The sequence below is a fragment of the Microcoleus sp. AR_TQ3_B6 genome (genome assembly GCF_036702785.1).
In the GTDB taxonomy this organism is placed as follows: Bacteria; Cyanobacteriota; Cyanobacteriia; order Cyanobacteriales; family Microcoleaceae; genus Microcoleus.
This window is the reverse complement of record NZ_JAUBVJ010000037.1, coordinates 15865-72991: the sequence shown is the minus strand read 5'-3', so window position 1 is coordinate 72991 and position 57127 is coordinate 15865. Positions and strand designations below refer to the sequence as shown.

Genomic DNA, 57127 nt, shown 5'->3' with positions numbered 1-57127 from the left:
AACTCCAACCTGAAGTGCCAATATGCACACTCATCGCCTTTTGACTCCAATGCAGATTGTGTTTGTGTTTGAATTTTAAGTTTAGTCGGTCCGCATCGCTACCGCACTCTATCAATCAGCTAAAAATAGAGAGAGCAAGTTGAACTCTTAAGGACTCTTTTCAACGCTGAGCCTGACTTTACTGCTTTGGGCGATCGTCTCAGGATTTTCTATCTTGAAGGAGTGATAAAACTAATAGGAGCTTGAGCTGCTTTCGGCCCAACCGCGATCGCCACCAACACCCCGATTTTTGGGAAACTAAAACCGAACCCAAAACTCAACAGGCCCGCCATTCCCACAATCAAGCGAGTGCCGTCCCGGGGATGATGTTCGCGGACTGTAAGCAATGGGTTTTCCCTCCCGTGGTTGCGACAATTACTACTTTCCTCCTGCATTCAGAAGAGTTGTTGATGTTCTTACCCTGATTTATGTTCTGGGCACCATTGAAATTCCAATAGTTCGGTTTGATACTCCCCACTGATGAATCAGGGGGATGCTTAACCTATACCACAAAGGAACTTTCAAAGGCGTTATCAAGGAGCCTCTACTGACTTCCTTGAGACAAAGCCCCAAAGTTGCCGCTACTTTTCGACCGATATTACCTGCACCCTTGCAGTCGGCATCGATCGACAAACCCTTAGATAAGCCTTATCCCCTTGAAAATTTTGCTCTGGATTGCATTTTTAGCGTCAGTCACGCCAATTTTTTTTTATGTCGCCACTTGCTCCTTTCCAACTACTAAACCGACGCTTTCTTTGCCCTAAGTTATCACAACTATTTTATTATTCAAGGTGCGTTTTTTCTGCTAATATGAACAGTATTTTTCTGAAATTGATAGTCGGTAAATTATTATATTGGCTGTTCATAGCTATCTCCTCTTAAATCAAACTCAATTAATTTTTTACGAACTCATTGCCATTCCGAATCATTTTTTTACCCATAAAGAAGCAAGCAACAGTTATCTGAAAATATTGCTTTCTTGGTGAAAGATGTAATTTGCTGCTAAATCGATTAGGGAAACCGCAGATGCCTTCCAACATAGGAGAGCGAATGCCTGCAATTTAAATCTAATGACTGAGGACTGATGACTAAAAGGACACAACAATGTTGTGTCCCTACGAAGTTTTGCCAAATCTTGCTTTGAGACAGTCATTAGTCATCAGTTATAAATCAACTAATAACTCATGACTAACCACTAATCAGTTGTACTAACGTGGTCGATTCTCTCTAATTGCCAGAGAATTTGGTTGCCTTCGCGCCGCACCCGAGACACAACCCAATTTCGCCAAACCCAGTTGTCTCCACGACTGGTGACAGCGCTGGCATTTACATCCATCAAATCAGCCAGTTCAGAACTGGTAATCAAGTAGCCTTTCGTCGCAACCTCGTCGGCGATGTGCAACGTTTCGATCAGATTGCGGAGGTCCTGAACTCTCACCTCGCGGGGCAAGTTCTCCAGGGTATCGGCAGTTGAATCCATCATGGTAGAGTTGGAGATCGGAAGGTCAGAAGTTATGACATAGGATTCTATCGTTTTGTTACCAGTTGTGTCCGTTTCTTCCCAAACAATTGTGTTTTCCGAACCTAGGGGCGGTGTCGCGACGCCGGCAAAAGCGCCCGCCTGAGTCTCGCCTGCTGTTGGTTTCTGCTGTTGCAGTTGGGGAGTGAGATTGTGGGAGAAGCTGCGGGCGATTTCATCGCACCTGTCGTTGTAGAAGTCACCGGAGTGACCGCGGACGTGTTCCCACTTGACTATCCGGGAATTCAGCTTGTCTAGCAAGTGCCAGAGGTCTTGGTTGACGACATCTTTGCCGGCCGAGGTTTTCCAGCCTTTATTTTTCCAGCCTTGAATCCATTTGGTGATGCCGTTTTTAACGTATTCGCTGTCGGTGTAAAGGGTGACTGGTTCGGTTTGACCGGAATTGGCAAAAAATTCGAGGGCAGCGACTGCAGCCTGCATTTCCATGCGGTTGTTGGTGGTTTGGGGGTCTGCACCTCCGAGTTCGTGACAGTTACCGTCGGCGAAGCAAACTACTGCACCCCAGCCGCCCGGACCCGGGTTGCCGGAACAAGCGCCGTCTGTGTACAAGCTTTTGATTTTGGGAATTGTCATGAGCGAATTAATTTGTCATTTAGAGGTAAGTTGTTGGTAAGTGCCATAATTGAGGGGAATAGCAATAGTTTTACTTGCTGCCATGAAAAACGCCAACTTAAAGATTAAAAAGGTCGGGCTATTTATTTGTCCCTTTTCTTTGTTAATTTTTAATACTTTCGCACAAGCACAGCCCATAGTGCCTGCTGCTGACGGTACGGGTACTGCTGTTACCCCCAGCGGCAACCGCTACGATATCAACGGCGGCAGTTTGTCGGGAGACGGGGCGAATCTTTTTCACAGTTTTGGGCAGTTCGGCTTGAATGAGGGTCAAATTGCTAATTTTCTGACTAATTCGGCTATTCAAAATATATTAGCTCGAATTGCTGGCGGGAACCCTTCCCTAATTAACGGTTTAATTACTGTCACGGGGGGCAATTCTAATCTTTTTCTAATTAATCCTGCGGGGATTGTGTTTGGTCCGAACGCGAGTTTGAATGTGCCGGCGGGTTTTACTGCAACTACTGCCAATGGTGTCGGTTTTGGTTCTAATTTGTTTAATGCTGCGGGTATAAATAATTTTAGCGCCTTGGTTGGTACGCCAAATGCTTTTTATTTTGGTGCAGGTGTACCGGGCAGTATTGTTAATGCTGGCAATTTAGCTGTGACTCCGGGGCAAAATTTGGCTTTGCTTGGCGGTACGGTTGTTAGTACGGGGCAGTTGTCGGCCCCGGGCGGGCAAATTACTGTTGCTGCGGTTCCGGGAACTCAGGTTTTGCGCATTAGTCAACCGGGGCATTTGTTGAGTTTGGAAATAGCAACTGGCGGGAATTTTGACAATTCTCAACAGAGTTTGAATCCTGTTTCTTTGCCGCAGTTGCTGACAGGTACGGGTCAAAATCAGGCGGCGGGTGTTGCGGTGGCGGATGACGGTTCTGTGCGGCTTGTGGGTTCTGGTTTGCAGGTGAATTCTGGGGATGTGGCGATTTCTACTAATATTTCTGGGCTTGGCCTGTTGAATGCGGGAAGTGCGAATTTATCGGCTGCGGGAAATCTCACGTTAGCGGGCGCTAGGCTGCAAACTATGGGGGATTTGAGTTTGCTGGGCTCCGATGCGGTGCGGGTCAGGGACAGCGCCGAGAATCCTTTTATGGCGCGGGCTGGGGGGAATTTATACATTCAGGGCGATCGCACTATTGATATTCTCACTCAAAACGCGATCGGCGGCTTGTCTCTTCCCGCACAATTCCAAAGCGGCGGGAATTTGAGTTTGGTTAGCAACGGTGTTATTTCGGGGGATTCTCACTTTGTTTCGGGGAGCAATTTTTCGGTGCGGAATCTGTCGGGAATGCCGGGAAATTTTGTGAGTTTATTTGACCCGATTATCAGTTCGGAAGGAGATGTTTTTTTTGGAGATTATACTGGTGTTTCGCTGAAAGTGGAGGCGAAGGGGAGTATTGTTGGCGAGGATATTACCATTACGGGCCCCGATATTGCATTGGGTAATGAAAATCTCAGTGCCGATCCGGATATTGCTATTTTAAGAAGCAGTCCGGCTTTAATTCTGCGGGCTGGAGTGCCAAATCTGGCAAATCCTGCTAATTCTGGTACTGACAGTTTAGGTGAAGATGCAATATTTATAGGTTCATTATTATCGAACAATTTGATTTCTGTTGAAAATATTTCTGCCGGCGGGCCGGTGATTTTGTCAGCGCTGGGAAATATCGCAACTAGAGATATTAACGGCGGTCGAATAAGTCTGGAAAGCAGGGAAGGGGAAGTAATAGTGGGGGGCAGATTGATATCCAACTCGACTATTAATATTCAAGCTTTCAACAATATTATATTGACAAATGACATTTCTCGTGCTGATATCAACGGCAATATTAGTCTGAATACTGTTGCGGGTAATATAGAAACGAGGTCGATCGATACTGGGACTTCCGGGGCGATCGAACTCAGAGCTTCTGGCAATGTGAATTTTGGGAATTTGCAGGGTTCTAATGTTGATATTGTCAGTAGCTCCGGGGAACTGGGAGTTTTGAGCGATCCGAATATTATAACCTTCAATACTGCACCAGTCAATATTACAGCAAGTGAAAATATCAGGTTGACAGCTTCTAGGGATTTAACGGTAGGCAATCTCAACGCTGCAAGTGTCAATGCTAGCAGCAGTACGGGGAGTGTTAATACGGGGGCGATCAATACTACCGGAGATGTGATAATTTTAGCCCAACAGCTAATCAACACAGGGATAATAACTGTTAATCCTGCTGCCACAAATCCAGTTAATCGGATTCCCACAGTAAATCTGGATGCCCAAACTAATATTAATGTTGTATCGATCGACGCTGGCACTGGCACTATTGCTTTGAGAGCATCCAACGACTTAAAGGCAGGGAGCTTGCAAGGGGGAACAGTTACAGTCAATAGCGAGCGGGGAACAATTGCGCTCGGCAATACTACATCTATTGAGAATATTAATGTCATAGGTTCTGAGAATGTAAGTTCAGGGGATTTGCTAGGAACAATAGTTAATGTAAATAGCACTTCGGGAAGTATTGATATTGGAAGTGCCACCGCAACAGAAAATACCGTGGATTTGAGAGCTTCTGGCAATGTAAATTCAGGAGCTTTGCGGGGAGTGGGAGTTAATGTAAATAGCACTTTGGGAAGTATTAATATTGGCGGGAATACGGACGCCACAACAGGAAATGTCAATTTGACAGCGGCGGGCAATGTAAATTCAGGAGAGTTGCGGGGAGTAGGAGTTGATGTCACTAGCACCAGGGGAACTGTCAGCACTGGCAATATAAGTGCTTCCGAAAGAGTGGGAATTTTAGCCAGAAATGAAATCGCAATTGGGAAAATAAATGTTAATCCTGTTGTTAGGATCGATCGCACTTCTACAGTAAATCTTAACGCTCAAAATGATATCAGTGTGGCATCGATCAATGCTCCGGGCGGTAATGTTGAGATCGCAACTCCGGGTTTAGTTCGAGTGACGGGTACTTTTGATCAAAACGGCACTCCTGTTAGCATCTCGACACTTGGCGACACTCAACGGGGTACAGTTACGATCCGCCACGGCGGCGGCGATGTCAATCCGCCGATACCTTTTTCGGTGGGAGATGCGACGACTAACGGTACTGGTGGGGCGATCGCCAGCAATGCTTTGGGTACGATTACTCAGGGGCGATCTTTCATAAATTCTTACACTCAAGGCAATAGTGCGATCGTCACTACAAATCAACCCGGTCCAACTCCACCCGGTCCAACTCCACCCGGTCCAACTCCACCCGGTCCAACTCCACCCGGTCCAAATCTACCCGGTCCAAATCTACCCGGTCCAAATCTACCCGGTACAAATCTACCCGGTACAAATCTACCCGGTCCAAATCTACCCGGTACAAATCTACCCGGTCCAAATCTACCCGGTACAAATTTGCCGCCAAGATTACCAGGGGATAGACCGCTATTTGATAGAGGGCGAGCGTTTTTTTTCGATCCCAACCAACCCTTTACCCCCGAACAGCGGCAGAACCAAAACAGAATATCGCGAGATATAGGAAAACCCGGAGACAGGATGCCGCCCGAAAGAATCCAATCTCCCAGAGGACTGAGAAATTTCATCAATTCAAATATCAGAGATTCAGTTATTCAGTCAGCATCTCGCATTGACATCCGCAAGAACTTGGAGGTAGGCAATATATCGGCCGCTTTGTCTCTCCTCGACAAATCTTTCAGCCAAGAATTCCAGGAATATTTCGGCAGTAACATCAGCGAGGAGTCGATCTCCACGGATAAAATTAAAGAAAAGTTAGCATCCATGGGCGCAGAAACGCGCACGAAGCCCAGCTTAATTTATCTGTTCTCGCAGCCGGAAAAATTAAATTTAGTTTTAATAACTTCTTGCGGTGAAGTGGTTTACAAAAGCGTGGAGTCAGCGAGCCGGCAAGAAGTGCTGAGAGTTGTAACTCAGTTCAGGAATGAGATAACTAAACCAGGCGTGCGGGGTACTACGAGTTATCTACCATCTTCTCAACAGCTTTATAAGTGGATGATTGCGCCTGTAGAGGACAGCTTGAAAAAGTGCCAAACCGATACTATTTCCTTTGTTGTCGATCGGGGTTTGAGAGGTATACCCTTTGCTGCTTTGCACGACGGACAGCAATTTTTGGTGGAAAAGTACAGTCTCAGCCTCATGCCCAGCATTAATTTAACAGATAGTCGCTACGTCGATATCAGAAATTCTCAAGTTTTAGCAATGGGTGCGTCGCAATTTTCCGAGTTGAATCCTTTGCTTGCGGTTCCTACTGAAATAGCGGCTATTTCCCGACAGTGGCCGGGAGTTAGTTTTCTGAATGAGGGTTTTACTTTGGAGAATTTGAAGCGACAGCATCAAAGCCGGCCTTTTGGGATTATTCACTTAGCTACTCACGGCGAATTTCGACCGGGATTACCGAGTAATTCTTTTATTCAGTTGTGGGATAGTCGGCTGCGACTGGATCAATTGCGAGATTTGAGATTGAATGATCCGCAGGTGAATTTGTTAGTTTTAAGTGCTTGTCGGACTGCGGTGGGAGATGCACAGGCGGAGTTGGGTTTTGGGGGGTTGGCGCTGCAAGCGGGGGTGCAAACGGCTGTGGGGAGTTTGTGGTACGTTTCAGATGAAGGTACTTTGGGATTGATGAGCGAGTTTTACCAGCAGTTGAAGACGGCGCGAATTAAGGCGGCGGCGCTGCGACAAGCGCAAATTGCGATGTTGCGGGGAGATGTGCGTTTGGAGGGCGGCCGATTGCGGGGTTCGAGTCGGGGTGAGGGGGTGGAGTTGCCGGCTTCGCTGCAAGGGTTTGAGGATTTAAAGTTGTCGCATCCTTATTATTGGTCGGCTTTTGTGATGATTGGCAGTCCTTGGTGATTGGTGATTGGTAATTGGGAATATCGGGTAGAGTTCGGCCAGATTTTTTCCCAATACCTTAATGCTCTATTTTATAGCAAAGTGTGATTAAGCTATTGGTTTCTGCCAGAGATAGAACGCATCGACTGTACACAATTCCTCATCAGAATACTCGCTTAATTCGCTTCTAAGGTCCCTAGTCAAGTCTTGTTCGGAACCGTAAGATTCGAGAAATTCCTCGTACCCTTTGGCTTCTTGTTCAAAAAGCGATCGCCACTGAGACAGCCGCCACTCATTCAAATACGAACTTGGTTGGATCAAATGGCTAGTTGATGCGCGCAGATGCGCCCAGAAAGGCAGCGGAAAACCAGTAAAAGCGCGGAGGTCGTGATGTCCGCTATTTGAGGTGTATAAATGAATACCGATGTACAATACTCCACCGGGTCGCAGCGATCGAATCGCATTTTGTAGAGCTATTTTAGGCTCGCTCAAATGCTCGAAAGTTGACCAAGAAACTACGATATCGTAAGCTTCCGACTTGGGAATTGCATGGCAGATATCTCCTTGGAGAAAAGTAGGGGTGGGCAAGTTGGTAATTCCGAGTGCTTTTTCCCAAGCGAGCTGTTTTCCCCTATCGACCAGTAGCAGCTTGCGTCCAACAGTTTTCGCCAATCGCCCGAACCCATTCTCTTGGAACATTCGCAGATAACTTCCCAGATCAAAACCGCAAGGAATCACATCTAGATCCATAGCAGTGACTTGGTTATTGATTCCGAAATAGCGAGCGCGTTCCATCTGCTGTCCACCGCCTATTTCCAGGATGTCGAGTTGACGAACGGGTTTGCCGAGGCATCGAGCAATCCGCTGTTCGTCTCGGTGAATGCGCTCTAGGGCAACAGCTACGGCATTATCGGCTTTATTTCGCTCGCGCAGTGCGTGTACCACCTCTCTGAAGGCGTTAATTACTCCAAAAGTTGCATAAGTTTGGAGATTGTGCGGTTCTGACATCAAAATTTTCTCCCCTAAGCAGACTTAGACTTAAGCAAGTGTAGCTCCTTACCGATGGAATTCGGGAAAAATCAGGAGAGCGATCGAGATTTTTCCCAATCAAGTCTTTTAGTTACTGTCTAAGTGTGAGCAAATTTTCTGCTATTTCGGTTTCGGTATCGGATGTTTTTCCGTAGGTTTTGCTTACCAAGCAAAATTCCCGCTCTCTGGGACAAAGATCTACGAAATTATTAACTACCCGTCGCTGCTGCTTCCCATCCATACTTATTTGCCAAACTTTCTCAATACAATTAAACTTAAAATCCTGAATCATGCGCTCAAATTTAGAATGGGTTTTGTGCAGATTGACATAACTTGTGAAGGAACGAAAAGGCTTCATTTTAAGCTTAGGATGCTTCGGGTCGAATTCCCTAGGATGTAGGTAAACTAATGCTGGTTTTCCTTGATTGTTGAGCTGCGCGATCCCAGCAGCGATCGCAGAATAGGGTGCGAGGCGAAAGTAACCGCCTCCAAACAAATACACTTGTTTATTGAAGAGTGTAGTCGGAGTTACTGGAATTTCCAGAATTTTGTATCCTAGGGGCGTGGTAAGCCATACTGCCTCTGGTGAAAAGCCCGGCAACCCACCATGATTTCTGCTCATGGGAAATATCGAAGCATCATACTGCAAACCTAATTCTACGAGAATGTCTAATGCCCACAGAGATGAATTAGCGATCGAAAAACCTGGAGCGCGATATCCTAAAATCGGTCGTGAAGTAATGCGTGCCAACACCTCCAGAGAGCGAGCTACATCTCGACGGAACTCGTTGGGAGTTAAATTGTAAATTAGTTCGTGGCTGTACCCATGAGTACCAATTTCATGACCTTGCCTTTCTATTTCTCGGACTAAATCTGGAAAATGTTCGGCAACCCACCCCAGAACAAAAAATGTTCCTTTGGTGTCATGTTTGTTAAGTAAATCCAAAATCACCTGTGTGTTTTTGGTAACTTTACTTTCCAGCTTCGACCAATCTTCGAGGCTTGGCGTTGAACCAATATCTAAAATGTGAAACCAATCTTCGATATCGATTGTTAGGACATTTTCTACACTGGTTTTTGGTGGATTTCCTGAGCGGTGTAACATATTTTTTGTCCTGCTTGTAAGTTTACATATCTGTAAAAGGGTTTTGATAAATGTTTATTTTCTGTTTTAAAGCCAGCCCGAAAAAAGGTGGATCGTTGATTAAATAGCGTTTCCAAAGTCGTCCGGGTTCACTTAACAATCTATAGGGAGTTTCCAGTCCGGCATTACTCATCCATTTCGGCGCTCTTTTCTTATGACCAGCTTCAAAGTCAATTGTGGCACCTATGGCTAAAAATATTTTGATGCTGTTCAGCTTTTCTTTGTATTTAATAATCCATTTTTCTTGCTTGGGCGCACCAACCCCTACTGCTAATACGTTCGCTCCCGATTTTTCAATTAAATCAACTATCCGAGAACATTCTTCTTCTTTTTTTTCAAATCCAAAGGATGGCGAATGGGCCCCAACTACAATCTCTCTTCCCACTTTCAAGTTAATATTTTCCTGAGCTTTTTGAGCGACTCCGGGCGCCGCTCCTAGCAAAAACATTTTGATATTTGGGTTGTTTTTATGATACTGATAGAATATTGGTAAAAGATCGGAACCTGAGATTTTTTCTTTAATGGGTGTTCCTAAAAACTGTAAGGAATACATTAATATTTGTCCATCACAAACTCTGTAGTCTGCCATTTTATAAGCATTGTAGAACTCTCGATCTTTTTGCAGGATCATTAGGTGATCTATATTTGGGGTAAAAACAATACCACCTCTTTCGTCAAGTTGCTCCAACAGTTCTGCTGTAGATAAATTATCAATAAAAGTATTGAGAACTTTAATTTTCTCCATTTCTTCTTCTTTAAAAAATAAAAAGATGTAAATATCAAGAAACTTACTTGAATATTTTTGGGATTTTTAATTATTTTAAAATAATTGCTCCTTAAGTTTCTGTGCCAACATTCTACACCCTTACTGTCAGTAATGGCATCCGGAATCGCCAAGCTTCATCAAATCTTTAAATTCTTCTATTATTAGTGATATTTATCTGAAGGGTGATTGTGATTGTTAAAAGTTATAAATAACTCAAAGAACATGGTTCCGCCATTAAGTTTTGGTCACATTCTGTCAGTTTTAATAATCTTTAATATCATTTTTGTTAAGATATAATAAAGTTTTTATAACTTAAAGGTATATAATTTGGGAATCGATCGCAGAATTGGCTTCATCAAATCTTTACAAAAGCTCTGTAAAAATAGCTACTCATACCTGGTCGGGAGCGGAAAATTATCTATCAAAAGTTAGATTGTGAAGACTTAATGTAGTAAAAAATGTTGCGTAGGTTCTAATTGTGATAAATTGGCCAGCATTCTCACCCGATCGCCCTTTTGACTATTTTTTAGGCTGAGTCCAACACCACACGATCGCACCCGCGATGATACCGATGGCGCAACTGAGAAAAAACGAGAATGCAAACGGATGCCATTCGATTAAAACTGGGATTTGATGGCTTTTTACTGTCTCAAAGAGTTTGTCTGTGCCGCTGGATGCTGCGATACCACCGGCTGCTAAACCTACGCCGATGGCCCCAATTTTTCTTTCTAGGCGATCGGATCGCTTTTTCTCTGCTTGCTCGCTGTCGCGGAGTTCGATTTGGTTCTCGCGATCGATCCGGGCTTGTTCTATTTCTACTATCCCTCGAATTGAGGCGATCGCCTGTTCGATTAAACTCGTTCCGTGTCGGAAATATCCTAAGTCTGCCGCAATTTGCGATCGGAAATAAGGCGCAATTTTTATACTGAAGCGATTTAATATAGATAGTTCTTCCTCGTCGCTTTCAATCTTAACACATATTTTTTGCAAATTCTCACTGTAATTGTAAAGATTTATCGCAATTGTATTATCAAACTCTTCTAGTTTCCGCAGCAGGCGAGTATAAGTTACAGCTTTGCTGAAGAGTTGCTTTAACTGTTCCTGCAATTCCTGCAATTGGGGGGCAGTTAATACAGTTCCTCGCGCGAATTGCTGCTGCAAATTATCCATATTTTTCTCAATGGTGCGAAATTCTGCATCAAGTTCATGGTAAATCTGGCGGCTGTCTTGAAAAGCTTTGATGATTTTGTTGCGGTGAAATAATAGCTTGAATATTTCATGTTGGCAAGTGTTAAAATCTGCGTCGGTTTTTTCGTCGCAAAGCAGCCAGACAAGCAGGTGGCGATAATTGGCAATATCGCTAACTGAACCGTATTCAAAAATCGGGCTACCAAATAGTTTACCCGATCGGTAGAATGTCGGGGGAGAATCACCGGAGAATAAATTATCGCGGCATTTATCGGCGAGGGGTTTGAGGGAATCTAAGTTATCCGGTGGGGTTTGGGTAAGCCATGCGGTAATTATCAGAGTTTGCCCTAAAAAGTGGTCATCGCCGCCGATGGGTAAGGCTTGATTTGGGTTAAATTTCTTGATGAAACTTACCTTTATATTATCGGCGCTGCCATCTTCCCGACAACCTATATTTAAGCATAAACCATAACTATCGTCAATTCGGACTGGTTGGACAAAACCTTCGATCAGGGGATTGCGGGTGCTAAAGTGGAGGGGAGTATTTGAAAGTAAATCCTCGAAGTAGCGGTGAGAGTTTGCTGGGAAAACTAGATGCGGTGTTAGTCTTTCATAGGTATAGGTAACTTTTGCCATAATCTTGTCGCATTGTTGCCACAGAGGATTGTCGCGGCCCGGGCTGTTATTGTACAGTTGGAAAGCGTATAAGTAAACGTTGGGTGCACAAATGCGATCGAGCATGTTAAATGTGTATTTATAGAAGTAGGTGCAAGTAAGCGTGAATTAGTGTCAAATTAAACCCAGCAACTGGACAACTATTAATTCCGTTTAAACCCCGATACCGCTAGGGAATTAATTCCCTGCCGGATTGCCTGGCTGTGTCAAAACCCGCTTATTCGCGTGGTGGCTGAGACTTAGGAAGCCGATTTCTGAGGTTTTAGGCCAAACTTGGATAGCGATTTGATAGCATAGGTTCTTGCCCTTCTTTCTTGATGGGTTTCGGTTCCAACTTTCGGCTGATAATTGAATTTATCTCATTTGTTATATTACGATATTCCTCGCACCACTCGCCAATAGCATCGGCTACTTCTTCATTAGATTTATCCGTCATATCGGATATCGTATTGCTGAGATTCTTTAAAGCGTCAACGGCGCTTGGTTGTTCAATAAATATTTGGGGGTTCTTTTCAAATACTTCTAGAAAGCCTGCGATAAAGTCTTCGTCGTCTGTCATTGCTAGTTTTTCCTTTACATAAATTCAGCCGGGGCGGGTTTATGAGATTATTGATTTGAGGGAATTATGGTTGATAAAACCCGCCCCTACAAAAATTATATCTATTTAACCTGAGATTTTACACCATTTTCAACAAACCTGTAGGGGCGGGTTCACGAATCACCTTAAATAAAATCGACAAATTAAATAAACCGCCCCCACCCACTAACATTTATTGCCCGGTTGCACAGAAAGCTGCCCAGTATAACGGCTTTTCATAAGGCTGATAATCCTGTTTGTAACCGCGTTTATATTGCTTTTTAATCTCCTCTTTATGTTTGCTACTCAGCAACTTCGATCCTTCTACCCATTCTCGCAAAGCTTTAACAGTCAAACTCCGCAGCCACAACTGAGACTCCCGCAAAGCAATCGCCACAGGCGGGCGAGTTTCAGACAGGAAAATTTCCTAAAATCGGATCATTAAAATGGCGGTGGATACATCATTGACAGCCCACAAAGTGCTAATTATACTCGTCGCCCCGCCATATAAAAAACCGCTAGGCAATCCGATATACTCATCAGTGTTATCTCTAATATCGGTTAAGCCAGTTTCGCAGGCGGAAAGCGCAACTAAACTACACTTACTCAGCGACAAATTAAAGATTTCTTCCAGCGTCAAGTCTTTGATGTCGTCCGAGTTAACGTTATGGGTGGCACTTTTCGCCCCAGCTAAGATTAAAGCTGATTTTCGGGGATTTGTAAAGTTGAAACGGCCATGACAAGCAAAGTGGGCGATGTAGGGATTTTGCAAGCCTTCAATTTGTTGCTGCAAAGCTGCTTTAGTTGCCTTTTCCCGAATCAAAACTTCCGCATTGACAACAAATTAAGGATGAAATAACCTAGATGTAGTGATTGAAATCACAGCTTGAAATCGCTACTACACAAACTATCGTCCCAACAAAGGGGGGCTAAGAGAATTCCTAAAATAAATTAGTGAAAAAGTTTCCAGCATTCTCGCGCAATTTCCCAGTCTTCTTGCGTGTGAATTACTAAAACTCTCGCCGCTGAATCCACTGCCGCAATATCTTCATCAACTGGCGAGTGTTGATTCTTTTCCCCATCCAATTTCAAACCGAGAAATCCAAAAGCTTCGCAAGCCGCAGCCCGCACAGCAGGGGAATTTTCCCCGACTCCCGCGGTAAAAATCAAAGCATCCAACCCTCCCAAACTCGCCAGCATCGCCCCAATTCCGGCGCGCAAACGGTGAATGTAAATATCCAAAGCAAGTTGAGCTCTCTCATTACCTTGGGTAATGGCATTTCCAACCTGCCGCATATCGCTAGATACCCCAGAAATCCCTTTTAAACCAGAATTTCGATTGAGAATACTGTCAAGTTTTTCAGCAGTAAAAGCCGATCGCCTTAACAAATGAATTATAATCCCAGGATCGATCGCACCCGATCGACTTCCCATCATCAAACCGTCCAAAGGAGTAAAACCCATCGTGGTGTCAACACTCCAGCCGCCGCGAATCGCCGCCAGAGAACATCCGTTGCCCAAATGACAGGTAATCAGCCGCAAATCGGTCAGATCGCGGTTGAGAAGTTGAGCCGCCCTGCGCGCGCAATATTGATGGCTAATGCCGTGAAAACCGTAGCGGCGAATCCCGTCTTCCAGCCATTCGTAGGGGCCGGGATAAACAAAGGCAGCGGGTGGCAATTGCGCGTGAAAAGCTGTATCAAATACTGCTACCTGCGGCCGATTTGGGAGGATTTTTTCCAGGGCTTCAATGCCTTCGAGGTTGACGGGATTGTGTACGGGGGCGAAAACCGATAAACGGGCGATCGCCTCTTTAACATCCGGCGAAATTAACGTACTTTGCTGATAGTCTTGTCCGCCATGTACGACGCGGTGGCCGACAATATCAATCTCCTTTAAACTATTAATAACTTGAGTTTTACCCTGCCACAGAGTCTCTAGCATTCGAGAAATGGCGGCTTGGCGAGACTCCGATGCAATTTCCTCCTCAAGTTCAGTGTCCGAGGCAGTTTCGACCTTCAACTGAGCCACACCTTCGCGGTGAGTCCAGTCAATTTGCGCTTCCCAGAGGGGTTGCGGCGGGCGATCGGGCAGGACCTCGTTTAACTCGTAAAGACAGCTCTTTTGACTGCTAGAACCCGCATTTAACACCAGTATTTTCATGCTTTATTATGTCCTGTTGATTCCTTCTTTCGATCGCTAGGCGATTGAAATCGCCTATTGTCAAACTGTTCGTCCCAGCAGAGGGGGACTAAAAAATCTTGAGATCCTGGGAAAAATATTAAGAAAAATGTCGAAAAATTAACTGTTAATGCAATTTGTAGCTAACAGTTGCATTTTTTTGATATATCTTCTCTGCAGATTTTCATTTACTAAAGTTTAAGGAGCCGATCGATGTTTACGCCAATTTTACTTGCTGTTGCCCCCAGAACCGTAGAGTGGAGCCCCACGATCGGTTTGATTATGATTCTTTGCAATATTTTAGCTATTGCGATCGGCAAATCAACGATTAAGAATCCTAGCACAGGCCCAGCAATGCCCTCATCGAGTATGTTCGGCGGTTTGAGTTTGGGTGCAGTTTTGGGAACTACTGCCTTTGGTCATATTTTGGGAGCAGGTACTATTTTAGGATTGTCTTACATAGGCGCGATTTAGTTTCACACGCTCCGGGTGCGCAGTGTGCGCACCTTACCCGCAATTTCAAGTACCCGGTAAATTGCGGAGAGTTTCATCCATGTACGATCGATCGCCCAAAACCTCCAACATTGGCCCGCGCACATCAAACTTGACAACACTCACAGAAGCTGCTAAAGCGGCAATGCGATTGCGGTAACTTCCCAAATCGATCCCCAACAAACTGCACAGAATAATCCGAATAGTCGCCTTGTGGGAAACCACCAAAACATTACCAGTCTTGTACTTTTCCTGAATTTCTGCGATAACTAAGGACGATCGGCTAGCAATTTGCACAGAAGTTTCCCCCTCAGTCGGTGGATTCCAAGCCGGTTCCGTCAACCAATTAATGTAATCTTCAGCATATTTTTCGCGAACCGATTCAACTGTTTCACCCTCCCACTTGCCGTACTTAATTTCCCTCAATCCATCGCGCAGTTGCATTTCAATTCCCACAGCATCGCACAAAGGTTTAGCCGTAGCGATTGTGCGTTTCATGGGACTGACATAAACAGCATTCCAAGGCAATTTTGCGTAAGTTGCAGCAAATTGTTCTGCCATCATAGAACCTTCCGGTGTTAATTCTGCGTCGAGGTCGCCGCAGTAGCCGCCAGTCTTGCTGTAAGTCGTTTCACCGTGTCGTACAAAGTAGATTTTTAAGCTCATGAGTTAATTTTGTGTGAATTTTACTATGTTAGCAAAAGAGTTTAAAAAACTCTTTCAAATCATTGAGTGCAGGATGATCCCAATTCCAAATATCTTTTTTGTGTTCCATAACATAATCAAACCCAGACATAGTGCATTTTCTGCCAGCTTGTTGCTGTTCGTTATCTGAGCAAGTATCATACCTGAGATAGATGCTCACCCAGAATTTATCAAAACCTTTCTGGTTAATTTGCTGTCCCTGGCTTTCTATGCAGGTTTTCCAGCTATCCAAACAATCAGCATGAGGTGATTCTCTAGCCTTTATTGCCTTTAAAAGCGTTTCCAGTTCGCCTTTACCTCCAACATTTGTAAAGTAACAAGCCAATTGGGCTTTTGTTCCAAGATCTGTACAAATATCGATAAATTGTTTAGTGCTTGACAAGCTTTCAGCTTGAAACACTTGTTTTATACATCTATCTACGAATTTCAGCCGTTCTTGCTCTGAATAATTATCAATATCGATAATTATTCCAATCTTTTCGAGATCTTTTCGGTCAATCTTTCTTATTAAATTTTTTAAAGCTTTGATTAACTCTGTTTCGCTCAAGCCTTCCAAACTTTTATAATCATCTATATAAATAGGTGGATCTACCTGGATATCGCAGTTTAGTTTCTCAACCATTGCCTGCATGAAAACTTTATCATTTTTACTTTCTACTATGACAATATTACTCACCTCTCACTCCTTCTTGATGCTCAATGGCATAACTAAGAGTTTCCAAATCGAGCCGACTTCCGATTATTTGATTTGTTTTGAGTTTCCTTGCTAGTTCAAAATATGCGCTGCTGCATTTCTGATTTGGTTCTAAACCCACATCAGCAAATGCTTGAAGCATTTCTAAACTGTGCGTTGTAGCAAAAATTTGGCTATCCAGTTCAACCGCCAACCGAAATAACACTCTCCAAAAATTCCGCTGGTTTGTATGGTGAATGCCATTCTCTATTTCATCAATTAGCAGTATTTTGTGTTCGCCGTTTACCAGTTTAAGAATAATTTGTGCAACTCGGTTCATGGCATCTCCAAACAATGAGAGAGGCAAACGTTTTTCTCCTTTTCTTCTCAAGTAAAGTGTGGGTTCGCCAATTGAAAAACTCTCCACAGATTCGATCGCCGGGTCGATCACTTGAAAAGCTTTTAAAACTTCGCTATCTTTATCATCTAAACGCGCGCGATCGTAAGCTTCTGTGAGTTCTATTCCCGAAATTCTGGTAAACGAGGGAATGATTGGTACTTCCTCATTAGTATAAATATCATTCTCATTAGAAATATCATTGGCAATTATTAGACCTCTGGAACTAGCAATTAAAGAGGATGAATTACAGTATTCCTGTCCGTTTGGTGTTGTTAATATTGAGTTAATACTTATTACGGTGACACCTGAATCTCTAACTAGATCATTCATGATTTTTTCTGAATTTATAGTTTTCATTATCTCATTTATGTTGTTAATCGAGAGTTCTATTTTGCTGGTGCTATTGTCATCATTTTTTCCAAAAATTACTATTTCATCTAATTTTATTGTTAGTGCATAGAATAAGTTATCCCAGGCTTTGTCAGGCATAGCTTTCATGGCTAGTGATGACTCTTTTCTAAGCTCTCTTAGGAGTAGTATGCTGCTAGGTCTCGGGACAAAATTGAGAAAAAGTGCTTCTAGCAAGGCTGTCTTGCCCGCATTATTTTTACCCCCGATTAAATTGACTCTTTCAAACCCCGAAATTTTGATGTGTTCAAAGCACCTAAAATTTTGGATTTCTATTTCTTTAAGCATGACCGCCTCTTTTGAATGTACAAATCATAAATCACCGTTGATTTATGGTAAGATTAATTCTATCTTAGTTGTTTTACTCGATCCGCAACAAGCAACGATCGCCATGCAGAATGTAGACCTATTTGAAGTCATTGAACGCGATCCAACCAAGGTGAGTGGTGCATGGGTATTTCGGGGAACGCGCGTACCTGTTGCCGCCTTTTTCGAGAATCTTAAAGATGGAGCCTCTATTGACCAGTTTCTCGAATGGTTTCCGGGAGTAACTCGCGCCCAAGTTGAGGTATTACTTGATCGCGCCCTAGCCTCGCCTCATTAACGCAGATGGCGCAAGCATGAAGATATTGTTCGATCAAAGTACGCCAGTACCGTTGCGCGGCTCGTTGCTGGATCATAAAGTAGATACTGTTTATGAACGTGGATGGTCAACATTAGCAAATGGCAATCTGCTCGACACAGCCGAACGCGAGGGGTATAATCTGCTGGTCACCACCGATCGCAGATTGCGTTATCAACAAAACCTGACAAGCCGACAAATTACTGTTGTGGTTTTGCGCTCTGCATCTTGGCCGCGCATTCAAAGGCGTCAAGACCATATTCGGAACGCCATCGACACTATTGTTCCGGGCGCATACCTAGAAATTGAGATTGCCTGCTGAAGCTTTATTTAACTGATATCATTTCCGGTTACACCGGAATGATGTTGACTGTTGACTGTTGACTGTTGACTGTTGATTGTTCGCGGTCAATAGTCAACAGTGAACTCAAATTTACTATTCCGATGCTAAGGGATTTGATATGATGTCACTCCCTATGATTGTCAAACAGAGGTGAAACCTCGATCGTGCCTAGGTTGTATACTCGCAAAATCGTTAATTTTTCCTCTGGTTGACAATCATAGGGATGAGTAGCTTGTGCTCTACAAGCGATCGCACCTATCCAGGCGCACCCGATCGCACAGTTTGTTCTGCCGTCGCCCCCGGATCTTTAGTTTCCTTCGGCGGTTCCGACGAAACCGGGCCCGCATACGGCCACTTCCAGTCACGGATTTCCGGCATATCATCGCCATGCTTGGTGATATACTGCCTGTGCTCGATCAGCTTGTCACGGATAGCTTGTTTACCGTAAGCTGCCACAGAACTCAGTTTCGGAACGCGATCGAGTACATCTCCAACCAAGTGGAATCGATCGAGGTCATTAATCACCACCATATCAAAGGGCGTCGTAGTCGTTCCCTCTTCCTTGTAACCCCGAACGTGAATATTCGGGTGATTAGTCCGGCGATAAGTCAAGCGGTGAATCAGCCAAGGATAGCCGTGAAAAGCAAAAATCACCGGCTTATCTTTCGTGAACAAAGTATCAAAATCCTTGTCAGACAAACCGTGAGGGTGTTCGCTAGCAGGTTGCAGCGTCATCAAATCCACCACATTAACCACCCGCACTTTTAAATCCGGATAATCTCGGCGGAGAATGTCAACAGCAGCCAAAGTTTCCAGCGTCGGAACATCACCCGCGCAAGCCATCACCACATCCGGTTCGCCGCCTTTATCATTGCTGGCCCACTCCCAAATACCGATGCCGGCCGTACAGTGTTTAATCGCAGCATCCATATCCAAATACTGCAATGCCGGCTGCTTCCCTGCAATAATCACGTTGACATAGTGGCGGCTGCGGAGACAGTGATCCGTTACAGACAGCAAAGTATTCGCATCCGGCGGCAAATAAATCCGCACCACTTCCGCTTTCTTGTTAATTACGTGGTCGATAAAACCCGGATCTTGGTGAGAAAAACCGTTGTGGTCTTGCCGCCAAACGTGAGAAGTTAGCAGGTAGTTGAGAGAGGCGATCGGTCGGCGCCAAGGAATATCATTAGTAGTTTTCAACCACTTGGCGTGTTGGTTGAACATCGAATCGATGATGTGAATAAACGCCTCGTAACAAGAGAAAAAGCCGTGGCGTCCCGTCAGCAAATAGCCTTCGAGCCATCCCTGACATAGATGTTCGCTGAGGACTTCCATCACCCGGCCGTCGGGGGAGATGTGGTCGTCTTCGGGCAAAATTTCTCCCGCCCACATCCGGTTCGTCACTTCAAACACCGGATCGAGGCGGTTTGAGGCCGTCTCGTCAGGCCCGACAATGCGGAAATTGGCGTTTTCCTGATTGAGTGTCATCACCTCTCGCAGGAAGCGGCCGGAAACGCGGGTGGCTTCTGCCATTACAGTGCCAGGTTTTTGCACGTCAACGGCGTAGTCTTCAAATTTCGGCATTTTCAGGTCTCGCAGCAGCAGACCGCCGTTAGCGTGGGGATTTGCCCCCATCCGTCGAGTTCCCTTGGGTGCGAGTTCCGCCAATTCAGGAATTAACTTGCCCTTTTCGTCGAACAGTTCTTCCGGCTTATAGCTTTTCATCCAATCTTCCAGAAGTTGGACGTGTCCCGGCTTAGAAGCCATTTCCGAAAGTGGGACTTGGTGCGATCGCCAATAATCCTCAGTTTTCTTACCGTCAACTTCCTTCGGCCCCGTCCAGCCTTTGGGAGTTTTCATCACAATCATCGGCCACTGGGGACGACCGGAATAGCCCTGGGTCCGGGCTTTTTCCTGAATCGCCTTAATTTCGCCGATCGCCGTATCGAGAGTTGCAGCCATCAACTGGTGCATGGTTTCCGGGTCTGAACCTTCCACCCAATAAGGTTTGTAGCCGTAACCGACCATCAAACTTTCCAATTCCTCTTGCGGAATGCGGGCCAACAGCGTTGGATTGGCAATTTTGTAGCCATTCAAGTGCAAAATCGGCAACACAGCCCCGTCGCGAACCGGGTTGAGAAACTTGTTAGAGTGCCAGCTAGCAGCTAGCGGGCCGCTTTCGGCTTCCCCGTCGCCGACAACGGCCGCCACAATCAAATCGGGGTTGTCGAAGGCCGCCCCGTAAGCGTGAACCAGGGCGTAGCCGAGTTCGCCGCCTTCGTGAATCGAACCGGGGGTTTCCGGGGCGACGTGGCTGGGGATACCGCCGGGAAAGGAGAACTGTTTGAACAGCCGTTTTATACCCTCTTCATCTTCGGAAATGTTCGAGTAATATTCGGTATAAGTGCCTTCGAGATAGGTGTTGGCGACCAAGCCCGGCCCGCCGTGTCCCGGGCCTGCGATGTAGATGGCGTTGAGGTCTTGGGCTTTGATGATCCGGTTGAGGTGAACGTAGATGAAGTTTAAACCTGGAGTGGTGCCCCAATGTCCGAGGAGTCTCGGTTTGACGTGTTCGATTTTGAGGGGCTCTTTGAGTAGGGGGTTGTCGAGGAGATAGATTTGTCCGACGGATAGGTAGTTTGCCGCCCGCCAGTAGGCGTTCATTTTGTGTAGTTCTGAGTCGGAAAGCGGCTTTAATTGCGGGATCTCGGTTGTTCCTAGCATCAGCGATTGACTCCTGAGTTTTCGTTGTTTTGTAAAGTGCGATCGAGAATTCCGATCTATATTAATTTGCGATCGGAGACCTTTTGTATTTAACCTCCATGTCTTCCCTGGAAACTATTGAATTCTACATCGTTTATGTCTACTTTAAAGTTTAAATTAATCTTAATTTCTGGCTAAACATCGCACAATTATGAGGGCAGAAAGGATCCTAATTGCGGGGCTCAAGGAATTCAGCAATAGAAAATAGGATTTACACAAGAGTTTTTGTAGTGTAGACTACCAGCCCTGTCTGGGGTATTAAATCTGAACCGTAAAAAAAAGCCGAACACTGCTATTTCACCTTCCGACTTTTGAGAATTCAATCAAGAAAAATGGCTTGGGGGACCTTGAGTTCCGAATCAAAACGCCCAAAGTTTAGTAACCTCGTTGCTCGCTGCTGAGCGGGCTGGGTGTGTACGGAGCACGGATCCGTATATGTTACAATTGGTGGGATTTGTTGTGTAATTCCCGAAAAAGATCCTTATCAAGCGAGAGTTCATAAGGATTTATAGGTCAAGTTAATTTGACTTTGTGCCTGCCGATGGCTGATACAAATTCTCAAAAAAAATACTACTCTAGGCAATATCCAAAGCTGTATTGGCTCAGTCATTCCCCATCCTTTCATCTCACATATAAAATGGTATGACTCGTTTTGGGTTAATTTTTTTATGTTCGTTTAAGCTCTGGGTAAAAGGGGGAGCAATTTTTATAAGGAGAGATATTTAACCTGAAGTTAAAAAGATATATCAATGCTATTTCATTTGTGAAAGGGCTTTTTTTTATGAACCGCAGAGGGCGCAGAGGGCGCAGAGGAAGAGAGGAGTGAGAAAGGAATTGCCTATAATAGCCAATACATATTATCTAATTATTAACGCAAGATTTAGCTAACACCTGGCAATGAATTAACCAAACTCCCGGTGTCTGTGGCGGTGATGTTTGTCTGAGAAATACTCGCTTTCCTGTTTGGGTACTGGAAAATTTTCGTCCTTTGGGTATCAACAAGTCTCGACTTTTAGATAACTATGCGACACTGACAGCTACTGATTTAGCAAATGCCTGGGCTTGTGCGGCAGCTTTTCCCGATGACATTGAAATAGCTATCGACGAAAATGACGAGGATTAAGATGATGGCGCGTTTTTATGCTGATGAACAATTTCCCAGAGTGGTTGTAGAATTGCTGCGCCCTATGATTCACAATATTTTGACACTGCAAGCACCCGGAAAGGATAACCCAAAAAATCCGGACGAAGAAGTGTTAGCTTTTACACTCAGTGAAAATTGAGCTGTTTTAACTCTAAATCGCTGTTATTTTATCAGATTGCACAGCTTACAGTCTGACCCTGCTGGAATTATTTCCTATACGGCAGACCAGGACTTAGCAAGAATGGCGACTAACATTAATGAAGCTATTTCCTCACTCCCAACATTAACAAATCAATTGATTCGCGTCGATCGCACTCTCGTTGCCATCTATATCTTAAGCGATCGCCACCAAGTAAACTCAAGCAATCTCAATCCGACAATCACTGCATCGGTTTGATTGCTGGCTAGATGCCATCGCCGATATTTCCCGCTGAAAAAACCTAGGAGGCGACTAAAACAGGACGCTGTGAAATCCGGCAAACATTGGACACAGTTGGCTGGTGGGAAACGACTCGCACTTCGTGAGAATACCGGGGACGCGGGTCATTTTCTAACCAGATGGGCGGTACCATCATCACTTCATAGTAAGCGATCTTATGCAAAACCCCTGGCTGCGACTTCAACTCCACTGTTAAGCCCGCTCGGTACTCAAATGCTTCTTCCCAGTCTAAGTTTTCATTGATACCCATAGCGATCGCGCCTCTTAATCTTGTTTCTTTTCTCAATTGTAGGCCGCTACATAAAACATTAGGGACTTTCTGTTGCTTAGGATACAATTTGTAACCTTATATATAGGTTCCCTGACAATTCAACAGAGAAGAGCAATTGTCAATAAGTAAATAGGATGATTTGGCCGACGGGTGACAAGCAAGCCCAAAAGCTAGGCTTGACAAGAGTTTGAGTTGATATGTCTCAAAAAAAATAGGGGCGAGGGAACCGCGCAGACGTTTATGACACAAAGGAAAAGAAGAGAAGAGAATTTTAAGGACGGAAGTACAAACCTATTTTTGCCAGCTTGTCTAGTATTTTGTAAATAAAGAAAGTCGGTTTTTTTAATAAACCGACTTGCTGGATGAGTGAAAACTAAACTAATTTCACTTGGTTTTCTTCTTGGTCGCAGTCGCCGTATTTTTAGCAAGCCAGATCCTGCTTCATTTCTTTGTGGCAGATGTCTAAGACTCAAAGTAAAATATGGCATAATCTAAATATTAGTTTCATAGCTTTGCACCTATGACCGCCCAAATCACCCTAAATCTGCCAGATGAAGTCTATCACCAAGCAGAATTGCTAGCGCTGCAACGCCACCGCACCGTGAGTGAGATTCTAGTAGAAACTCTGGAAAAATTTCTCTTGCCAACCGCTAAACCAGTATCAGCCCTGTCTGACTCAGAAGTAATCACTCAGACTCAACTCCGGCTGCAACCAGTCCAAGAACAACGATTGAGTGAATTGCTAGACCGCCAACAATCCGGTACGATCGCATTTGTAGAACGCGATGAATTGCAGGCATTAATCCGCATATATGAAACTAGACTATTGCGACAAGCTCAAGCCTTAAATGAAGCTGTGCGGCGCGGCTTGATCGAACCATTAAAAGGATAAGGAAAATGGCGATTTCCGAACACGTGCGATCCAGAGTTCGCGCACAAGCTCAAAACCGATGCGGTTATTGTCGCAGTTTACAAATGTATGTTTTGGGAATCCTGGAAATAGACCATATTATTCGTAAAGCGATTGGCGGTAGTGACGAGGAAGAAAATCTCTGGCTGGCTTGTAGTCTGTGCAATAATTACAAAGGAACCCAAACTGAGGCATTCGATCCGGTCACGCAAAAGCACGTTAAGTTGTTTAATCCGCGCACTCAACTATGGTCACAAAATTTTGCTTGGAGTGAAGACGCTACAGAAATTATTGGACTTACAGATTGCGGTCGCGCCACAGTCACAGCACTACAACTAAACAATAATATTGCTGTTACTGTCAGGCGTCAGTGGGTTAGTGCTGGATGGCATCCGCCCACAGATTCAAGTATTTCATAACAGATCCCATTAGCTTAGCGCCTCAATCAGAGCATCTTTCTTCATCTTAGTTATGCCAGCAATTTCTCTTTTCCTGGGGTGGTGACAAAGAGGCCTAGGAGATAGACAGACTCAGGGTTGCAGCCCGCATACCTTGTTGATAAAAACGGCGTTTATTTCGAGTTAACTTTATTAACTGTTCCACCTCAGAAGAATATTGTTCGAGATAATTAACCCACTTTTCTCCCGCTGGCGCCAACACCAAATTTACTCCGTCTTCGATATCTTTTTTTAGGTTATTGACGCCGACATACATATTTTACTACTTGGTTTTTCCGAATATCAGTTCCTTCAAATATTGCCGAACTGTAGGCGAGTGTCACGAGCAGAATTATTTTAATCAGTCGGTTTCCTTTTAAGCTAACTCCTTCCAGATCGTAGCCGACTGTTTTACAATCTCGAAACATTTCTTCAATGCCCATCCGTTGCTTGTAAGCATCGTGAAGCGAAGCTATCCCGTAGGGAATCGCTGCTGGCAATGAACCTAAATTTGTGAGAATAAACCACGCTTCATCAACCTGACATGCCCCATAGTTTCTTTTCCATTTACAAGCAACATCAACTCCAGTGGCAGGCTGAGTTTTCCTCACTCTTTTACCTTGAAAATATAAAAAGGTTCCTGGCATTATTCCTAATTTACCTAACCGTTGCCAAACTAAATGTTCTATTTCGATACAATGATTCCTCTTCAGTCTTAAGCAAAAAAACACACCCTTTTCCGACCGCCAGTTCCCTAAGTCGATCGAACAAAATTCACGAGCGACTAAAACGATGACTTTATATTCTGAAAATCATGGTAAAACTTGCTGTATATTTGTAGTTTGTGACTCGAAGTTACTGCTGCCCAATGTGGGCAACAATGACCAGTATCATGGAATTGCTCTTCGCTCCCAGATTAAGCTAACCATGAAGAGATTAATACATCCCCATTGACTGCGGTCGATCGATCTCGATAAGCTTTGACCAACACGGCAAGAAGTGGTTAACCAATAAGTAATTAATGGGAACCAAATTTATTCGATCGTTAAGTGACAATACTTCGGACAGTTTTGGAACAGGGACACTCCGCGATCTGAGCTAAAAAGTCAGTAGGATTTTAACCAAAAATACAAAAAAAAGGCACTTTTTACGTTAAGCTCAAAAAACACACTAACTTAAAAAACTGCCTGATGAATATTATTGAATCGATTTTACAACAAATGTCAGGGATTAGTCAAGCTTAAAAAAAGTTTATGGTGATTTTATTTCACACCATTTTACTTGCTTATGGCAAAGTAAACTTTACCAATCTGGGCCGTTACAGTTCCTTGAGTGGAAAGACCTATTGTCGTCACTTTTTCAAAGACTTTAATTTTAGCGAATTTTATCAATAATTGCTCAGCAAAGCATTAAACTATGAGCGAACAAATATTGCTGTAATCGATTGTTAATTTATCAAAAAAAGTGGCAAAAAACTGAAGGTAAAGCTAGCTTTTATAACGGTCTATCTGGCAGACATGAAGAGGAATTAGAAATTTCTGTAATTTCTGTTGTCGAATTTGAAACTCATTTGTCTTATAGTGTGAGTGTACAACAAACGCCCTGGAGTCCTCCGACAGAACTACCCAAAAATCCCCGGGCTACCCAAGGGAAAAAAACATCCAAAAAACCGAGGAAAAAAGAGGTATCTCAAAGCTCAACACCTGAATTAACAAGAGTTGATGACTCGGATCAACATAAAAAAAAACTCGTTATTTATTGCCAGAATCTGTACGTTATTTGGTAGCTGACGGTTATTATTACCGCGCTAACTTTTGGGATGCTGTACGGGATTCAAATTTAAATCTAATTACTAAATTAAGGGCTGATGCTAACTTAAATTACATCTATACAGGTGAAAGAAATAAAAGAGGTGCACATCGTAAATATGATGGCAAGGTAGACTGCTATAATTTAAAATATTTAAGTTTTATCAAAGAAGTTAGGCCGGGGTTAAGCTTTATTCATTAGTATTATGGAGTTGTTGTTTGAAATGTAAAATACGTTTAGCTTGCCTTAGAGAAGTTCAACCAAACGGTAAAATAAAAAATATTTTATTGTTGAGCACCGATATTAGTCTCCCAGCCGAGGAAATACTTGAGTATTATCAGGCTCGTTTTCAGATTGAGTTTATTTTTCGTGATGCCAAACAATTACCTCATAGCAGCCGGAAATGCTGTAATCTACCTGCTCAAAAGTTGGGGACTATTGAACCATTGATACAAGCCGCTGGTGCTAGTTTACTGAACTTATCACCCTATTCTCCCGATTTCAATCCTATAGAATTATGGTGGTTGCAACTGAAAGCTTTTTTACGTCAGTTCTCACCAAGCACCACCAAGATGGTTGATATTTTGCTGGCTACTGCCCTTGATTTGGTCAATCCTAAGCACTTTAAAAACTGGTTTACAAGCTGCTATTACTGTACTTTATAAACCTGGAATTTGCTGTATATCTGTGGTTGTATGGAATAGTATATCCTCCAACAGGAGAGGGATTATTTTATGAATTTACCCATCTAGACGAGCCGTGTGTTTTGAGAAATTTTTAGAGCTATTTGCTGCTGCTTATCCCGATGATTTGCATATCATCCAACTAGACAATGGAGAGTTTCATAGTTCATTGAATCTAAATCTACCAGAAAACGTAATTTTATTTTTTGGGCCGGCTTATAGTCCGGAAGTGAATCCAATAGAAAGGCTGTGGGGGTAGATCGAGGAACAATTGAAATGGTTGAGATTTGATGGCATAGAATAATTGAAAGAGACAGTGCAAAAAGAGTTAAAAAAGCTGACTAACGAAGTGATTGCTTCTTTGACGGGATATCCATTAATATTAGAGGGTATATCTGTAGCAGGACTTTAAGAAAATGGTATTACTCCCCTAGGATTTAGAGTAGAAACCGGATTTCTGAGGTAAAGTGCATCCGGGAGTGGTTAATTGTTAATTATCGATCGAGCGACTTCTATGAGTAGGCGCTGTTCGGCGCGGACGATCGCCCTGCAAGTTTGTTCTACAGTATCGACATTGACCGAAATCGACGAAATCCCCCACCGCACGAAGGATTCAACTGTCTCGGGATACAAAGCTGGAGCGTCGCCACATATCGAGCAAGGAATGTCGGCGGCCCGGGCCTGAATGATTAATTGTTCGATCGCCCTCATCACTGCTCGATCGGGTCCGTTGGAAGCACTGGCTACCTGTTCGGAGTTGCGGTGAATGCCTAACAGAAATTGGGTTAAATCGTTGGTGCCGATGGAAATTCCTTGAACTCCTGCTTTTACGTAATCTTGCAATAAAAATAATACCGACGGAACTTCCGCCATAATCCACAGTTGAAAGTCGGCTGAGCGGTTTTTCCAAATAGTTTCTAAGCGCTGGCGGCAGTAGATAAACTCGTCAACCGAGCGCACGAAAGGCAAAATTAAATTAACATTTCTATGCCCTGACTCGCAGACTTTTTGAAGTACGCACAGTTCCCAATCAAATAACTCCGGTTCAAAGGTATAACTGAAACTGCCGTGGGGGCCTGACTCGCGCAAATCCAGAGAGCGATAAAATATCGGCCGCGGCGAAACGGCAGCAGCAAATAAACTCAGGCAATCCGCCATGCGATCGACAAATTCCGATTGGCGGCCGTTTTGCAACCAAATTTTCGGGTTTTGACAGTCCAAAGCTTCCAATGCCATTAATTCCGATCGCAGCAATCCAATACCGTCTATTGGCAGATTTTTGAGGCGGTCGATCGAACTTGTTTGGCTGACATTAACTAGCAGTTGAGTCGCCCTTGGCGCGTTCCAAACATATTCGGCAGACTCAGATTGTCGAGATTTAGGCCCTTCATTCGACCATCGATCTGAGGTTGAAGATTGATGGTTGGCTATTGACATTTTTGCTGCTGTACTGTATATAGCTGCATTTTTTGCTGTGTCCCGAAGCCGGTCGCTGTCTCCTGTCTCGATCGCATCCTGGTGGGCGAGAGCAAAAACTTCTCCGCTGTCGCCGTCTACCAACACCGAATCGCCCGAGGCGATCGCCCGAGTGGCCCCGGCAACTCCCACAACGGCAGGAATCCCCAATTCTCTCGCTAAAATGGCTCCGTGACCTGTCATGCCTCCTTGTTCGGCAACCACCCCAGCAGCAACTTTCAGCCAAGGCAGCCAATTGGGATCGATTGTCCGGGCTACCAAAATGCTTCCGGCTAAGAATTCCGCGTTTTCTGGGTGGGAATTACTCATAACTTGGGCAATTGCTTCGACTTTTCCTGATGCTGCTGCCAAACCTCTGAGTATCGCAGGAGTTCGGGCTGGGGCGATCGAGTTTGGGTGCTCATAGGCGATCGGATTTTCCTCTACCGAGGCGACTTTTTCCCCTTTCACAAGACGAACTTGAGTGAAATAAAACTGCGGTTCGCTGCAGTTGGCTGTCTGGTATAGCGTCCACTCCAAAATTAAATCCGAGTCAAATTCTGCGATCGCTTTTTTGCTCAATTCAATGATTTTTTTGAGTTGCGATTCCTCTAAAACGTATTCAGTTTGTGCTTCCTCTCCCAGCGCCAAAACTTCCAGGCAACTGCCAGCAAAATCAGGAATTAGAAATGCAGGATCGGGGATTGGGGAAGCAGCCCAATTGTCGCTCGGCAGTTTTTTTGTCGGTTCTCCCTCGTCGGCTTTGATATTGTACGCTAATGTTTTGTAACCGAGCCGCTGGAATTTAACCGCGCCTGTTTCCGGCTGCACTTGATAGTAATCGGGGATGGTTTCTCCCCTAGCTAGGGACATTCCCAAACCGCAGGTGGCTTGGATTTCCCACACTGCACCCGCCTTAGTTTTCACCTCGCCGGAGGCTATCGCTCCTTGAAGTGGCTGCACCAAAACTGCGGGATTGATTTGCTGTACCCGCAGGCCGCACCGCTGCCAGTAAAATAGACTTCGGGCTCTGAACAGTTCTGCCCAAGCTCGTTTGATCCCGGCCCCAATGGCTTCTGGTTCTGCCCGTACTGCGTGAGCTTCCAGGATTCCGGTTGTTTTCGGGTTCCAAGAAGCCAGCGCAGGGCGAAAAATTAAGGCTCTGGAGTTTGAGTTGAGTTGACAAACAGCAGACTCTAGGGTGGAGACCAGTAAATCTGGGAGTTTGCCTGTGAGGATTTGGTGGCGAATGCTGCGGGCAATCGATTGCAGTTGTCTGGGTTCATCGACATTTAAGTGCAGGGAAGAGTGTGGCCAGTCAGCAAACAGCGGTTCTAGGCAGTCGATCGACTCTAAAAACTGCCAGAATGTGGTAGCTGGCACGACAAAACCCGGTACAACCGGATGATTTTTCTGGAGCAAACAGCTCAAGTAAAATGCTTTTTCTCCCACTGCATCTCGGTCTGAAGGTTGAATTTTGTCTAACCAGTAGAGTTTTTTCACGCTGCGAGCCTGTCCGTGGAAACAGATTGAATTTGAGAGTTTTTCCCATTAATCACTTACCACAATTTTAGGATGAACCAGCAAAAATGGACGGGATTAGTCAAATCTTTTCTCAATCTATTTCTTAAGTCTAACTGTCCTCTTTGTCAGCGATCGGCCGCCAGAGAGTTTTGTCCGTACTGTCACAAGCAACTTCAGCGATGTCAGTTAACCGATCCCGGTCGATTTTGGCATTCAGAGCAACGTGTTTTTGTGTGGGGTGAGTACGGCGGGGCTCTCAAACGCGCGATCTCCGCTTTGAAATATGACGGCAATCCGCAATTAGCCAAACCTCTAGGCGGCTGGCTGGCAGAAGCTTGGCTGAGTTTTCCGGAATTAGCTATAGACAATTTAACAGTTGTACCGATTCCCCTGCATCAAGAAAAGCTCAAGGAGCGCGGTTTTAACCAGGCGGAACTTTTGGCTGAAAGTTTTTGTGAGCTGGCTGGTTTGCCTTTGCAGCGGCACGGTTTGGAGCGGGTAAAAAATACTCAGGCTTTATTCGCTCTGACGCCACAGCAGCGGCAAGCGGAAATGAAAAATGCTTTAAGTTTGGGGAAAGATTTTATTCGCCGACACCCGCGCGATCGAGTGCTGTTAGTTGATGATATTTACACTAGCGGTACTACGGTTAAGTCGGCAATTCAAATATTGAAACAGTCGGGAATTTCGGTTTACGGAACTGTGGCACTTGCAACTCCGAAGAAGAGCGATCGGTAAGCTGTGACTGGCTTTAAATTTAAACAGGTTTGTAGTGAGGAAATGATATTTATCAGGATTTGCTAAGAAAAAAAATTGGAAAAACGAACCGCGAAGACGCGAAGGACGCGAAGAAAGAGAAGGGAGAAAGTTTAGGCCCAAAGCGGGAATTGGTTGCTGATGTTCCATCGCCTGCCGTCGTGAAGCAGTAAAGTTAATGCCGAAGCGGTAAACTCAAAGTGGAGCGATCGCCCGGCAAATTCCAACCAAGCCCTTTGAAAATTATCCTTAGTTAAATCGTGAAACGCTACAGTCATGTGCGGTACAAATGGGCGACTTTGAGAAACTCGATCGACAATTCCCAAATTTGCCGACCTATAACTCATCAAATGTGAGTGAATCTCCAGCAATTCGGGCGATTTGACAACATCAACGTAAATGACGCGGGGGGCGAAAGCGGCAAAACCAGATAGAGTAACGGGAATGGGCCGCCGGTTTACAGAAAACAGGTTCAAACTTTCCTCTAATTTGGGAACATCCTCCGCTAACAAGTGAAAAGGAGGTTGCAGCGTGATGTGCGGCGGCGAATTCAAAGCACTGCGGCTGTTGTAATGTTCCGCAAAATACTGTTGAATCTCAGTAATGTGCTGTTCAATATCGGGCGGCGGCACTAGGGCCATAAACAATCGCTGTTTTGACTGGTTCATGGGATAACATCGCAGTTAAGAAAAAATGGTGGAAAATGGAATATAGAGCATTGACCCGCTTGCCCCATTGCTCATCACCCATTCCCAATCTAAAATATAAAATCTAAAATCCCAAATAAAAATGCCTTGGTTTGTCAAAATTGAGCAAGGAATTGTCGAAAAGCCTGTCTTTGACCAATACGTGCCAGCTCACAGAGCTTATGTCCGAGAGTTGATTTCTAAAGGACACCGAGCGAAAACTGGCTACTGGGCGCGGCGCGGCGGCGGTATGTTGCTGTTTGAGGCGGGTTCGATGGATGAGGCGAAGGCGATCGTCGCTGAAGACCCGCTCGTGAAGAACGGTTGCGTTATTTATGAAATTTATCACTGGTGTGTGGTTGAAGAATAAATAACTGTGTTATACTTACAAATGAACTGGATCCACGCGATTCCAACGCCCAAATCTTGTCAGGACCGGAAGGTAGCAGCAACACGGGATGCTTGTAATAGGCGTGGTCTCCGGTTCACCCAGTTTTATGAGGTGTAGTTCCTATGCCTGGTTTCGGAGATATTTTACAGAAAGCAGTTTACCTTGGTGTCGGGCTAGCTTCCTACGCTGGTGAAAAAGCTGGCAGCAAGTTAACTGAATTACGCACTGAAGCCCAAAAGCTGGCAGACGAATTAGTGAAGCGGGGCGAGATGTCAACGGAAGAAGCGCGTCGCTTTGTTGACGATATGGTACAACAGGCTCAGCAGCAGCCGCCCGTAGAACCGGCTGGCAACAAAAAACCTGCTGAACCTCGGCGGATTGAAATTGTTTCGGAGGAAGAAGAGGTTTCGCCCAAAGATGCTAAAGAGGTCGGTGGCGTAGACAAGCTCCGCGAACAGGTGCAGAATTTACAAGAGGAATTGCGGCGGCTGAAGCGGGATTAAGCTGAAAAGATTTCGCGCAGCAAAGCATAAAGGGAGCTCAGGATAATACTCTTGAGTTCCCTTTTTGAATATCTGCCCTGTCAAACTTGACCGAAAGCATCCAGGATACAAGCCCCGGATTCATTCCGAAAGCAGACTCAGGACCGGTGAAATAAAAAACCTGTATCCGATGAAACTTGCCTAACGTATTTATCCGTGGGGTCAATGCTTCAATTCTTTAATCTAAAATCTAAAATCTAAAATCGATTGACCGGATATCCGGCAATAGGTAATAGAATTGAAAGTAGGTGCGATCGCTTCGCCTGAGGCTGGCTCCACCTGTCTGTAAAATATTTTGTAATAGCAAGCTCTCAAATTCATGGAAGATTGGTCTAAAGATTTTTTTGGAGTAATGGAAAATGCTGTTTCTGAAGTAGAGCATTTTTTCAGCGAAATGAGCGAAGAGTTTGTCGAAATGCTGGACGTTTTGGCAAAAATGTCGGAAGAGTTTACTGAACAAGTACAAAATAATCTGATTAATGACATTGACGGTTATTTCAATGAATTTGACGGTTTATTTAATGAATTTATCGAACCGATAATTGAAATTTGCCGCGACTTCGACCCTGAGTTTGATGAGATAGATTTGTCGATGGTGACTTATGTAGACCCTTCGCCGACGCAGCAGCCGGCTTGTCGCGGTTGTCGCAACTATCACGGTCAAGTTTACGGGGGAAATTTGTTGGTTTGTGCGATGCACCCTACCGGTGTGGAATCGGAGAGTTGTGCTGATTGGGAAACTGACAGCGATAGGAATTTTTAATAGTTTTTGAGGGTTTAATGGCTTATGGTAACGTCAATTCAGTCTCCGTCAAAGATTTCTCTGGAAGAGTTTTTGTTGCTTCCAGAAACTAAGCCGGCTAGCGAGTATGTTGATGGTGAAATTTATCAAAAAGATATGCCCCAAGGAAAACACAGTACATTACAATCCGAGTTTCCATCTGTGATTAATCGAGTGGGAAAACCGCAGAAGTTAGCATTTGCTTTTACTGAATTGCGCTGCTCTTTTGAAGGACGTTCTATTGTTCCAGATATCGCAGTATTCGAGTGGCATCGTATTCCTCTGAATGCTAATAGAGAAATTGAAAATAGGTTTGAAACTCCGCCCGATTGGATAATTGAGATTTTATCACCGGATCAAAGTTCAACTCGCGTGATTAATAAGATTCTGTTTTGCCTTAAAAATAAGACTAAATTGGGTTGGCTGATTGACCCGGAAGAACGATTAGTTATTGTTTTTAAACCGCAGCAGGAACCTGAGATTAAAGAGAATGAAGATATTTTACCTGTGCTCGATGTGCTGTCGGATTTGCAACTGTCGGCGGATGATTTGTTTGGGCTGTTAAGTTTCGATCGCCCGTGAGTTAAAGTGGAGTATAGGGAATATAGCATCTAACGGCATTTAAAGGTGAATCGCTCAACGGCTAATAATTCGCAATTTGGATTTCCGAAAATGCCGCCATCGCTGCAATTGCGACAGTATCAGCGAGTGGCGGTTGCTAATTGGTTTGCGAATCAGGGACGCGGTACGCTGAAGATGGCGACGGGTAGCGGCAAGACGATTACTGCGCTGGCGATCGCCACCGAATTATACAATAAAATTAACCTGCAAGTCCTGCTCGTAATTTGCCCTTACTGCCACCTGGTGAATCAGTGGGCGCGCGAATCAGAGAAATTTTGTTTAAAACCTATTTTGGCTTTTGATAGCGCCCGCAGTTGGCAAAACAAGCTGGCTGCGGGTTTGTATGAAGTGCGAGCGGGCTATCGAGGATTTCTCACAATCATCACGACTAACGCCACATTAATGTCCGATAGCTTGCAATCGCAACTGCGCTATTTCCCAGAAAAAACCCTGATTATTGGAGACGAAGTTCACAACTTAGGCGCGCCCCGTTTAGGACAAAGTTTGCCGCGCAATATTGGACTGCGGCTCGCCCTTTCCGCCACCCCAGAAAGGCATTTCGACGAACAGGGAACCGAAGCTATTTTAGATTATTTCGGTCCGGTTTTGCAGCCGGAACTCACCTTAGCGGATGCCATCCGCAAAAAAGCATTAGTACATTATTTATACTATCCGATTTTAGTAGAATTGACCGAAGCCGAAACCCGCAAATATTCCCGCTTAACTCAAAAGATTGGCTGGGCGCTTTGGGGCGATGAAAAAGTAGAAGAAAACGATGCTTTAACGAGTTTATTAATGCAGCGGGCCCGGTTAATAGGAGCGGCGGCTAATAAATTAATAGCTTTGCGAGAATTAATGATTGACCGTCTCGACACAAGCCATACTTTATTTTACTGCGGCGACGGTGCGATCGAAGGAGGTGCGCGCCGAAATAACAACCGCCAACTAACAGAAACCGCGAAGTTATTGGGTTCAGAATTAGGCTACCGAGTTAACACTTATACTGCGGCAACTCCTTTAGCAGAAAGAGAACGATTGCGCCGACAATTTGAGAGTGGAGAATTGCAAGGTTTAGTCGCGATTCGCTGTTTGGATGAAGGCGTTGATATTCCAGCAATTCGCAATGCTGTAATTTTAGCAAGCAGCAGCAATCCGCGCCAGTTTATTCAGCGCCGGGGACGGATTTTGCGGCCACATCCGGGGAAGGAAAGGGCAACTTTATTTGACATGATAGTTTTGCCTCCTGATTTGGGCAGAGAAACCTTAGAAGTCGAGCGCAATTTGCTGCGAAAAGAGTTGAAGCGGTTCTTGGAATTTGCCGATTTAGCCGACAATGCTGGGGAAGCTAGAGTGAAATTGCTGCAACTTCAGAAGCGTTACGGGCTATTAGACATTTGACATTTATTAAGGTTCGGTTTATCTTTTAGAATATAGAATTATTTGATCGTAGTTTGAGTTGCTAGTTTAGTTCGCGATCGCACGCAGAGTTCAGAAACCAGGTTTCTTTGTAGATTTCTCGTGACTGTTCACAAAACTCCTAGAAACCCGGTTTCTCGCCCATAAGCCTAGACCCTGTATATTTTAATAATTGCCAAAAAATATGACTGAAAATATGACGGAAAATCTGATTATGGCATTTAGATATGAAGATAGCGCGATCGCAGGCGTACCGACAAGCATTTTAGCAGAAAAGCGTTCAGCTTATCAAACTCATCAGGAATTCAGCGACGTACAGCAACCAATTACTAGCGCGCCACCGGAAGTACGTCAAATTATCGAGCGGGTATTGGAAATTGAAAAAGATAAGTTGTACATTAAAGCTCCCCGCCACATTAACGATGACATTTTAAAAATCATTAAGCAAGCAATTGTATGAAGTTAATTTCAATTACTCTGTGCAACTTTCGTCAATTTTACGGCAAAACTCCCGAAATTAAACTAGCTTCTGGCGTGCCAAATATTACAGTAATTCACGGTAATAACGGCGCTGGAAAAACGGCATTGATGAATGCCTTTACCTGGGTACTTTACGGAAAATTTAGCGCAGCTTTTGCGGCGGAAGAACAATTAGTAAACAAGCGCGCTTTGGCTGAGGCGGAAATGGGCAAAGCCGTAGGTTGTTGGGCGGAAATTGTGTTTGAACACGACAGCACGCGCTACCAAGCAAAACGCATCTGTCGTGCTTATAAAAGTGAAAATACTGTAGAACATGGCAAGAACGAATTGTTTCTGAATATAGCAAAAGATAACGGTCTCTGGCTGAAGCCGGATCAGCATCCCGATGATATTATCGGGCGGATTTTGCCGGAAAGTTTACATAAATATTTCTTTTTTGACGGGGAGCGAATCGAGCAAATTGTCCGGCACGACAAGAAAGCAGAAATTGCTGAAGCTACTAAGGAGTTGCTGGGGGTGGAAGTGTTGAATCGCTCGCTCCGGCATTTAGGAGAAGCGAAAAAATCTCTGGAGACAGATTTAAATATAATTGGTAATGCTGAAACGAAGAAACTTTTAAAAGACAAGCAAAAAATTGAGCAAGAAGCTGAGCAACTTTCAAGCAGACAAGTAGAAATCGAGCGGGAATTAGCGAACCAAGGGGAATTAAAAAAAGCAGTGAATGGTAATTTGCTGGAACTCAGCGGTGCTGCCGATTTGCAAAAATTGCGAGACGAATTGCAAAAGCAGCGAGATTTATTGAGGCAACAATTTGTTCTGGCTTCAGATGCTATCAAACGAGCAATTTCTGGGCGCGGTTACGCGGTATTTCTGTCAGATGCGGCGGCTGAATTTGAAGTAATAGTAGGAGGTTTGCGGGAAGGCGGCTCGTTGCTTTCGGGGATTCAGCGGCCGTTTTTAGAAGAGTTATTAGCGCAGCAGCGGTGTATCTGCGGTGCGGAATTAGGGGAGGGTTCTGAATCTCGCCAACAGGTTAGCGGTTGGATGGATAAGGCGGGTGTTGGCGATGTGGAAGAAACAACTATTCGGATTAGCGATCGGGTAAATGAAATTGATAAACAAGTCGCTGATTTTTGGGATGAAATTGACCGACAGCAAGGCAATATCAGTCGCGACAGAACCGAACTTTCTCGGGTGGAAAATCAGTTAGACGATATTCATAGCAAGCTGCGAAATTTTCCTGACGAAGATGTCAGCCGCTTGCAAAAGCGCTTGGATGAAATTGAGGTTAAAATTGGCGATTTGCACAGGGAAATAGGCTCTAACCAGCAGCAAATTGAGAGTTTGAAGGCGTCGATCGCGAATCTGGACAAGCAAATCGACAAGCAGCAACTGAACGAGGAAAGGCAAGTATTAGCCCAGCGCCGGATTGCTGCGACTCAGGATGCGATCGATCGCCTAACAGAAGTGCGATCGCGCTTAGAAAAACAGTTTTGTTCGCAGTTGGAAAAGCGGGTGCAAGATATTTTTAGTCAAATTTCTTTTACTCCTTACATCCCCAAGTTGAGCGAGAAATACGAACTGACGCTAGTAGAAAATACCTCGGGACAAGAATCTTTGGTTGCCGCTTCTACAGGAGAAAATCAAATTCTCAGTTTATCGTTTATCGGCGGGATTATTGAGGGCGTGCGGGAGTGGAGTCAAAAGAATACTTTGATGGGTCCCGATAGCAGTACATTTCCAATTGTAATGGATTCTCCCTTTGGGAGTTTGGACGAAATTTATCGCAAGCAAATCGCGAATAAGCTGCCGAAGTTGGCGAATCAATTGGTAGTTTTGGTAACTAAAACTCAGTGGCGCGGAGAAGTTGCTCAAGAGATGGAAAGTTCGATTGGCAGGGAATACGTGCTGGTGTACAATTCTCCGAAAGCTGATTGCGAAGAAGATGCGATCGAACTGGGCGGGATGCGCTATCCTTTAGTTAAGCGCAGTCCAAATGAATTTGAATATACGGAAATTGTAGAGGTGGATTATGGCTTCTAGTTCAGCAATTACGCAGGTTTTGGAAACGGATATTTGGGTGAAAGCGACATGGGAAGAGTATCTGAATTTTGCTGAGGATTCAGCTTGGGAAAAGGGCAAGTTTTATTATTATCAAAAACACATGAGGGTAGAAATGTCACCAGTAGGGCCATTGCACGGGCGTCAAAATTCAATTATGGCCTGTGTAGTTATTCTGTTTGCAACATTGAGAAATATCCGAGTAGTTCAGTTTACTCACACCAGTTTTCGCAAAGCAGGTATCGGCGAGTTTCAGCCGGATTTAGCTTACTACATTGGTTCAGATTTAAGAGTGCCTCCTGATGATAGCAATTCTGCTGTTGATTTAAATCAATACGATCGGCCTAATTTGATAGTGGAAATTGGGGCGTCTTCTTTTAATGATGATTTAGGCGGCAAGCGGTTGCTTTACGAAGACGCAGGAATAAGTGAATATTGGGTTGAACGTGCAAACACGCGGGAGGTTTTTGCCTTTGCGATTAATAACGGAGGTAGCGGGAGAATTCAAGAGTCGCGGGTTTTGCCTGGGCTGGAAATCCGGTTAGTTGAGGAAGCTTTGAACCGGAGTCAAACCCAAGATGATGGGGAAATAAATCGCTGGTTGATTCAAACTTTTAGTCAAGCTTGAAAGGAGTTTAACGTGGAATTTGAATATACGGAAATAGTAGAGGTGGATTATGGCTTCTAATTCGGCAATTACGCAGGTTTTGGAAACGGATATTTGGCTGAAGGTGACGTGGGAAGAGTTTCTGAATTTTGCTGAGGATTCAGCCTGGGAAAATGGCAAGTTTTATTACTATCAAGAACACATGAGGGTAGAAATGTCACCAGTAGGGCCATTGCACAGTCGTCATAATTCAGTAGTTTCGAGAGTAGTCAATTTTTATACAGCTTTTAGAAATATCCGAATAGTTGAATTAATTAATGCCAGTTTTCGCAAAACAGGTATTCGGGAATTTCAACCTGATTTATCTTATTATATAGGTGCAGATTTTGAATTACCTCCTCGCACGAATACGCCCATTAATTTGAATGAGTTTGCACCTCCAGCTTTAGTGGTAGAAATAGGAGCATCTTCTAGTGCCGATGATTTGGGAGTAAAGCGTTTAATTTACGAACATTCTGAAGTCCAAGAATATTGGGCAGCTAATGCAAATACGAATGCAGTATTTGCCTTTGCTATTAGTGCTGGAGGGAGTGGAACAATTCAAAATTCACTAGTTTTACCTGGCTTAGAAATAGCGTTAATTGAGGAAGCTTTGAACCGGAGTGAAACCCAAGATGATGGGGAAATTAATCGCTGGTTGATTCAAACTTTTAGTCAAGCTTGAAAGGAGTTTAACGTGGAAAAAGAGTATCATAAATTGGTGCGCGATCGCATTCCTGAAATAATTCGCCAAAGCGGGAATGAATGCGAGTTTGTAATTTTGTCCGAGGCAGAATATCGTCAAGCTTTGCTGCAGAAATTAATTGAAGAAGCGGGGGAAGCTGCCTCCGCCCACGAGGAAGATTTGGTGGCGGAATTGGCGGATTTGTATGAGGTAATAGATGCGGTGATGGCGAGTTTTGGCATTTCTGGCGATCGACTTTTGGCAGAACAAATCAAGCGGCGGGAAGCCAGAGGAGGTTTTGCACAAAAAATTATGTTGTTGCGGACATTCTAAAAATTATCTGCGTTAATCTGTGTGTATCTGCCTCTAATCTGCGGTTACTCTATCAATCAAAATACTCAGTTAAAAATTACATATCAATCCCAATGGCTGCTAACAAAATTAGAATTGCTAAAGATAAAGCAGAGTTAGTCAAATCATTAACTTTATCAGATAACAACACTGGTCCTTTCCAGACTTACGCCGATGTCATCGCTTTCGCCGCATCCTTGGGAAAGCAGCGGAAAAAACGATCGCCTTTAGGGGAAATTTCTAAACGAGAACCAGGTGCGATAGATGTTGATATTTTTGTATCGAGGGGTTACGATATGGCGATTAAATTAATTGCGATCGCCGAAACCAAAAATCCTCAAATTCTCTCCCATCTCGACGAAAAATTGGAAGCCGAACGCTTGCAAATTTTTGAAGAATATGCTAATGGTGGACTAGAAATTTTGCGAGAAGAGTTGCGGGGTGCGGCGGATTATACCGATCGCCTTTTGTTAGTTTTGGTTTCTGAAAGAGACAATCAACATCGGTCAAATGAAGAATTCGATTTAAGCAAGTTCTTATTCTAATAGATTCCCCATGAAGTATATACTAGCAGAGATAATAAAGAAGGGGCTTAAGGAATTTGCAAAAATTTTCGCTTACAGCTACTCAGGATTTATTATCTGCTATTTCATTCTCAAACTATTTTTTTGGGATAGACTGTGGATTATTGGCTTAATTACCACTTTTATTCCCTTAATTTTATTGCCAACTTTCCTGCTTCCCATCATCGGATTGTCAATTATCAAAAAAAAATGGTTCAGTATTATTTCTGCGATCGCCTGCATTCTCCTAATAAGTTGGCTGCAGATTAAATACTTTTCTCCCGCACCAATAAAGATCACAAATTCGCACCCCAGCATCAAAATTTTATCCCATAACGTCAGTTGGCATAAAACTCAGTCACCTACTTTATTTAAACTGATTCAGAAGCAAAAACCCGATATTATATTTTTACAAGAAATCGTTAAGAAACATACCAAAAGAGTTTTCACCTGGTTAAAAGCAGACTACCCCTATCAAATCGGTACTCCCCCTGTAGGAATTCTCAGTAAATATCCGATTGTATCGATCGAAATACTGCACTTAGCCGGTCATCGAGAAACGCAGCAACGGGCAATTATCAAATTTCACGAACAAGAAGTAGTGATTTATAATATGCAAACTACCGGGCCCTGGTTTAAGAGAGATAACATCATGCGTTTTCTCAAAATTCCCGTTTACAAATATGGCCCACGCTCACCTGAAATTCAAGACTTAGTGCAGCGAGTTGAGCGAGAAATTCTGCCAGTAATTGTCGCGGGCGATTTTAATATGACAGACGAAACTCAAGACTATTACAGGGTGCAGAAAGTCATGCAAGATTCTTTCCGAAAATCGGGATTCGGGTTTGGTTTTACCTGGCCTCACGGTTGGGAACTTAAGTTATTGGTAAAAAGCTCGAATTGGAGATTAAATTATCCGGTTTTCCGGATTGATTATATTTGGTATTCAAAGCATTGGGGTGCTAAATCGAGTTCGGTTTTGGAGGCAACTGAGTCCGATCATTTGCCTATAGCAGCAGAATTAATTTTGTTAAAATGAATCGGTATAAGCAACAGCATCTACCAAACTTAAGATCGATCGCCTGCTCTCGGAAAACTCCACTGATCGGGGTAATACCCACAGTACATAATGGTATAATTTAAATCTACCAGTGCAGAATTTGGTAACCAGTATTAGAGGCCCCTACTCGCAGAAGACCCCCTACGCAGTGAAACAAAGTGCGGGTATCCTGGGAGGTTTAGATGAAGAATTTGAGTAGGTGGCGATCGATGGCGCCACCCGCAATCTCTCATTTCCTACAAAAGTGTAGCTATTGATACAAGTAAAATTTGGACTCAAATCTATCTTAAATGCAAAAAGAGGAGTCCCGCTATACCGAAGGTTAGCGGTGAGATAAATTTTTGCCAACAAATAAAACCGACCGAAGGGAGTCTTCTTACACGAGTTGAAAGCTTATGTAGATTAGATTATCATAAAGGTAGCATTAACAGAAATCGAACAAATGCTAACCTTAACTTACGAGTACAAGCTGATCCCCCACGCTCGGCAAATTAAGGTAATTGAACACACCTTGAATATTTGCCGTTCTGTCTGGAATTATGCTTTACGAGAACGTAAGGACTGGTTAAAGTCTCGCAAATCTCCTGTGAATGCTTGCTCTATAGAACAGGAATATATTATTCCTCCCGATCTACCTTACCCCAATTACCACAATCAAGCTAAAGCACTAACAGAAGCCAAGAAGACTAACGAAATTCTCAAATCAGTTAATGCTCAAGTTCTACAGCAAGTCTTAAGGACTTTAGCTCGATCCTTTGCTGATATGCAATCTAAGAATTTAGGGCTTCCACGCTTCAAAAATAAATACAGGATGCGCTCTTATGTGTATCCTCAAATGCTTAAGGATTGTCTCAAAGCAAATCAAATTAAGTTACCACAATTAGGATGGGTAAAGTTTAGACTATCGAGCAAAATACCAGACGGATTTGAAATCAAACAAGCCAGAATTGTTAGAAAAGCATCAGGTTATTTTATGATGCTTTCACTGCAATTAGATGTTAAAATTCCTGATGTCCCGTTTCAGGGACATCCTTTAGGTATTGACTTAGGCTTGGATAAATTCTTAGCTACTTCAGATGGTGAACTTGTGGAAAGACCGCGATTATTAAACCATCTACACCGTAAGCTTAAATTGCTACAACGCCGACTAAGGAATAAGCAAAAATGGTCTAAAAATCGTCACAAGTTAAACCAAAAAATAGCTAGATTACATCAACGTATTTCTGATCCTCGCAAAGACTGGCATTTTAAGTTAGCACATCATCTCTGTGACCAAGCACAATCAATATTTATTGAAGATATTGATTTTAGGTCATGGGGTAGAGGAATGCTGTCTAAGCACTGCCTAGATGCTGCTTGTGGACAATTTGTTACCATCCTTAAATGGGTAGGATGGAAACGAGATGTTTATGTTGCTGAAGTTGATAAAAACTTTACTTCTCAGATTTGCCCAAATTGTGGCTCACATACAGGCAAAAAAACTCTTGATGTTAGAAAACATAATTGTCCTGAATGTGGATACAAAACCCATCGCGATGTGGCAGCAGCACAAGTAATCAGAAATAGAGGAATAGAAAAAGCGCTAGGGCATAGCGTATTAGAAAATGCCTGTGGAGATGGTCTGACGGGGGCGGTAACGCCTAGTCAAGAATCTGTGAAGCAGGAAATCTTAAATGTGAGTTTAAGAATCCCCCGTCACAGTGTAGCTTGACGGTGGGAGTGTCAAAGTACATCGCAAACAGTTAGTAAGGACTTGCAGGAAACATTGCAAGCAGTAGAAGCTGCGAGGATGTCAGACTACATTGAATTGAGAGTGTCAGAAATAAGCCGACAGTCAAGGCGCTATGCTGTGACCCTTGCCAAAGAATCGCTCGAACGCTACTCGGTGGGTGTCAAGAAGCTGAATGAAACTGAAAAACAAGCCTTAACTCTGACTCGCACAGACACCAGCAATAAACAAAAAGAACGGATGACCAATTATTTTATAGCAACGTTACTATAAAGCTTCAATGAATCGTGCAAGATGGGGCGATCGCTTCTTTGGAGGACAAAACACGATCGCCAGAACCAAACAGGAGGCTCAATGACATTGAGCCGATCGACTTTGCCAGGAGGCGATCGCCCGCCAACGGGGACTGGATGACAAAGTAGTCTTCGTTGGAAAATAGAGAAGTTTCACGCCCGCAATACCATTCACCAATCTTGAGGTAATTCCTATGACCTTTGCCGATCAGAATCTCACCAAGAAGCGCCCAGATAGTTTAAAAGACTTTTCTTTACCCCGACGTGAGAGTTACTTTCCATCCTCTGCCGATTGGAGAAATGAAGTCCTCTATTTTCTCTTACCCGATCGCTTTAGCGATGGTCAGGAGGACAAACGCCCTCTACTTAACCGGCAGCAACTCAATCAGGCCCGACCTAATCTGCCGAATGGACAGTCTTGGCAATTTGACAAGTGGGCACAATCCGGAGGCGATCGCTGGCAGGGTGGGACGCTCAAAGGATTAGAGTCAAAGCTGGATTATCTCAACCAACTAGGCGTGACGACGATCTGGGTAGGGCCAATCTTTCAGCAGCGGGGTCACTTGGATAGCTATCACGGTTACGGCATTCAAGATTTTCTAGAGGTCGATCCTCGGTTTGGGACTCGCCAAGATTTGGTCAGTCTGGTCAATAAAGCGCACTCCAAGGGGCTACGCATTATCCTTGATATCATTTTTAACCATTCAGGATCTAACTGGTTTTATGCTCCTGGTACGCCTGGGGGAGAATGGGAACCACCCTATACATCTGGTTGGTATCAGTTTGGGTCGTGGGTAGGCGATCGCGGACAACCCATTGCGGGGCAACCTCGAACCGAGGCGGAAGGAGTCTGGCCGATCGAACTCCAGGAACCAGATTGCTATACTCGTGCCGGAAAGGGCGATTTAGGGCGGGGGGAGCTCGACGATCCCAATGCCGAATTCCGGCGTTCGGATTTCATTACGCTGCGGGATTTCCAGTTGGACTATCCACATTTGTTAGATTACTTAGCCCGGTGTTATAAATACTGGATCGCCCTGACAGACTGCGATGGCTTTCGGATTGATACGCTCAAGCACGTTACCTACGAGCAAGCCCGAAATTTCTGCGGGGCGATTAAGGAGTTTGCGGCCAATCTGGGTAAGAGTGACTTCTTTTTGGTAGGAGAAATAGCAGGCGGAGACTTCAACCAAGACCGTTATCTGGATGTGGTGGGGCAGAATCTCAACGCGGCTCTCGATATCGGCGAGATGCGAATAAATCTTAACCAAGTTGCCAAAGGGTTCATGGCTCCAAGAGCCTACTTTAACGGGTTCGATCCCATGAACGCGGTGATGGGTTCACACCGGAATCTCGGGCGGCGTCATGTTTCAATTTTGGACGATCACGATCATGTATTTGGTGAAAAAATCCGCTTTTCCAGCGAAGCTGCATCGGACCATCAGGTGATTGCCGGAGTGGCATTGCAACTGTTCACGTTGGGGATTCCTTGCATTTACGCGGGAACCGAGCAGGCATTGGCGGGGCCAGAACCGTCTGAACGCAAGTGGTTGCCCGACTGGAAGGGCTCCGATCGCTATTTGCGGGAAGCAATGTTTGGCCCCTCGCATCCCCGGCAATCGGGAGTAGCAGGACTACAAGCCTTGGATGAAAACTTACCCGGCTTTGGGCCGTTTGGGACAGCGGGTGCTCACTGTTTCGATCCGAATCACCCTGTCTATGTTCGGATTGCGGCAATGGCGGCACTCCGCAAAAAGTTCCCTGTGCTGCGCTTGGGACGGCAGTATTTGCGACCAACCGCGATTCCCTTCTTGAACTTGCCCTTTGGCGAGCACGGACTGAGTGGAGAAATTATTGGTTGGTCACGGATTTTAGACGATGAAGAAGCGGTTTGCGTGCTAAACAGTCATGGAACGGATAATCGAGGAGCGAGAGTGCTAGTGGATGCTAATATCAACCCGATCGGGAGTTCAATGACGGTAATTCTGAATACGGCCCAAGTAGGGAATCCGGGTTACACGGGTCCTCATCAGGTGGGTTCAACGGTGTCAGTGCAGCGACAAGATGGGACTGCCTATGTCGAGATCCAACCGCTTCCTGCATCCGAATTTTTGATTTTGACGAATCATCCCTGAGCCTTGTGGCCAAGCCGAGGTAGCGCGATCGCCGGCATCAACCAGTCGGTGACATTACCTTGAGCAAATCAACTTTGCCACGCCGTGCGATCGCATATCTAGAATGGGCGAAAGGAGCGATCGAGTCAGTGCAGTTTCAACTCCACTGACTCGATTAACTTTGCAACGCCGTGCGATCGCAAATCTAGAGTAGGAGAAAAACAATAAATTGCCGCAGCTATGTGCAGTCGATCGCCGATCGTGAAAAAACATCTGCCTGCATCGTGGCACGGGCGTCCCGCCTGTAGTTCCGAAGCGGTGACAAAATCAACTCAGCACCGGCGGCAATCCTACCTCTTGCGGCTGCACAAACTTGCCGTTAAAACTAATAGCTTTATCTTCAAAAGTCCTCGCTTCCGCTACCGCTTGCCGCAAATGAGCTCGCTCCATATCGTCCTGAATTCCCCCCACCAAATATACAATTAACTTCGTCGCTAACTCCTTTCCAGAAACTAGCACTCGCTTTTTGTTCGGATCGTACAAAATCCCGTACCAGGCAGACTCAGGATTGTCCATGTGGCTAAATCCTTCATCGACATCGAATCTGCGGAGTTTGTCGAAAATAGATTTCATGGAAAGTTTCTTCCTAAATACTAGAATTCCCAAAGCATTAGCTAAAGCAATTTGGCCGACTGGACGGAACAAAATATTTCCCTCGCCCCCTGGCTTTTCAAAACTAAATCGGCGCAACTCAGTCGTTTCTTCGCCGCTTTCAATTCTTTGATAGCTGGGTAAAGTTGCTAAATTATCGAACAATTTTTTAAACTCTTCAATTCCCTCTTTTAGTTCTTCATCTTCGGGACGCATGGGAATTAAACCTTTTCGTTCCGGCTTCCAATGGGGGAATTTGTATTCTAAATACCGTTCGGACATATCTTGCAGCGCTTGCAACGTGGTTAAGACTGTTGATTTTGCTGCGACTGTGGCGCTGTCCCAATTGACGCGGGGGTTTCTGTCATCTTGTTCTTTTAATAAGGGATGGGTGACGGCAATTTTTCGGGCTGCGATCGCAAATCCGTTGTCCTCGTTCAATAATGCTAGCTGTCCCTGACTCAGCGTTACCGCCATTAGGTTAACGTGCACAAAGATCGATCGCACGCGCCGTTGTGCTTGCTGTCGCGTTTCCCCCGCTACCGCCGCCGGGATAAACTCAATCCCGATTTTTTCGTGAGCTAATTTATACACTGTTTCGGGGTTGATTTGATACTCTTCTGCTAAATCTTCCAGAGTAATTGCAGCGCCGACAGGTTTTTTATTTTTGTTGTATCTTTGCAGGATTCCGGTTTTAATTAAACTCATTAAACCTTGCACTCCCATCAGCCGATGCTGGCCGTCTAAGGCAAAAATTGAGAGTTCTTTAGAAACATTCAAAAGCCCTAAGTTCTCGTTTTTATCAAAGGATGTAAATTCAGTCGCGGATTTGGTTGCTACGCCATTTTTATCCCATTCCTCGGCTAAAGGATTATCTACCCACGGGGGACTGACGACTACTAAAACAGCGGGGAATTTGTGCGATTTTCGGGCTGCTAAATATTGAGTTAGGGTGGCTTGGCGCGACCAATCTAAGGGACGCTGGATAATTTCGTCAATGGTTTCGTCGTCGCGGACGATGTTGTTGGTTTGGAGGTCGAATTTTTGGCGGAAAAGCGGCATCTGGGAGGCGAAACGGACGCGAGAGTCTAACCATTCTAGGGTGACTGAACCGATGTATGCTTCGCTGTTTCCCATCTGGGTTTTTTGGACGAAAATGCGATCGTCCTTTCCTAAATAATTATCTAATAAAAGTGCGATTTCCTGTCTGTCGCTATTTTCTTTTTCTAATATTTTGCTAGCGAGGTCATCCGCTGGATTGGGGTTCATAGGGGGTTTTTATATAATTAAGCTATTTTTTTAAAAAATATCATATACTAAAGTTTATGTCAACAATTGTTTTTAAAAAAACATTGTGAAATACTTAAAATATGCCCTAATTGCCCACCTAAATACCATAAACATTAAAAAGTGTCAATAGCTATTAATGGTTAATTCCCATGCCCAATGCCCCATGCCCCATTCCCAATGCCCCATTCTAAAATATGTCTACTCCTTCTTTTGAATACATTTTGCCGGTGATCCGGGGAATTCAAGCGGGCCGCGAATATTACGTGTCGATGTGTCCGGTGCGTTTTTTGCCGAAATTGTTTCCCTTTGAATCTGAAGATTTGCCGCCGTCTATGCGGGCGAAACGCGCGCTTAACAAAGCTAGGATTCCTGAAATTGCTGAGTATTTTGTCAAGAATCCTACAAATTATACTTGTGGGGCTATTGCTGCTTCGATTGATGCGGATATTACTTTTGAAGCAGTGGGAAATGAGGCCGAAGAACGGAAAATTGGTCGCTTGCGGGTGCCGATGGATGCTAAGTTTACTATTAATGACGGACAGCATCGCCGGGCGGCTTTTGAGATGGCTTTGAGGGAAAATCCGCAGTTGGGATATGAGACGGTGGTGCTGATTTTGTTTCTCGATATTGGGCTGGAAAAATCGCAGCAGATGTTTGCTGATTTGAATAATTTTCAAGTTCCTTTGGAGGCGTCGCTAAGTGTACTTTACAACCACCGGGACGATCGCGCTTTTGTGGTGAAGGCGGTTGTTAAGCAGGTTGAGGTTTTCCGGTGTTTGACTGAGATGGAGAGGGGGAGTTTGAACGGGCGATCGCACAAATTGTTTGCGCTGAGTGCGATCGATCGTGCGATCGTGGCTTTGCTGTCTAATATTCACGGCAGCGAACAGGCAAAACCCTCTGGTTGTCGTACCCAAAAAGAACAGAAAGAGGAAGAACTTGCTCAAAAAATACAACTGGCGGTTAGTTATTGGAATGCGGTTAGCAATTTTATTCCAGATTGGCAATTAGTTCTGCACAAGCAAGTGGCGGCGGGGGAAATGCGCCGGGATTGCGTGCACTGTCACAGTGTTGTGCTTGAGAGTTTGGGGGAAGTTGGGGCGGCTTTGCGATCGGTTTTTCCTGAGAGTTGGGAGGAACGTTTGAGCCTTTTGCAGCAGGTTGATTGGTCGATTTCTAATCCTGATTGGGAGGGTGGGATTTTGTTGAAAGGGGGATTTCGCGATCGAGGGCGAGTGTTAGTTGGATGACTGATTATTTGAAAAAGCGGTTGGGTTTGGAAACCGCAGATGCAGCACAGGCGGGACGCCCGTAGATGCAGCACAGCCGAGACACCCGTGCCATGTGCGCTCTCAGATTGCCTATATCCGGTAGAGTCGGCTCTCATTGCGTGTGTTGTCTGATAGCTGTATTACAGATACGAGTGTAATTTTGAAGTTTTTAGCAGACATTCAGCCCATTTATAGATTGATTTATGGATTTGCAGTCTTAATTTGAAATGCAAACCTGGACATAAGACACTTTATGCGCTAAATTTGCGATATCAGTCAACCTAGAGGCACATATTATGACCGATGCTGCTTACCAAACATCTTTTGCCGTCAATACCAATAACGGCAAGCGTTCCAGCGCCAATATTGTTTTGCTGCCCACCCAGCAAGAAGCACAAAGTCAGGCATATGCAGACGCATCAACTTGCGGTGCTAGAGTCTTCCTGTGTCACTTATACGAGCAAGGCAAAAGAACTCATCTCACCTTTTCTTTGCCTTTTAGCCTGCTGCAGGAAATGGCGAGGCTGCAAACTGCTGACACCAAGAAAAACAAATCTAATGCGGAGGAATTGATTAATCGCCCCCTGATTCGATCGCACGTTGATGAGATTGCCAAATACTTGCTCGAAACAGAAAACTACATCATTCCTCCTTTTATATTTAACTCAAATACACCCATTAAAGTTTTTGCTTTTGGTAACGGACCAGTTAAATTTGGATATGCTGTCATCTCTGTAAATATTGAGCTTTATGTCACTGATGGTCAACATCGACTCAAAGCTATTGAGAAGGCAATTCCAGAACGACCGGAATTGCGAGATGACAGCGTGACAGTTTTAGTTGTCCAAGAAGATGATATCGATCAGATTCACCAAGATTTTGCAGACTGTGCTAAAAACAAGCCTATTCCACCTGCGCTTCTAGCAGCCTTTGATGTTACGAATGTCTTATCAAAACTAACTCGTAGAATCTCTAAGGAACTAGTCATTTTTGATGGTCGGATTGATAAAATATCAAAAACTGTGGGTAAAGACCCTTCTTATATTTTTACCATGAGCCAGCTACGGGTGGGTATGGCTGAATTTTTAGTCGGTTCCTCTCGCAAAGAAGTAATTGAATCTCGATCAAATCAGCAAAAGAGTGAGTTTAAAACGCTTTTGGATAAGGCAAAAACATTCTACACGCAATTTGCTCAGATTAACGAGGTTTGGCAATCTTTATTGCAACCAGCCTCAAAAACAGTAAATCTGGATCTCTATAAATTACGCCAAGAAAGAATAGATTTTAACTCGGTTGGTTTTCAAGTCATAAGTAGAGTCGGCTATTTTATCTTCTTTGGCAATGAATTCAGTGAAGAGCAGCGAAATTTACTTGTTGAGGCACTAGCGAAACTTGACTATCAGCGCACCTCACAACTGTGGCAAAACAGTTTGGTAATTGATGACGGCAATGGCAACAAGAAAATAATTGCTCAGATGGCAGCAATAGATAAGGGTTTTAAAATTGCTTTACGTGAGGTTGAAGCTCAGACGGGACTTAAATTAAAATAAGTGTGGACTGCTGGTGTTCTATAATAATATAAGAATTCAAAACTTCCGCAGGGTCGTTCCTAAGACTTAATATCTGGGATTAGATCCAGTCGGTTGACGATTTTGGGCAGAAACTGGGTTTCATGCCCTCTTTCTTGCTTTTTTAGGGATTGTTAATCATGACAGAAATTCAAGGCTCACTATTTCCTCAACGTACTGTTCCTAAGTTAATCAATGATGTAGAAAATTTAACTCAAGAAATTCAGGAATTGTACTGTAGCGATGAAATCCCCTGGATTTTAGGTGTATCTTTTGGGAAAGATTCGAGCGCCGTATTGCAGTTAATCTGGAATGCGATCGCAGCACTCCCACGGGAAAAGCGCACAAAAACAATTCATTTAATTACAACAGATACGCTGGTTGAAAATCCCATAATTTCTACCTGGGTTCGCAATTGCATTAAACAGGTTAAGCTAGCAGCTAACCAGCAAAAAATGCCAGTTGAAGCTCATCTGCTTCATCCTTCCGTTCAAGAAACATTCTGGGTATGCTTAATGGGAAAAGGCTATCCAGCACCTCGAAATGGATTTCGCTGGTGTACCGATCGCATGAAAATTCAACCTGTTAACCATTTTATCCGTGAAATGGTTAGGGTTCACGGGGAAACTATTGTTGTTTTAGGCACTCGAAAGGCTGAGAGCAGCAAACGCGCTGCAACAATGAAAAGACATGAAGCAGGTAGAGTGCGCGAGCGCTTGAGTCCTAATTCTCGTTTAATTAACTCTCTAATTTACACTCCTGTGGAAGACTGGCGGGATGATGAAGTTTGGCTTTATCTAATGCAGTATCCTAACCCTTGGGGAGGTGACAATAAAGACTTGTTTACCATGTATCGCGGTGCGACAGCAGATAACGAATGCCCTCTAGTCGTTGATACTTCCACCCCTAGCTGTGGAGATTCTCGCTTTGGCTGCTGGGTTTGTACAATGGTAGACCAAGATAAATCTATGCAGGCGATGATTTTGAATGATGAAGAAAAAGAATGGATGCAGCCTCTCCTGGATCTTCGCAACGAATTAGACATTCAAAACGATCACGATAAAAGAGACTTCCGACGCATTTACGGTAGAGTAGAACTGTTTGAACGCAACATGGGCGACGAAAAAACCTCCGTCGAACATATCCCAGGCCCCTACACCAAATTCTGGCGAGAACACTGGCTGAGACGAGTCTTGGAAGCACAAACCCACATCCGCAAAACCGCACCCCTAGAAATGCGCGACATCACCTTAATTACCCCAGAAGAACTTAGCGAAATCCGCCGCATTTGGCTGGAACAAAAGCACGAATTTGACGACAGCTTGCCCCGGATTTACGAAGAAGTCACGGGCGAACCTTTTGAAGATTCCCGTCCCGCCGCTGAAAGAAAACTCCTCGGTAGCGACGAATGGGCTGCGATCGAAGAGATTTGCAGCGACGACGAAATGCACCTCGAATTGATGGCAAAACTCCTGGATACAGAACGCCAATACTACACGAAGCCCCGCCGTACAGGCATTTACGCCGATTTGGACAAATGCTTTGAAACCAGTTCGCGATCGAAGGAAGAAGCAATTGGCAACGCCCACTATCAACGCAATTTAAAAAAAGCGGTGGAAGATATTAAAGCAAATCCGACGGAAAAAATTCAGCAATTCAAAGATGCGATCGCCCAAACCAACACTTCCGCCAAAAACGATACCGTTGATATTGCCAAACTTAAAGAAGAACTCGAAAGCAACAGCAATCAAAGCAGACAGCTATCTTGGGCGGATATTAAATTTTCACCGCCCAATTCAGGAGAGGAAAATAGCAAAGATTAGGTCAATAATGTCGATCGGGCGATCGGGCTTTGGGGCATCGGGCTTACCCACAAGCCCGCCGGGGATTGAAATCCCCGTCTCACAGCCAAAGTCGGTTAAAACCGACTGAAGAACCAAATCAAACGATCGCCAACTTCAGTTCTCTTAAAGAGGACTTCAGCTATGAGACAGGGATTTCAATCCCTGTCGTATTGGGGGACTCGCCGATCGATATTGTCCTCTGCAAGATTGGGCTTACCCACAAGCCCGCCGGGGATTGAAATCCCCGTCTCATAGCAAAAGTCGGTTAAAACCGACTCAAGGGCGAAATTCAACGATCGCCGACTTCAGTCCTCTTTAAGAGGACTTCAGCTATGAGACAGGGATTGAAATCCCTGTCGGACTGTCGGATCGTGGGACTCGCCAATCGACCCCGATCGCACTCTCGGATTTGCTCACAAAATGATAAATTAACCTAAAAAATTAGGAGGAAAAATCTTTATGGCAATGTGGCGGCTGTACTATCATTTAGTTTGGGCAACAAAAGAGCGACAGCCTCTCATATCTCCCGCAAAAGAAACCGAACTTTACTCTTATATCATCGGCAAAGCAGACACCCTCAATTGCATCCTTCATGCGATCGGCGGCACAGAAAATCACATCCACTTAATAGTTTCCATTCCTCCGACCCAATCGATCGCGGAATTCGTTAAAAATATTAAAGGTAGCAGCAGCCGTTATCTCAATCAAACATTGCAAAATCCAAATAAATTTTCGTGGCAAGAAGGATACGGAGTATTTTCTTTAGGACAAAAACAACTAGACTCAGCAGTCGCTTATGTGATAAATCAAAAGGAACATCACTTGCAAAAAACCACCAATTCCCATTTAGAACAAATCACGGATCGAGACAATCCACCCACCCGGTGGCACCCGAATTCGGCAGAGAATTAAGTGAAAAACATTAGCCGACTCTCCGACTCCCGGGCTCTCCAGCTATTGCGTTTACATCCAGACCCTAGGAGTGATTGAAATCCCCGTCTCATAGCCAAAGTCGGTTAAAACCGACTAAAAACCCAGATTCAACAGTCACAAACTTCAGTCCTCATAGCGAGGACTTTAGCTATGAGACAGGGATTTCAATCCCTGTCGGACTCTCGGACTCACAGATCGACCCCGATCAACCAATCGAGTCGATCGCCCTTACTCAAATATCCGCCGGGGATTGAAATCCCCGTCTCATAGCGAAAGTCGGTTAAAACCGACTAAAAACCCAGATTCAACAGTCACAAACTTCAGTCCTCATAGCGAGGACTTTAGCTATGAGACAGGGATTTCAATCCCTGTCGGACTGTCGGGCTCTCGGACTCACAGATCGACCCCGGACTGTCGGACACGCCGATCGCACCCACCAACTTTCATCCCATCTCAACAACATCTACAATGCAATTCCTCGAACTCGTCCTCAAAAACTTCGGCCCCTATGCAGGCATCCAAACCATCAATCTCCGCCCCGAAAAAGACGGAAATCCCTGCCCAGTCATTTTATTTGGCGGCATGAATGGCGGGGGCAAAACCACCCTCATGGACGCCATTCGCCTCGCCCTCTACGGTGGCCGCGCCCAATGTTCCACCAGAGGGAATTTAAGCTACAGCGACTTTCTCAATCAATGCGTCAACCGCCACACACCCCCATTAGAAGATACCCGCGTCGAACTAACATTTGAACAAGTCCAAGACGACAAATTAGCTCAATTCAAAATAGTTAGATACTGGAAAAAACCAGACATCAAAGACAACTTAAGCATTCTCATATACAGCGAAATTGTCAGCGATTGGTGGTCGGATAAAGCAATTACTAACACTTGGGACGAATACATCGAAACCCTTTTGCCAGTCGGAATATCCAACCTATTTTTGTTTGACGGCGAACAAGTAAAAGAACTCGCCGAACTCGAAACACCGCCGGAGTTTGTCGTCGGGGCGATTAAATCTCTTTTAGGTTTAGAATTAGCAGAACGCCTCGCCGTCGATTTAGAAATATTAGCCGGCCGCAAGCGGAAAGAAATTGCTGGCAAAAAAGACTTGGCTGCTTTAGAGAAAATAGAACAAACCTTTAAGAAAATTACTGATGAAATAGATTCAGCTAAGCAAGAACAAGCCAGCTTTAAAAATAAATTAGATAAAGCTCAAAAAAATCAGCAACAAGCATCAGAAAAGTTTATTTATGAAGGCGGGAAAATTGCCGCCGATCGCAGTCAGCTAGACAGCAAGCTAAACGACTACAGAAATAAGGCAGACAAAACCCGTCAAACCCTGATGGAATTGGCATCAAATACGCTACCGCTAGCCTTAATTTCGCCATTGCTAAGTGAAGCAAAAAATCAAGCAGAAACAGAAGCCAGCCAGCAGCAAGCAAAGATTGCCCAAAATGTTATCAAACAAAGAAGCGATCGCCTTCTAAACTACATCGCGGAAATCTCGTTAGATCCCCAACAGCTAGATAAAATTCAAGACTTCATCCGCCAAGAAAACCAAGAACTAGAACAGCAAGCCGGAACAGACACTCCGCCCTGGATGAACGCCGATAACAACAGCATCCAGCAACTAGAAAACCTCCTTAGCTACCAAATCAAAGCCCAGCAAATTCTGGCCCGCGACCAAATAGAAGAAATCAAAAACATCGAAGCAGAAATCGACTTTACAGACCGACAACTCGCAGCCGCAGCTTCCCCCGAAGCCTACGAAAAACTAGAAGAAGAAGTCAGCAAAGCCCAAAAAGCAGTCGCTATCGCAGCCGCCGCCTTGGAATCAGCAAACCGCCGCGTCGATAAATTAGAGAGAGAATTAGCCAAAAACCAAAAAGAACTAGAAAACTACAGCAGCGAATACATCACCATCAGAAACAGCCAACACGTCATCGCTTCGATCGCCAAAGCCCAAGCCACCCTGAAACTCTTTAAAGAAAAACTCACCCTCAAAAAACTCAACAAACTCGAAATAGAAATTACCGACTGTTTCCGCTACCTGTTGCACAAAACCGACCTCGTGCACAGAGTTGCGATCGACACTCAAACATTTAGCCTCTCCATTTACGATCCAGAAGGCAAACCCGTACCCAAACACCGACTTTCAGCCGGGGAAAAACAATTGCTGGCGATCGCCTTTTTGTGGGGATTGGCTAGAGTATCCGGGAGACAATTGCCAGTGGCGATCGACACTCCCTTGGGCCGCCTGGACTCCTCCCACAGAAACAACCTAGTGGAACGCTATTTCCCCTCGGCCAGCCACCAAGTCATCCTGCTTTCTACCGACACGGAAATTAGAAAAGTAGAATACGAAAAACTCCAAGAATTAGAGGCAATCGCCCACAGCTACCTCCTCAAATACGACTCCGCCAAACACCAAACCACCGTCGAAAAAGGTTACTTCTGGGAATAAAAATTCGCCCTAAAAAATAGCCGCAACCCCCTTGACTTTGCTGGGGAGTTGCGGTAGTATATATAGGATAATGGGATGGTTGCGAAAATTTTATTTTTGCCACAATCCCATTATTTAGGATAAATCCTACTAGAAATACAATACCAAAAATAAGCGATTTAATCAAGCCCGCGCCGTGTAAAAATTTGTTAATGAACCGCAGATGATGGCAGATAAACACAGATGAACGCAGATTGGATTTTACATTGTAGCAGAAGGTGATTTTTGGTAGAGTTTTGGATGTGGGATTTTTGGAACTGCAGATGAGGGCAGATGAACACGGATGAACGCAGATTGGAACTTAATGAGATTACGGAAAAAATTATTGGGTGTGCTTTTAAGGTTGGGAATGGGTTGGGTTACGGATTTTTAGAGAAAGTTTATGAGAATGCTTTGGTTTATGAACTGCGGAAAACAGGAATGTTGGTTGAACCTCAGTTTACAATTTATGTCCATTACGAAGATATAATCGTGGGGAAATTTGTGCCAGATGTGTTAGTGGAAAGAGCCGTGCTTGTAGAACTCAAAGCTATCAAATCACTCGGTGAAAGAGAAATGGCACAGTGTCTCAATGCCATAAAAGCTACAAAACTAACCGTCTGCTTGCTCATCAATTTCGGCAACCCCAAAGTAGAAATTAAACGAATAGTCCACAACTTCTAAACCGCAGATACAATCTCATGCTATCATCTGCGTTAATCCGTGTTCATCTGCCCTCATCTGCGGTAACAAATCATCAACCTATGGAACCACCAGTCGATCGCATCCGCCTCTCCCAAACAGGAAAAGACCAACTATCAAAACTGAAACGATCGACCAAAATTGACCAGTGGAACATCCTGTGTCGGTGGGGATTTTGCCGATCGCTCGCCGAACCAAGCATCCCATCCCCAGTACCAATTCCCAGCGACAGCAACGTCGAATTAAGCTGGGATGTCTTCGGTGGCGACATGGCCGATATCTTGATAATAGCCCTCAAGCAGCGCTGTCACCAAGACAATTTAGGCACAGAAAAAGAAACTCTAGCCAAACAGTTTCGCCTGCACTTGCACCGAGGGATTGGTTATTTGGCCGGCGATCCGAATATTAAGAAAATCGAAGACTTGGTGGCGATCGCTCTATCGCCAGAGAAATTAAGAAACTAACTGACTCTTGACTTCTTCCCTCTTCCTTCTTACTTCAACAGCGGGAAAAAATGACCTACCGGCCCTTGGCCTTCCCCAATATCCAAAGCATATTTGAGAGCATTAGTAACATAATCCTTAGCCAAGATCACCGCCGCAAACAAATCTTTACCCAAAGCCAAATTAGCAGCGATCGCAGCACTCAAAGTACAACCAGTCCCGTGAGTATTCCCAGTATCAACAGTCTCAGTCTTCAACACCTCCAAGCGGGTACCATCGAACCAAACATCAATTCCCCGCAAATCTCCCGCCATCCCGCCGCCCTTCACCAAAACAGCTTTCGCACCCAAACGGTAAATCTGCTGCGCCGCCGCCCGCATATCGTCTAGAGAAACAATCTCCAAACAGCTCAAAATCTGAGCCTCAAACCGATTGGGAGTCACGACAGCAGCCAAAGGAATCAAAACATCCCGCAAAAACGCGATCGCCCCGTCATCAATCAATCGATCGCCCGATCGTGAAACCATCACCGGATCGACAACCAAATTCCCTATTCCCAAAGCTTCCACCTGTAAAGCCACCGCCGCCATAATTTCCCGATTCAGCAGCATCCCAGTTTTCACAGCCTGCACCCCAATATCCCCAACCACCGCCTCAATTTGAGCCGCCACAGCCTCCGCAGACAAAGCATCAACTCGCATCACCCCCAAAGTATTTTGAGCCGTCACGCAAGTCAAAGCACTCGTACCGTGCACGCAGTGAAACGCAAAAGTCCGCAAATCCGCCTGAATTCCGGCCCCGCCGCCACTATCCGAACCCGCCACAGTCAAAGCCACAGGAATCTTCGATTTAATCATCTTTTTTGCAACCGCAGATAAACGCAAACAAACGCAGATAAATCCCATCATATCCGCGTGCATCAGCGCTCATCCGCCCTCATCTGCGGTTACAAAATCCGATCGTATCCGCGTGCATCAGCGCTCATCCGCTCTCATCTGCGGTTACAAAATCCGATCGTATCCGCGTGCATCAGCGCTCATCCGCCCTCATCTGCGGTTACAAAATCCGATCGTATCCGCGTGCATCAGCGCTCA

At 44.6% G+C, this 57127-nt stretch carries 59 protein-coding genes, 1 other RNA gene and 1 pseudogene (1 of these 61 cut by a window edge); 38 read left to right on the top strand and 23 right to left on the bottom strand.

The genetic code is table 11. From position 1 onward, the window contains the following. Both QUB56_RS18610 and QUB56_RS18605 read right to left on the bottom strand, forming a co-directional pair. Positions 1–34, bottom strand: the beginning of a protein-coding gene (locus tag QUB56_RS18610) for a DUF72 domain-containing protein (RefSeq protein WP_332957134.1). 704 nt of this gene lie to the left of the window's left edge; 34 of the gene's 738 nt are visible here — the first part of the coding sequence; it begins with the start codon at positions 32–34; its stop codon lies off the left edge, out of view. A 175-nt stretch (positions 35–209) separates the two neighbouring features. After that, complete coding sequence (locus tag QUB56_RS18605) at positions 210–386, bottom strand: hypothetical protein (RefSeq protein ID WP_332957133.1); 177 nt, start codon at positions 384–386, stop codon at positions 210–212. A gap of 146 nt (positions 387–532) precedes the next feature. On the opposite strand from QUB56_RS18605, the gene QUB56_RS18600 reads away from it, so the two are divergent. Then, positions 533–781, top strand: a complete 249-nt coding sequence (locus tag QUB56_RS18600; RefSeq protein WP_332957132.1) for a hypothetical protein — start codon at positions 533–535, stop codon at positions 779–781. Positions 782–1234: 453 nt separating this feature from the next. On the opposite strand, the gene rnhA is transcribed toward QUB56_RS18600, so the two are convergent. Continuing rightward, positions 1235–2152 carry a ribonuclease HI gene (gene rnhA / locus QUB56_RS18595; RefSeq protein WP_332957131.1) on the bottom strand — a complete coding sequence of 306 codons (918 nt, stop codon included), beginning with the start codon at positions 2150–2152 and terminating at the stop codon, positions 1235–1237. Positions 2153–2234: 82 nt separating this feature from the next. Here rnhA and QUB56_RS18590 point away from each other — a divergent pair, with 82 nt between their 5' ends. Beyond that, positions 2235–7052 carry a CHAT domain-containing protein gene (locus QUB56_RS18590; protein WP_332957130.1) on the top strand — a complete coding sequence of 1606 codons (4818 nt, stop codon included), beginning with the start codon at positions 2235–2237 and terminating at the stop codon, positions 7050–7052. Positions 7053–7139: 87 nt separating this feature from the next. On the opposite strand, the gene QUB56_RS18585 is transcribed toward QUB56_RS18590, so the two are convergent. The 8 genes from QUB56_RS18585 to QUB56_RS18550 form a co-directional block, all read right to left on the bottom strand. Further along, positions 7140–8039, bottom strand: coding sequence for a class I SAM-dependent methyltransferase (locus tag QUB56_RS18585; protein ID WP_332957129.1), 900 nt, complete (start codon positions 8037–8039; stop codon positions 7140–7142). A 112-nt stretch (positions 8040–8151) separates the two neighbouring features. Next, positions 8152–9165: an XrtA system polysaccharide deacetylase gene (locus QUB56_RS18580; RefSeq protein ID WP_332957128.1), complete on the bottom strand. Its 1014-nt coding sequence runs from the start codon at positions 9163–9165 to the stop codon at positions 8152–8154. Between the two features lie 22 nt (positions 9166–9187). Next, complete coding sequence (locus tag QUB56_RS18575) at positions 9188–9949, bottom strand: WecB/TagA/CpsF family glycosyltransferase (protein ID WP_332957127.1); 762 nt, start codon at positions 9947–9949, stop codon at positions 9188–9190. 540 nt (positions 9950–10489) lie between these two features. Beyond that, on the bottom strand, positions 10490–11899 hold the full coding sequence (locus QUB56_RS18570; RefSeq protein ID WP_332957126.1) for a hypothetical protein: 1410 nt from the start codon (positions 11897–11899) through the stop codon (positions 10490–10492). Between the two features lie 196 nt (positions 11900–12095). Next, a complete protein-coding gene (locus QUB56_RS18565) occupies positions 12096–12392 on the bottom strand; it encodes a hypothetical protein (RefSeq protein WP_332957125.1) in 297 nt (98 codons plus the stop codon). Between the two features lie 211 nt (positions 12393–12603). Further along, positions 12604–12807 (bottom strand): hypothetical protein, encoded by a 204-nt coding sequence (locus QUB56_RS18560; protein ID WP_332957123.1) that lies wholly within the window; start codon positions 12805–12807, stop codon positions 12604–12606. 30 nt (positions 12808–12837) lie between these two features. Then, positions 12838–13233 (bottom strand): CHAT domain-containing protein, encoded by a 396-nt coding sequence (locus QUB56_RS18555; protein WP_332957122.1) that lies wholly within the window; start codon positions 13231–13233, stop codon positions 12838–12840. Positions 13234–13361: 128 nt separating this feature from the next. Beyond that, positions 13362–14573 carry an acetate kinase gene (locus QUB56_RS18550; RefSeq protein WP_332957121.1) on the bottom strand — a complete coding sequence of 404 codons (1212 nt, stop codon included), beginning with the start codon at positions 14571–14573 and terminating at the stop codon, positions 13362–13364. A 231-nt stretch (positions 14574–14804) separates the two neighbouring features. Between QUB56_RS18550 and psaK the strand changes: the two genes are divergently transcribed. Next, entirely contained in the window at positions 14805–15065 is a 261-nt protein-coding gene (gene psaK, locus QUB56_RS18545) for a photosystem I reaction center subunit PsaK (RefSeq protein WP_332957119.1), read from the top strand. A gap of 45 nt (positions 15066–15110) precedes the next feature. Here psaK and QUB56_RS18540 read toward each other — a convergent pair whose 3' ends face one another. Genes QUB56_RS18540 through QUB56_RS18530 form a run of 3 tightly spaced genes read right to left on the bottom strand, consistent with a single transcriptional unit; the run spans position 15111 to position 17557 of the window. Then, positions 15111–15749: a histidine phosphatase family protein gene (locus QUB56_RS18540; RefSeq protein ID WP_332957118.1), complete on the bottom strand. Its 639-nt coding sequence runs from the start codon at positions 15747–15749 to the stop codon at positions 15111–15113. Positions 15750–15777: 28 nt separating this feature from the next. Then, positions 15778–16464 (bottom strand): DUF3226 domain-containing protein, encoded by a 687-nt coding sequence (locus tag QUB56_RS18535; RefSeq protein ID WP_332957117.1) that lies wholly within the window; start codon positions 16462–16464, stop codon positions 15778–15780. Continuing rightward, positions 16457–17557: an AAA family ATPase gene (locus QUB56_RS18530; protein ID WP_332957116.1), complete on the bottom strand. Its 1101-nt coding sequence runs from the start codon at positions 17555–17557 to the stop codon at positions 16457–16459. The genes QUB56_RS18535 and QUB56_RS18530 overlap by 8 nt, the downstream gene beginning before the upstream one ends. On the opposite strand from QUB56_RS18530, the gene QUB56_RS18525 reads away from it, so the two are divergent. Then, positions 17556–17873 (top strand): DUF433 domain-containing protein, encoded by a 318-nt coding sequence (locus tag QUB56_RS18525; RefSeq protein WP_332957115.1) that lies wholly within the window; start codon positions 17556–17558, stop codon positions 17871–17873. The two genes, QUB56_RS18530 and QUB56_RS18525, sit on opposite strands and share 2 nt — an antisense overlap. Before the next feature lie 16 nt (positions 17874–17889). Continuing rightward, entirely contained in the window at positions 17890–18213 is a 324-nt protein-coding gene (locus QUB56_RS18520; protein ID WP_332957113.1) for a hypothetical protein, read from the top strand. Positions 18214–18489: 276 nt separating this feature from the next. Here QUB56_RS18520 and QUB56_RS18515 read toward each other — a convergent pair whose 3' ends face one another. Continuing rightward, entirely contained in the window at positions 18490–20961 is a 2472-nt protein-coding gene (locus QUB56_RS18515) for a phosphoketolase family protein (RefSeq protein WP_332957112.1), read from the bottom strand. Between the two features lie 940 nt (positions 20962–21901). Here QUB56_RS18515 and QUB56_RS18510 point away from each other — a divergent pair. The 3 genes from QUB56_RS18510 to QUB56_RS18500 all read left to right on the top strand — a co-directional run bounded on the left by QUB56_RS18510 (position 21902) and on the right by QUB56_RS18500 (position 22541). Then, a complete protein-coding gene (locus QUB56_RS18510) occupies positions 21902–22123 on the top strand; it encodes a DUF433 domain-containing protein (protein WP_332957140.1) in 222 nt (73 codons plus the stop codon). After that, complete coding sequence (locus tag QUB56_RS18505) at positions 22110–22283, top strand: DUF5615 family PIN-like protein (protein WP_332957111.1); 174 nt, start codon at positions 22110–22112, stop codon at positions 22281–22283. The genes QUB56_RS18510 and QUB56_RS18505 overlap by 14 nt, the downstream gene beginning before the upstream one ends. A gap of 102 nt (positions 22284–22385) precedes the next feature. Beyond that, entirely contained in the window at positions 22386–22541 is a 156-nt protein-coding gene (locus tag QUB56_RS18500; RefSeq protein ID WP_332957110.1) for a hypothetical protein, read from the top strand. Between the two features lie 43 nt (positions 22542–22584). On the opposite strand, the gene QUB56_RS18495 is transcribed toward QUB56_RS18500, so the two are convergent. Then, positions 22585–22833, bottom strand: a complete 249-nt coding sequence (locus QUB56_RS18495; protein WP_332957109.1) for a hypothetical protein — start codon at positions 22831–22833, stop codon at positions 22585–22587. A gap of 541 nt (positions 22834–23374) precedes the next feature. Between QUB56_RS18495 and QUB56_RS18490 the strand changes: the two genes are divergently transcribed. Next, complete coding sequence (locus tag QUB56_RS18490) at positions 23375–23746, top strand: hypothetical protein (protein WP_332957108.1); 372 nt, start codon at positions 23375–23377, stop codon at positions 23744–23746. Positions 23747–23751: 5 nt separating this feature from the next. After that, complete coding sequence (locus QUB56_RS18485) at positions 23752–24183, top strand: HNH endonuclease (protein ID WP_332957107.1); 432 nt, start codon at positions 23752–23754, stop codon at positions 24181–24183. Positions 24184–24277: 94 nt separating this feature from the next. Here QUB56_RS18485 and QUB56_RS18480 read toward each other — a convergent pair whose 3' ends face one another. After that, the gene (locus QUB56_RS18480; RefSeq protein WP_332957106.1) at positions 24278–24478 is read right to left on the bottom strand and encodes a hypothetical protein; all 201 of its coding nucleotides are present in this window, start codon (positions 24476–24478) and stop codon (positions 24278–24280) included. Then, the gene (locus QUB56_RS18475; RefSeq protein WP_332957104.1) at positions 24459–24848 is read right to left on the bottom strand and encodes a hypothetical protein; all 390 of its coding nucleotides are present in this window, start codon (positions 24846–24848) and stop codon (positions 24459–24461) included. Before QUB56_RS18475 ends, QUB56_RS18480 begins: the two co-directional genes overlap by 20 nt. A 797-nt stretch (positions 24849–25645) precedes the next feature. Between QUB56_RS18475 and QUB56_RS18470 the strand changes: the two genes are divergently transcribed. The 4 genes and pseudogenes from QUB56_RS18470 to QUB56_RS37315 all read left to right on the top strand — a co-directional run bounded on the left by QUB56_RS18470 (position 25646) and on the right by QUB56_RS37315 (position 26952). Next, positions 25646–25987: a hypothetical protein gene (locus QUB56_RS18470; protein WP_332957103.1), complete on the top strand. Its 342-nt coding sequence runs from the start codon at positions 25646–25648 to the stop codon at positions 25985–25987. Beyond that, entirely contained in the window at positions 25981–26211 is a 231-nt protein-coding gene (locus QUB56_RS18465) for a hypothetical protein (protein ID WP_332957101.1), read from the top strand. Before QUB56_RS18470 ends, QUB56_RS18465 begins: the two co-directional genes overlap by 7 nt. 209 nt (positions 26212–26420) lie before the next feature. Continuing rightward, positions 26421–26559 (top strand): annotated as a pseudogene (locus QUB56_RS18460) (transposase); the annotation flags it as partial. A gap of 210 nt (positions 26560–26769) precedes the next feature. Then, positions 26770–26952: a transposase gene (locus QUB56_RS37315; RefSeq protein WP_445243371.1), complete on the top strand. Its 183-nt coding sequence runs from the start codon at positions 26770–26772 to the stop codon at positions 26950–26952. A 224-nt stretch (positions 26953–27176) separates the two neighbouring features. Here QUB56_RS37315 and QUB56_RS18455 read toward each other — a convergent pair whose 3' ends face one another. Beyond that, positions 27177–29651: a putative PEP-binding protein gene (locus QUB56_RS18455; protein ID WP_332957099.1), complete on the bottom strand. Its 2475-nt coding sequence runs from the start codon at positions 29649–29651 to the stop codon at positions 27177–27179. 72 nt (positions 29652–29723) lie between these two features. Here QUB56_RS18455 and QUB56_RS18450 point away from each other — a divergent pair, with 72 nt between their 5' ends. Beyond that, a complete protein-coding gene (locus QUB56_RS18450) occupies positions 29724–30410 on the top strand; it encodes a ComF family protein (RefSeq protein WP_332957096.1) in 687 nt (228 codons plus the stop codon). Positions 30411–30541: 131 nt separating this feature from the next. Here the strand turns inward: QUB56_RS18450 and QUB56_RS18445 are convergent, their stop codons facing one another. After that, positions 30542–31096 carry a 2'-5' RNA ligase family protein gene (locus QUB56_RS18445; protein WP_332957094.1) on the bottom strand — a complete coding sequence of 185 codons (555 nt, stop codon included), beginning with the start codon at positions 31094–31096 and terminating at the stop codon, positions 30542–30544. A 121-nt stretch (positions 31097–31217) separates the two neighbouring features. Between QUB56_RS18445 and QUB56_RS18440 the strand changes: the two genes are divergently transcribed. The 16 genes from QUB56_RS18440 (at position 31218) to QUB56_RS18365 (ending at position 44868) form a co-directional block, all read left to right on the top strand. Beyond that, a complete protein-coding gene (locus QUB56_RS18440; RefSeq protein ID WP_015179070.1) occupies positions 31218–31484 on the top strand; it encodes a YciI family protein in 267 nt (88 codons plus the stop codon). Between the two features lie 23 nt (positions 31485–31507). Further along, an RNA gene (gene ffs, locus QUB56_RS18435) (signal recognition particle sRNA small type) lies at positions 31508–31604 on the top strand. 23 nt (positions 31605–31627) lie between these two features. Continuing rightward, positions 31628–32008, top strand: coding sequence for a phasin-related domain-containing protein (locus tag QUB56_RS18430; RefSeq protein WP_332957092.1), 381 nt, complete (start codon positions 31628–31630; stop codon positions 32006–32008). A gap of 358 nt (positions 32009–32366) precedes the next feature. After that, complete coding sequence (locus QUB56_RS18425) at positions 32367–32810, top strand: hypothetical protein (protein ID WP_332957091.1); 444 nt, start codon at positions 32367–32369, stop codon at positions 32808–32810. A gap of 24 nt (positions 32811–32834) precedes the next feature. Then, on the top strand, positions 32835–33410 hold the full coding sequence (locus QUB56_RS18420) for a Uma2 family endonuclease (RefSeq protein ID WP_332957088.1): 576 nt from the start codon (positions 32835–32837) through the stop codon (positions 33408–33410). A 90-nt stretch (positions 33411–33500) separates the two neighbouring features. Next, the gene (locus QUB56_RS18415) at positions 33501–34847 is read left to right on the top strand and encodes a DNA phosphorothioation system restriction enzyme (protein WP_332957139.1); all 1347 of its coding nucleotides are present in this window, start codon (positions 33501–33503) and stop codon (positions 34845–34847) included. Between the two features lie 202 nt (positions 34848–35049). After that, on the top strand, positions 35050–35325 hold the full coding sequence (locus QUB56_RS18410) for a hypothetical protein (RefSeq protein WP_332957086.1): 276 nt from the start codon (positions 35050–35052) through the stop codon (positions 35323–35325). Beyond that, positions 35322–37388: an AAA family ATPase gene (locus QUB56_RS18405; RefSeq protein WP_332957085.1), complete on the top strand. Its 2067-nt coding sequence runs from the start codon at positions 35322–35324 to the stop codon at positions 37386–37388. Before QUB56_RS18410 ends, QUB56_RS18405 begins: the two co-directional genes overlap by 4 nt. Continuing rightward, the gene (locus QUB56_RS18400; protein ID WP_332957084.1) at positions 37378–38034 is read left to right on the top strand and encodes a Uma2 family endonuclease; all 657 of its coding nucleotides are present in this window, start codon (positions 37378–37380) and stop codon (positions 38032–38034) included. Before QUB56_RS18405 ends, QUB56_RS18400 begins: the two co-directional genes overlap by 11 nt. A 49-nt stretch (positions 38035–38083) precedes the next feature. Beyond that, a complete protein-coding gene (locus tag QUB56_RS18395) occupies positions 38084–38737 on the top strand; it encodes a Uma2 family endonuclease (RefSeq protein ID WP_332957082.1) in 654 nt (217 codons plus the stop codon). Between the two features lie 12 nt (positions 38738–38749). Next, a complete protein-coding gene (locus tag QUB56_RS18390) occupies positions 38750–39070 on the top strand; it encodes a nucleoside triphosphate pyrophosphohydrolase (protein WP_332957081.1) in 321 nt (106 codons plus the stop codon). A gap of 92 nt (positions 39071–39162) precedes the next feature. Next, positions 39163–39633, top strand: a complete 471-nt coding sequence (locus QUB56_RS18385; RefSeq protein WP_332957080.1) for a DNA phosphorothioation-associated protein 4 — start codon at positions 39163–39165, stop codon at positions 39631–39633. A gap of 10 nt (positions 39634–39643) precedes the next feature. After that, positions 39644–40690: an endonuclease/exonuclease/phosphatase family protein gene (locus QUB56_RS18380; RefSeq protein WP_332957079.1), complete on the top strand. Its 1047-nt coding sequence runs from the start codon at positions 39644–39646 to the stop codon at positions 40688–40690. Between the two features lie 463 nt (positions 40691–41153). Next, a complete protein-coding gene (locus QUB56_RS18375; RefSeq protein WP_332957077.1) occupies positions 41154–42422 on the top strand; it encodes a transposase in 1269 nt (422 codons plus the stop codon). A 42-nt stretch (positions 42423–42464) separates the two neighbouring features. Then, entirely contained in the window at positions 42465–42713 is a 249-nt protein-coding gene (locus QUB56_RS18370) for a hypothetical protein (RefSeq protein WP_332957075.1), read from the top strand. A 214-nt stretch (positions 42714–42927) separates the two neighbouring features. Continuing rightward, positions 42928–44868 carry an alpha-amylase family glycosyl hydrolase gene (locus tag QUB56_RS18365; RefSeq protein ID WP_332957074.1) on the top strand — a complete coding sequence of 647 codons (1941 nt, stop codon included), beginning with the start codon at positions 42928–42930 and terminating at the stop codon, positions 44866–44868. Positions 44869–44922: 54 nt separating this feature from the next. On the opposite strand, the gene QUB56_RS18360 is transcribed toward QUB56_RS18365, so the two are convergent. Both QUB56_RS18360 and QUB56_RS18355 read right to left on the bottom strand, forming a co-directional pair. Then, a complete protein-coding gene (locus tag QUB56_RS18360) occupies positions 44923–45138 on the bottom strand; it encodes a hypothetical protein (protein WP_332957073.1) in 216 nt (71 codons plus the stop codon). A gap of 36 nt (positions 45139–45174) precedes the next feature. Then, a complete protein-coding gene (locus QUB56_RS18355; RefSeq protein WP_332957071.1) occupies positions 45175–46767 on the bottom strand; it encodes a DGQHR domain-containing protein in 1593 nt (530 codons plus the stop codon). Between the two features lie 215 nt (positions 46768–46982). Between QUB56_RS18355 and dndB the strand changes: the two genes are divergently transcribed. The 7 genes from dndB (at position 46983) to dndE (ending at position 56054) form a co-directional block, all read left to right on the top strand. Next, on the top strand, positions 46983–48038 hold the full coding sequence (gene dndB, locus QUB56_RS18350) for a DNA sulfur modification protein DndB (protein ID WP_332957070.1): 1056 nt from the start codon (positions 46983–46985) through the stop codon (positions 48036–48038). Between the two features lie 317 nt (positions 48039–48355). Beyond that, a complete protein-coding gene (locus QUB56_RS18345) occupies positions 48356–49609 on the top strand; it encodes a DNA sulfur modification protein DndB (protein WP_332957069.1) in 1254 nt (417 codons plus the stop codon). Between the two features lie 158 nt (positions 49610–49767). Then, positions 49768–51450, top strand: a complete 1683-nt coding sequence (dndC, locus tag QUB56_RS18340; RefSeq protein WP_332957067.1) for a DNA phosphorothioation system sulfurtransferase DndC — start codon at positions 49768–49770, stop codon at positions 51448–51450. A 480-nt stretch (positions 51451–51930) separates the two neighbouring features. After that, positions 51931–52383 carry an IS200/IS605 family transposase gene (tnpA, locus tag QUB56_RS18335; RefSeq protein ID WP_332957065.1) on the top strand — a complete coding sequence of 151 codons (453 nt, stop codon included), beginning with the start codon at positions 51931–51933 and terminating at the stop codon, positions 52381–52383. Positions 52384–52872: 489 nt separating this feature from the next. Then, positions 52873–54870, top strand: a complete 1998-nt coding sequence (gene dndD / locus QUB56_RS18330; protein ID WP_332957064.1) for a DNA sulfur modification protein DndD — start codon at positions 52873–52875, stop codon at positions 54868–54870. A gap of 312 nt (positions 54871–55182) precedes the next feature. Next, positions 55183–55572: a GxxExxY protein gene (locus QUB56_RS18325; protein ID WP_332957063.1), complete on the top strand. Its 390-nt coding sequence runs from the start codon at positions 55183–55185 to the stop codon at positions 55570–55572. A gap of 80 nt (positions 55573–55652) precedes the next feature. Then, positions 55653–56054 (top strand): DNA sulfur modification protein DndE, encoded by a 402-nt coding sequence (gene dndE, locus QUB56_RS18320; protein WP_190660605.1) that lies wholly within the window; start codon positions 55653–55655, stop codon positions 56052–56054. Between the two features lie 29 nt (positions 56055–56083). Here dndE and thiD read toward each other — a convergent pair whose 3' ends face one another. Continuing rightward, entirely contained in the window at positions 56084–56890 is an 807-nt protein-coding gene (gene thiD, locus QUB56_RS18315) for a bifunctional hydroxymethylpyrimidine kinase/phosphomethylpyrimidine kinase (protein ID WP_332957061.1), read from the bottom strand. Between the last annotated feature and the right edge of the window lie 237 nt (positions 56891–57127).

What these genes read in the sequence shown, in the direction of transcription:
- QUB56_RS18585 (WP_332957129.1), bottom strand. Translation starts at nt 8,039, where the DNA reads ATGTCAGAACCGCACAATCTCCAAACTTATGCAACTTTTGGAGTAATT.
- QUB56_RS18600 (WP_332957132.1), top strand. Translation starts at nt 533, where the DNA reads ATGCTTAACCTATACCACAAAGGAACTTTCAAAGGCGTTATCAAGGAG.
- QUB56_RS18380 (WP_332957079.1), top strand. Translation starts at nt 39,644, where the DNA reads ATGAAGTATATACTAGCAGAGATAATAAAGAAGGGGCTTAAGGAATTT.
- QUB56_RS18485 (WP_332957107.1), top strand. Translation starts at nt 23,752, where the DNA reads ATGGCGATTTCCGAACACGTGCGATCCAGAGTTCGCGCACAAGCTCAA.
- QUB56_RS18495 (WP_332957109.1), bottom strand. Translation starts at nt 22,833, where the DNA reads ATGGGTATCAATGAAAACTTAGACTGGGAAGAAGCATTTGAGTACCGA.
- QUB56_RS18425 (WP_332957091.1), top strand. Translation starts at nt 32,367, where the DNA reads ATGGAAGATTGGTCTAAAGATTTTTTTGGAGTAATGGAAAATGCTGTT.
- QUB56_RS18365 (WP_332957074.1), top strand. Translation starts at nt 42,928, where the DNA reads ATGACCTTTGCCGATCAGAATCTCACCAAGAAGCGCCCAGATAGTTTA.
- dndC (WP_332957067.1), top strand. Translation starts at nt 49,768, where the DNA reads ATGACAGAAATTCAAGGCTCACTATTTCCTCAACGTACTGTTCCTAAG.
- QUB56_RS18575 (WP_332957127.1), bottom strand. Translation starts at nt 9,949, where the DNA reads ATGGAGAAAATTAAAGTTCTCAATACTTTTATTGATAATTTATCTACA.
- QUB56_RS18530 (WP_332957116.1), bottom strand. Translation starts at nt 17,557, where the DNA reads ATGCTTAAAGAAATAGAAATCCAAAATTTTAGGTGCTTTGAACACATC.
- QUB56_RS18550 (WP_332957121.1), bottom strand. Translation starts at nt 14,573, where the DNA reads ATGAAAATACTGGTGTTAAATGCGGGTTCTAGCAGTCAAAAGAGCTGT.
- QUB56_RS18515 (WP_332957112.1), bottom strand. Translation starts at nt 20,961, where the DNA reads ATGCTAGGAACAACCGAGATCCCGCAATTAAAGCCGCTTTCCGACTCA.
- QUB56_RS18525 (WP_332957115.1), top strand. Translation starts at nt 17,556, where the DNA reads ATGACCGCCTCTTTTGAATGTACAAATCATAAATCACCGTTGATTTAT.
- QUB56_RS18345 (WP_332957069.1), top strand. Translation starts at nt 48,356, where the DNA reads ATGACCGATGCTGCTTACCAAACATCTTTTGCCGTCAATACCAATAAC.
- QUB56_RS18385 (WP_332957080.1), top strand. Translation starts at nt 39,163, where the DNA reads ATGGCTGCTAACAAAATTAGAATTGCTAAAGATAAAGCAGAGTTAGTC.
- QUB56_RS18430 (WP_332957092.1), top strand. Translation starts at nt 31,628, where the DNA reads ATGCCTGGTTTCGGAGATATTTTACAGAAAGCAGTTTACCTTGGTGTC.
- QUB56_RS18395 (WP_332957082.1), top strand. Translation starts at nt 38,084, where the DNA reads ATGGCTTCTAATTCGGCAATTACGCAGGTTTTGGAAACGGATATTTGG.
- dndB (WP_332957070.1), top strand. Translation starts at nt 46,983, where the DNA reads ATGTCTACTCCTTCTTTTGAATACATTTTGCCGGTGATCCGGGGAATT.
- QUB56_RS18325 (WP_332957063.1), top strand. Translation starts at nt 55,183, where the DNA reads ATGAACACGGATGAACGCAGATTGGAACTTAATGAGATTACGGAAAAA.
- QUB56_RS18420 (WP_332957088.1), top strand. Translation starts at nt 32,835, where the DNA reads ATGGTAACGTCAATTCAGTCTCCGTCAAAGATTTCTCTGGAAGAGTTT.
- QUB56_RS18490 (WP_332957108.1), top strand. Translation starts at nt 23,375, where the DNA reads ATGACCGCCCAAATCACCCTAAATCTGCCAGATGAAGTCTATCACCAA.
- QUB56_RS18505 (WP_332957111.1), top strand. Translation starts at nt 22,110, where the DNA reads ATGACGAGGATTAAGATGATGGCGCGTTTTTATGCTGATGAACAATTT.
- QUB56_RS18590 (WP_332957130.1), top strand. Translation starts at nt 2,235, where the DNA reads ATGAAAAACGCCAACTTAAAGATTAAAAAGGTCGGGCTATTTATTTGT.
- QUB56_RS18440 (WP_015179070.1), top strand. Translation starts at nt 31,218, where the DNA reads ATGCCTTGGTTTGTCAAAATTGAGCAAGGAATTGTCGAAAAGCCTGTC.
- QUB56_RS18480 (WP_332957106.1), bottom strand. Translation starts at nt 24,478, where the DNA reads ATGTATGTCGGCGTCAATAACCTAAAAAAAGATATCGAAGACGGAGTA.
- QUB56_RS18355 (WP_332957071.1), bottom strand. Translation starts at nt 46,767, where the DNA reads ATGAACCCCAATCCAGCGGATGACCTCGCTAGCAAAATATTAGAAAAA.
- QUB56_RS18475 (WP_332957104.1), bottom strand. Translation starts at nt 24,848, where the DNA reads ATGCCAGGAACCTTTTTATATTTTCAAGGTAAAAGAGTGAGGAAAACT.
- QUB56_RS18405 (WP_332957085.1), top strand. Translation starts at nt 35,322, where the DNA reads ATGAAGTTAATTTCAATTACTCTGTGCAACTTTCGTCAATTTTACGGC.
- QUB56_RS18445 (WP_332957094.1), bottom strand. Translation starts at nt 31,096, where the DNA reads ATGAACCAGTCAAAACAGCGATTGTTTATGGCCCTAGTGCCGCCGCCC.
- QUB56_RS18450 (WP_332957096.1), top strand. Translation starts at nt 29,724, where the DNA reads ATGAACCAGCAAAAATGGACGGGATTAGTCAAATCTTTTCTCAATCTA.
- dndD (WP_332957064.1), top strand. Translation starts at nt 52,873, where the DNA reads ATGCAATTCCTCGAACTCGTCCTCAAAAACTTCGGCCCCTATGCAGGC.
- thiD (WP_332957061.1), bottom strand. Translation starts at nt 56,890, where the DNA reads ATGATTAAATCGAAGATTCCTGTGGCTTTGACTGTGGCGGGTTCGGAT.
- dndE (WP_190660605.1), top strand. Translation starts at nt 55,653, where the DNA reads ATGGAACCACCAGTCGATCGCATCCGCCTCTCCCAAACAGGAAAAGAC.
- tnpA (WP_332957065.1), top strand. Translation starts at nt 51,931, where the DNA reads ATGGCAATGTGGCGGCTGTACTATCATTTAGTTTGGGCAACAAAAGAG.
- QUB56_RS18520 (WP_332957113.1), top strand. Translation starts at nt 17,890, where the DNA reads ATGAAGATATTGTTCGATCAAAGTACGCCAGTACCGTTGCGCGGCTCG.
- QUB56_RS18400 (WP_332957084.1), top strand. Translation starts at nt 37,378, where the DNA reads ATGGCTTCTAGTTCAGCAATTACGCAGGTTTTGGAAACGGATATTTGG.
- QUB56_RS18565 (WP_332957125.1), bottom strand. Translation starts at nt 12,392, where the DNA reads ATGACAGACGACGAAGACTTTATCGCAGGCTTTCTAGAAGTATTTGAA.
- QUB56_RS18540 (WP_332957118.1), bottom strand. Translation starts at nt 15,749, where the DNA reads ATGAGCTTAAAAATCTACTTTGTACGACACGGTGAAACGACTTACAGC.
- QUB56_RS18500 (WP_332957110.1), top strand. Translation starts at nt 22,386, where the DNA reads ATGGCGACTAACATTAATGAAGCTATTTCCTCACTCCCAACATTAACA.
- QUB56_RS18580 (WP_332957128.1), bottom strand. Translation starts at nt 9,165, where the DNA reads ATGTTACACCGCTCAGGAAATCCACCAAAAACCAGTGTAGAAAATGTC.
- QUB56_RS18410 (WP_332957086.1), top strand. Translation starts at nt 35,050, where the DNA reads ATGACTGAAAATATGACGGAAAATCTGATTATGGCATTTAGATATGAA.
- psaK (WP_332957119.1), top strand. Translation starts at nt 14,805, where the DNA reads ATGTTTACGCCAATTTTACTTGCTGTTGCCCCCAGAACCGTAGAGTGG.
- QUB56_RS18570 (WP_332957126.1), bottom strand. Translation starts at nt 11,899, where the DNA reads ATGCTCGATCGCATTTGTGCACCCAACGTTTACTTATACGCTTTCCAA.
- QUB56_RS18415 (WP_332957139.1), top strand. Translation starts at nt 33,501, where the DNA reads ATGCCGCCATCGCTGCAATTGCGACAGTATCAGCGAGTGGCGGTTGCT.
- QUB56_RS18375 (WP_332957077.1), top strand. Translation starts at nt 41,154, where the DNA reads ATGCTAACCTTAACTTACGAGTACAAGCTGATCCCCCACGCTCGGCAA.
- rnhA (WP_332957131.1), bottom strand. Translation starts at nt 2,152, where the DNA reads ATGACAATTCCCAAAATCAAAAGCTTGTACACAGACGGCGCTTGTTCC.